The sequence below is a fragment of the Nocardia pseudovaccinii NBRC 100343 genome (genome assembly GCF_001613225.1).
Lineage (GTDB): Bacteria > Actinomycetota > Actinomycetes > Mycobacteriales > Mycobacteriaceae > Nocardia > Nocardia pseudovaccinii.
On sequence record NZ_BDBY01000172.1, the window covers coordinates 1 to 55,325 of the forward strand.

The window sequence follows — 55,325 nt, forward strand, 5'->3', positions numbered from 1 at the left end:
TTGTAGATCGATTCGATCAGGTAGTGCGCGGTCATGCCCTGCAGCAGCGCCGAGGCAGCGACCGGTGCGTCGACACCGTCCGGCACCTTGACCGCGACCGCCGCCGGTACCGCGACCCGCTTGGCATAGCTGCCGGGGGCGGCTGCCCAGGCGACCCGGTCGCCGACTGCGAATTCGGTCACATTCGCGCCGATCTCGGCCACCACGCCGGTGCCCTCGGCGCCGGGAACATAGGGCACCGCCTGCGGGTAGCGGCCGGTGCGGATATAGGTATCGATGAAGTTGATGCCGATCGCCTCGGTGTCGACGAGCAGCTGATCCGGACCGATCTGCGGATCCGGTACCTCGACGTAGTTCAGGACTTCGGGACCACCGTGCTCGGAAACCTGAATAGCGCGCATGAGATCCGTTCTACACCCACGGGGGCTGGACCCGAACGTACCGGTCAGTAAACTAACCGCCATGAGTGTTGAAGCCGCCGCCCCAGTCCAGCTGTCGGGTTCCCTGGTGGATTCGGTCAAGGGATTCGTCGCCGAGCACGGCGGCTCCGCTACCGCTGTATTGCAGCCGATCGGCCGCGCGGGCGTGCGCGTCACCCTGGTCGGCTCCGACGGTGTCCTCGGTGACCGCGTGGTCGACGATCTGGCGACCGCCAAGGAATTGGTCGAGACCATCAACGGCCTGACCGAAGCCGATGAATGGGATCGCGAGCTGATCTCGGTGGTCACTCCGAGCAAGGGGCACTGGGCCAAGATGGCCGGTTGGGTCGCTCGGCAGACCCGTTTCCCCAAGGCGCGCAACGAGAACTGAGCCGTTCAGCCTCCCGTGGTCGCGCGGTCCGATTCGCGAGTCTCGCGTGGGACGGCGCGCAGGATCCGCCGAACGACCGGGCCCGCGAAGATACCCGCGAGCCGGGTAAATGGCCAGATGCCGAGGACCAGCAGCAGGATCAGACCGCGCGCCTGGTAGATGAGCGGTGCATGCTGCATGGCCTCGGGATACGGATCGATGGTGACCAGCGAGCGGAACCACGCGAAAAGCGTTTCGCCGGTTCGATATTCGCGCGCCACCGTGGTCGGATCGTATTCGATGATCACCCCGGAAAGCAGAGCGGCCGTCAGGGCCGGGAAGGTTATGCGGTCCAGCGGGGTGATCACCGGACGCGACGGACCGACTATCAGATCCGGTAGGAACAGCAATACCGCCCCGATCGTGGCAGCGGCGACGCCGCCGATCTGCACGATCGTGGTGACTACGTGCAGCGCACCGGAGGGGCGGGCGTGCGGTTCGGCGGTGATCACATTGATCAGGCGGGTGAGGACTATGACGCACACCCCGGACCGAAATGCCGTCGATCCGAACCGCTGGCTGCGGTCCATCTCCGGATAACGGGTATAGCTGCGGAAACCGTCGCGCCGGTAGCGCCACACATGACCGAGCACGAACGACACGAACGCGCCATAGGGCAGCGCGATCCACAACAGCGATGTCACGCGAGTTCGCTTTCCGCTTACCGATGATCGGACGTATCACGGTCGCAGAGACACCGAATGTCGAACAAGGGACCAATGGCCCTTACCGAAGGGTACTTCGGGCGTCGGCGGCGAATCGTTCGCGGATCGCCGCCGACTCGCGGTCTACTTCGGGAGTTCGACCTCGCCGTTCTGGTGCCCGTTCGAACTGAGATTCATTGCGGGCAGCAGGGATTCGCGCGCGATCGAGGTGAGCGCACCCGCCTGCTGAATGATCTCGGCCAATGCCGAGGTGACACCCTGTGCGCCGTTCAACACCGTGAACTGATCGACGTGCTCGAACGGTGCCGCCGCCGCGGCGACGATCTGCGGGAGCTTCTCGGCGATCTGCTGTGCGATGACGGCCTCCTGGTTCTGGCTCATCGCCTCGGCGCGCTGCTGGATGCCCGCGGCTTCGGCGGCCATATGCGCGCGCACGGCGTCTGCCTCGGCCAGACCCCTGGCCTTGATGGCGTCTGCCTCGGCCTGACCGGTGAGCCGGGTGGCCTCGGCCTCGGCGGCGGCCCGCAGTTTGATCGCCTCGGCCTCGGCGAGTGCCTGCATTTTCGTCTGTGCCGCAGCGGCTTCCGCGCGCAATCGGGTCTCCTGGGCGTCGGCCTCGGCTTGGCTGATTCGCGCGTCGCGGCCCGCGGCGGCCAGGGTGGTCTGGCGATAGGCCTCGGCATCCGCTGGCTTGCGGATCTCCACCTGCAGCTGCTGTTCCTTCTGCTGTGCTTCGAGTTGTGCGACGCGCGTTGCCATTTCGACGACCGCCTGGCGGGCCTTGGCATCGGCGAGCGGGCCCTGCTGGGCGGCTTCCTGACTCGCGCTGTCCACCTCGGCCTGGTAACCGGCCTTCTTGATCTGGGTGTCACGCACCGCGAGTGCGATCTGGGCCTGTGCTGCCTGTTCCTGTTCGATGGCCTCGCGCTCGGCATTGGCGCGGGCGATGCGGGCCTGCTGCTCTACCGCGGCCTGATGCGGAATCGCGAGATTGGCAATGTAATTCGAGCCGCTGGCAATGGACTGGATCTGGAAGCTGTCGATCACGAGGCCGAAGGACTCCATCTCCTGCGAGCACCGGTCGCGGACCTGCTCGGAGAATTTGTCCTGGTCGCTGATCATATCCTCGACGGTCATCGAACCCGCGATCGCCCGCAGATGGCCGACGAAGACATTCTGCACCTTGGTTTCCAGCTCCTCGGCCGGGCGGTCCAGGAACCGGCGGGCCGCATTCGCGATGGACCGGTAGTCGTCACCGACCTTGTAGACCACCACACCCGCCAGCTGCAGACTGATCTTCTGCTGACTCACACAGGGGACGGTTATCTGGCTTTCGTGTGCCTCCAATGAGATTCGGCGCACCTTGGTCAGTCCAGGTGCCACCAGACTGCCGCGTCCGGTGACGATCCGGAAGCCCATGCTCTCGCCGAAGGACTGTCCTTCGCCCGCGCGGAATCCGGAGATGATCAGTGCCTCATCGGGTTCGGCGACCCGCCAGGACAGCCGGAACAGCACGGCGGCCAGGAACAGCACAACAACGGCGATGCCGACGACGACCAGTATCAGGACGTCCATGATGAACCTTCATTTCAAGGGAGTGACTTCAACCGTGCGCCCACCCAGGCTCCCGACCACGAGCACCTGGGTATGCCTCGGAATGGTTGTCGTCCCGTCGGCAGGGCGCGCGAGAAATCGCTCGGTGCCCGCCCGCACCTCGATCAGAACTTCGCCGAGATGGTCCGGCTTGATCGTCGCGGTGACGCGGGCGATCTTGCCGATCACGTCTGTCGCCACCGACACCTCCCTGCCGCGGTTCGACCACTCCACGCTAGACCTCGCGGCCACCGAGAGCCCTTGGCGCAAGCGATCTTTACGTTTCCCTTATGCCTTCTGGTCGCGCGCCCTCGACGGTGCGGGTCAGGCAGCGCGGTATGGCGTCCAGCACCTCGGTGGTCCGGTCGGCGGCCATCGGTATCTCAGCCCAGCGCTTTGACGATCTCCGCGGCCAGCGGTGCCGACGATGCGGGATTCTGGCCGGTGTAGAGATTGCGATCGATCTCGATATGCGGTGCCCACGGCTCGCCCTCGCGGAAATCGACGCCGAGCTCGACCAGCCGATCCTGCAGCAGCCACTTGGCCTTATCGGCGAATCCGGCTTGTGCCTCTTCGGCATTGGTGAATCCGGTGACCTGGTAGCCGACGAACGGGGAATCGCCGCCGATGGCGGTCGCGAGCAGCGCTGCGGGCGCGTGGCAGACGACGCCGAGCGGTTTGCCCGAGGCCAGCGCGGCATTGAGCAGGGCGCCGGAGTCGGCATTCACCGACAGATCTTCCATCGGGCCGTGTCCGCCGGGGTAGTAGACGGCGTCGTAGTCGGCCAGGTCGACATCCTCGAGCCGGATCGGGCTGCGCAGTTCTGCCGCATCGGCCAGGGTCTCGGCGATCTCCGCGGCACCGTCCGCGCCGCCGTTGACCTCGGGCGCGAGACTACCCTGGTCGACCGTCGGTACGACGCCGCCGGGAGTGGTCACCACAATCTCGTGACCCGCCGCCTTGATGGCCTTGTACGGAGCGACGACCTCTTCGGCCCAGTAGCCGGTCGGATGTTTCGTGCCGTCGGCGAGCGTCCAGTAGTCGACGCCGGTCATGACGAAAAGAACCTTCGACATCGTGTGCCTCCTGATCGGGGATTAGGGTTGCCGCGCTGACGCGTGCGACGTGTCGGTTCGTCGCGATGTCGACGTTAGGCACCCGTTCATCGAAGCACCAATAGGATCGCCAATAAGAGACATCGCAATATTGATGGGTCTCCGGTTCCGGGTGTGGACGGCGCCGGGATCGTAAAGTAGGGGGCGATGAACGCGGATAAGGCGAGCGAGTTGGCGGCTCGGCGGGTCGGCGCCGCGCATGCCGACGCGCAGCACCGCGTCGCGCTCGCCGAGAGCTTCTATCCGCCGGAACTCCGCGCCTACCGTCGGGCCGAAATCGCTTTTCTGCAATGGGAACTCGCTCGCGGCGTGCTGCACGCCGATACCGGCAGCCCGTGGTGGCGGGCCATCAACAACCGCTTACTGCACGACAAACTGGAGGCCGCACTGCTGCACCACGCCGATGCCCGCGACGCGTCGACGCCCGGTGCCCGGCTGTGGCTCGAATTCCTCATCGCCCCTTCGCCCGCGGCGTGGTACCGGGCGCATAATCGCAGCATCGTCGCCGGTTATCTGGAACATCAGGAGTTGGCCGCGGCCGAATTGCCCGCCGAGCGGTTGATGATCAATGTGACGCTCATGCGGGTGCTGTTCACCCACGTCCTGGTGGCGCGGCCGACGCTGGCGCTGGGCCGGTTCGGGGCTCTCGGCAGCTGGTCGGCCGATCCGCGCCGCAGCTCGGTTCGCCTGTTCCTCGACCTGCGGAATGTTTTTCCCGAGGTGTATCCGCTGGTGAATATGTCTGTCGATGCGGTGCTCGCGCTCGAGGGACGCGTGGCGCGAGCCCTCGACTACGGTCTGATCGTGCCGAAGTTGGAGCAGATATATGCGTTCGCGGCGGAGCAATTGGATGAACCGACGATCGTCGGGCTCGTCGAGAACGGCGATCCGTGCTACGCGGGGTTGCGCATCGAACGCGGGCAACTGGCATCGGATGCTTTGATCCGAACACTCGCGCGTGTCACTCGGCCGCGGCCCGGGTAGCCGTCGTTCATCCGTGAGCGACTCAATAATTCCCGCGCACAAGGTTTTTCGGTAAATCACCAGCCGCGAATCGGGCGATCTCCGCGGCGACAACGGCGTAGGCGCGTTCGAGACTGCCTCGGCTACTTCCCGCGACATGGGGTGTAAGCAACAGACCGGGCGCTGTCCAGAGCGGATGCTCGGGTGGAAGGGGCTCCGGGTCGGTGACATCCAGGGCTGCGCGCAATCGCCCCGAAACCAGTTCGGCCAGTAGCGCTTCGGTCCGTACGATCGGTCCGCGCGCGACATTCACCAGTACCGCGCCGTCGGCCATCTCGGCCAGGAATTCGGCATCGACCATGCCGATGGTCTGATCGGTCACCGGAACCATCAGCACGACGGCATCGAATTCGCTCAGCAGCCGCGGCAATTCGTCGACACCGTGCACACCGTCGCGGGCGGTCGTGCCGATCAGCGTCATGGTCGCGTCGAAAGCCTCGACCCTGCGGCGCAATTCGATACCGAGATCACCCGCGCCGATGCCGAGGATCCGCTTGCCCGCCAACGTATCCGTCCGATGCTGATGCCAGCGCTGCTCGCGCCGCAAATCGGCGAACTCCGTCAGCTCGCGATAAATCGTGAGCAGCGCCGCGACCACCCACTCCGCGGAACTGCCGCCGTGCGCACCCCGCGCATTCGACAGCAGCACCCCATCCGGCAGCCGACCGATCCACCCTTCGGCTCCGGCCGTCAGCATCTGCACCAACCGCAACTTCGGCAATCCGGCCATATCGATCGAATCGGGCCGAGCCAGAAACGCCGGAACCAGCACCTCCGCCAACTCCGCCCCCGCGGGCAGCGGTTCGCCGGGCGAATACCGCACTGGGCGAATCCCATCGAGCCGGGCCAATACCCCGACTCCATATTCGTCTGGCACAAGGACAGTGACCGGCATGCCTGCCAGGTTAGCCGTGCTCACCGCCGAATTGCATCCGATCATCGGACCAATCCCCATGGCCGCTGCCGCCGAAGCGCGCCAACGCCTCGAGTATCGCGCCGCGCATGGCCAGGCTGCCGGTATGGCCGGAATCCTCGATGACGCGAAGTTCCGCACTGGGCCAGGCCCGCGCCAATTGCCAAGCGGTGTAGAGGGGTCCGGAAAGATCGAGGATCAGCACCGCCGAATGTTTGCGTCGCCGACGTCGAGGAGTCCGGCCTCATACGGCTCGATATCCGGGAACGGTTGTGGCGCTTCGGTACTCGATGCTGATGGGCGCATCGGAACAGTGTGCGCTATGCCAACTGTTCGGCGGAGTTGGAAATCGACGCCGTGACGCGTTCGCGGGTGCGCAGGGAGGCCCAGAGGGCGGCGGTGGCGGCGGTGCAGGCCGCGGCGCCGCCGACGTGGGTGGCGACCAGGGCGGCGGGCACGTCGGTGAAGTACTGGACGACGCCTACTAGAGACTGGGCGCAGACCAGGCCGAGCAGGACGAACAGTCGGGTGCGGACGGCGGGGGTGATGCCGACGGCGAAGAGGCCGAAGGCCAACCCGATGAGCAGTGCGAGATAGCCGACGAGCAGTTGCGAGTGCAGATGCACCAGGGTGACGATCTCGACCTGCAGGCGTTCGACCGGTCGCTCGATGCTCTTGTCGCCCGCATGCGGTCCGGCGCCGGTGACCAGCGTGCCCGCGATCAGGACCCCGGCGAGCGCGACTCCGCTCAGCCCGGTGAGCCAGCGCAGCGGCGCGGGCGCCTGGATCACTTCGATGCCGTCATCGGGTTCGCTGACCTTCGCGAACATGACCACCGCGACCCACACCATCAGCATCGACGCCAGCAGATGCACCGACACCGTCCACCACAGCAGACCGGTGCGCACGGTGATACCGCCGATGACCGCCTGCAGCACCGTGCCGCCCGGCATCAACCATGCGTACACCAGCACCTCGCGGCGGCGACGGGCCCGGGTGACGGCGAGCACGATGAGCGCCGCGCACAATGTCACCGCGAAGGTCAGCATGCGATTGCTGAATTCGACGGTCTGATGCAGCACCGGAACCTCGGCCACACCGGTCGGGGTGAAGCTGCCCGGGAAGCACTGCGGCCAGGTCGGGCACCCGAGTCCGGACGCCGTGACCCGCACGATCGCACCGGTGACGGCGATACCCGCCTGGGAGACGATGACCGCGATGGCGATCAGTCGCTGCACCCGCAACGAGGGCAGCGGGAGCAGATCGACGAGTCGCAGGAATGCGCGATACAGCACCCAACGATCGTAGCCGGGCCACTTCAGCCACCCGCACCCGGTCTACTACATTCCGTCGTTGCTCCGGCTAGTCGAAGCGGAAGAAGCGGGTGGCGAGGAAGCCGGAGACGCCGCCCCAAGCGGCGAGCACGGCGATGCCGAACCAGTCGATGCTGGTGCGCATCGCGTCTTCCAGCGTGACGGCCAGCGCTCCGGACGGCACCAACCGTACGAGCACATTCACCGCCGAAGGCAGGTCGTCGGATGCGAACACGATGCTCGCGATGCCGAGCATGACGAACCACAGGATATTCGCCAGCGCCAGCACGATCTCCGCTTTGAGCGTGCCGCCGAGCAGCAGACCCATTGCCGCGAAAGTGGCTGTGCCGAGCGCGATCACCAGCGCGCCGAGCGCGAGCCCGGCGAGTTCCGGTCGCCAGCCGAGCGCGAATCCGATGGCTCCCAACAGAATTGCCTGCATCACCACCACGATCAGCACCGCGGCGCTCTTGCCCGCCACAATGCCCCAGCGGGGGAGCGGGGTCGCGCCGAGGCGCTTGAGCGCACCGTAACGGCGGTCGAATCCGACCGCGATGGCCTGTCCGGTGAAGGCGGTCGACATGACCGCGACCATCATGACCGCGGGCACGATCTTGTCGACCCGGTCCGCGCCGAGGTCCCCGAACGGCAACAGACTGAGCCCGACCAGCAGCGTGATCGGAATGAACATGGTGAGCAGCAGCTGTTCGCCGTTGCGCAGCAACAGGATCAGCTCGAGCCGGGTCTGCGCGGTCATCATGGCGAGGCGGCCGCTCGGGCGCGGATCGGGCGTGAAAGTGCCCGGCGCGAAGCGGTTCCCGGCGAGATCTGGCTGATTCATCCGCGTAGGTCCCGTCCGGTGAGTTCCAGGAAGACGTCCTCGAGGCGACGCTGATCGATCCGGATATCGGTGGCCAGCACATTCTGCTGCGCACACCACGCGGTCACCGTCGCAAGTACCTGCGGATCGATCTCACCCTCGACCAGATACTGTCCCGGCATCGTCTCGCGCGGCGAGAAGCCTTCCGGCAGAGCGGTTTTCAACAGGCGCAGATCGAGTTTCGGCGGGGCGGTGAAGCGCAGCTGCCCGGCCGCGCCGTGTGCGGTGACCTCGGCGGGTGTTCCAGAGGCGACGATCTGTCCGTGATCGATGATGACCAGTTGGTCGGCCAGTTGCTCGGCTTCGTCCATCATGTGCGTGGTGAGCAGCACGGTGACTCCGTCACGGCGCAGCGCGTCGATCAGCTCCCACACGATGAGCCGGGCCTGCGCGTCCAGGCCCGCGGTCGGTTCGTCGAGGAAGACGATCTCCGGCTTCCCGACCAGCGCGCAGGCCAGGGCGAGCCGCTGCTGCTGGCCGCCGGACAGCCGTCGGTACGGTGTGCGCCGGGTATCTTGCAGGCCAAGGGTTTTCAGCAACCACTCGGGATCGAGCGGATCAGCCGAGTAGGCGGCGACCAGATCGAGCATCTCGCCCGCGCGCGCACCCGGGTACGCGCCACCGCCCTGCAGCATGACGCCGATGCGCGGCCGCAGCTGATCGGAGTCGGCGATCGGATCGAGTCCGAGCACCCGGACCGAACCGGCATCCGGAGTTTTGAACCCCTCGCACATTTCGACCGTCGTGGTCTTGCCCGCGCCGTTCGGGCCGAGCAGGGCAAGCACCTGTGCCCGTTCGACCGCGAAACTGATCCCGGCGACGGCGGTGGTTTCGCCGTAATGCTTGATGACGCCGTCGATACAGACGGCGGGTTCCGAGGCTGCGGTCACCATCGCGCCTCGGTGCTCGGCTCCGTCGCGTCCAAGGGTGCTGTGCCCATTGTTCGCTCGCTGCGCTCCCTCACGGTGTCACACGGTAAGCCGTCGACAGATGTGACCCGGACGACACCCCTGCCTCGTCAACTCTGCGGTCCGGAAGGACCGGCCGCGGCGGACGCGGTGTCGGCACCGGCGTGGTGCAGCCGCCACGGCAGCGACTTGCGGGTGGCCAGGATCATCAGCGTGCAGGTGAGGATGGTGATGCAGGCCGCATAGATAAGGACGAAAGGCTGGATTTCGCTGCCGGAGGGCATGAGCATGACGCTGATCGCCGCCGAGGCGATCGTGGCCGGGACCCGGAAGGCGGGTCGGCTGGCCCACGCCGCCAGCGGGACGATGCCCCAGAGCAGATACCAAGGCTGCACCACCGGGAACAGCAGGACGACCGCGCCGAACGCGACGCCGAGCGCACCGACCGGATGCAGTCGCCCGCGCCAGGTGGCTACCATCAGTCGCACCACGATCAGCGAAGCCGCGACCGCCGCGATCGGCCGGGTGATGCTCAGCAGGGCGGTGGTGTGGTCGCCCAATCCCAGTAGAACGCCGCCGAATCCGGTGACTACCCCGAGCGCGGTGGGCAGCGACATCCAGCTGCGCACCGAGTTGGCCATGGTCAGGGTGTCTATCCAGCCGAAACCGAGACCGCTGCCCAGGCATACCGCGAGCATGACCGTACCGGTGACGCAACCGAGGAATAGCGCGGATCTGAGCACCGCACGCCAATCGCCGCCCCATTTTCGGCTCAATGCCATCCACACGAACGCCAGTGCCAGCATCGAGGGAATCTTGACCATGGCGGACAGCGCTATCAGTGTGGTGCCCGATAAGAGCAGCACGAGTGCGTGGCCGCGCATCGGTCCGATATTGCTGAGGGCCGCCAGACAGTATTCCAACCCGACCAGCATCAGGCCGAGCATCATGGCCTCGTTGTGCACGCCGGATACCAGGTGGAATATCACCAATGGGTTCACGGCGCCGAGCCACAATGCGGCCACCGGCGATACTCGGCAGCGCTGTGCCAGTCGCGGCAGCGCCCAAACGATGCAGGCCACGCCGAGCAACGCCAGCATCCGGTGCAGCAGCACTCCGGCGAGCATATTGTCGCCGACGATTTCGGCGATGCCCTTGCCCAGCCAAATCGAGAGGGGCCCGTATGGCGCGGGCGAATTCTGCCAGATATTGGGGACGCTGCGCGTCAGAATATGGTCCTGGCCGAGTCCCTGAACCGGGCCGACGTCGTAGGGATCGAGTCCGCTGGCCGCGATCTCACCCTGCGCCAGATAGGAATACACATCCTGACTGAACATCGGCGGTGCGACCGACAGCGGAATGATCCACAGCAGCAGCGTGCGGTCGAGTTGTGATCGGCTGATGCGGCGAATGCGGTTGGACTGCAAGCCGAGTGCGAATCGGCCGAGCAGCAGCCAGGCCAGCATGACGATGACCGTGCCGACCATGGTCGTCGCCAGTCCCGAATTGTGCACCCGCGCGGGCAGCCCGAGAATCGCCTTGCCGTAGGTCGGATTCTGCAGCGTGGGCTGGGCGCCGAGCCCGAGCGCCCCGATGGCCATCATCACCGCACCCGTCGCGCCCAATAGACGGACGCGACGCAGTTGTGCGGTCTCTTGCGGGTTGAGTTCGGCGGCTTCGGGTTCGTTGATGTGCAGGGTGTCGCCGACGGTGTGGTCGGGCGCGACATCCAGACCGATGATCCGACGCCCCAGCGCGACGGCGGTGCTGATGGGCGCGGTCCGACGCAGGCGAATCAGGGTGGTCGACCGGCTGCGTTCGACACCTGGTTCGCCGTGTTCGCCTGACATCACGCGGCCAGCGTAGCCGATACCACCGGCGTGTCCGGTGCCCCGCGGAACCGACCGCGGGGCACGTTCGGACCAGGCACAGGCGCGGCCGCGGAAGTTCGAACCGGGCCCACTGTCAGGTGTCGATGAAGCTGATCATGGTGCGCTGACGGATTTCGGGCATCGACGTGTGGCCTAAATCGCACTCGTAATTTCGCCGCGTGCTCGGGCCGGTGGTCGCACGAGACCTGCAGGTAACGAACGTGTCGCATCCGAATGCCGCCGGACAAGCGCTCCCGTGCAGGTCATCGGCCCGTTCAACTCAGGGCACCCTTATTAGATTCCGGGAACGAATTCCGTCACACTGGTGTTGTGAAAACCGTGGGTTTGCCGCACGACGAGGATCGAGGGGCCGGTCGCCGTACCGGTGCCGGGTCCGCTGCTGCGCCCGCGCCCCTGGTCACGGGCGGTGAAGGACATACTCGCGCCGCCGTAGTTCAGCTGCTGCTCGAAGAGGGCCCGATCACCGCGACCGCGATCGGCAGCAAGCTCGGCCTGACGCCTGCCGGCGTCCGTCGGCACCTGGACGCGCTGATCGAATCCGGTCAGGCGCGGGCCAGCCGCTCGGCGCCGTGGCAGCAGAAGGGTCGCGGCCGCCCCGCCAAGCAATATCAGCTGACGGCCGTCGGCCGGGGACGGCTCGGCCACGCCTACGACGATCTGGCCGGTGCGGCCATTCGCCAGCTGGGTGAGGTCGGCGGTGAGCAGGCCATTGCCGATTTCGCACGCAAGCGGGCGCGGACCATCGTCGAGGGCATCGAACCGGTCGCCGAACACACCCCCGAGACCACCACCGCCAAGGCGGACGAGATCGCCGAGGCCTTCACCGACGCCGGATTCGCCGCGTCCACCCGCAAGGTCGGGGCGGGCGTGCAGATCTGCCAGCACCACTGCCCGGTGGCCCACGTCGCCGAGGAATTCCCGCAGTTGTGCGAGGCCGAACTCGAGGCTTTCCGGGACCTGCTCGGAACCCACGTGCAGCGACTTGCGACGATCGCCAACGGCGACTGCGCGTGCACTACCCATGTGCCGCTGTTCGTTCTCCCTATCACCGATAACGCTTCCCCTAAAACCGCTGCACAGCCCGCAGCGGTACGTACGAACGACTCCGGAAGGAGTGCCGAATGACGACGACCACCGACCAGGTGCAACCGCTCACTCAGGAAGAAACCATTGCTTCCCTGGGCAAATACGGTTACGGCTGGGCCGATTCGGATGTGGCCGGTGCCAGTGCGCAACGAGGCCTGTCCGAGGCTGTCGTCCGCGACATCTCGGCCAAGAAGAACGAGACCGAGTGGATGCTCGAGCACCGGCTCAAGGCGCTGCGCATCTTCGATCGCAAGCCGATGCCGAAGTGGGGCTCCAACCTCGACGGCATCGACTTCGACAACATCAAGTACTTCGTGCGCTCGACCGAGAAGCAGGCCGAGAGCTGGGAAGACCTGCCCGAGGACATCAAGAACACCTACGACAAGCTCGGCATCCCGGAGGCGGAGAAGCAGCGCTTGGTCGCCGGTGTCGCCGCGCAGTACGAATCCGAGGTCGTCTACCACCAGATCCGCGAGGATCTGGAGGCCCAGGGCGTCATCTTCCTGGACACCGACACCGGTCTGCGCGAGCACCCGGAGATCTTCGAGCAGTACTTCGGCACCGTGATCCCGGCCGGTGACAACAAGTTCTCCGCACTGAATACCGCCGTATGGTCGGGTGGTTCGTTCATCTACGTGCCGCCGGGCGTGCACGTCGACATTCCGCTACAGGCCTACTTCCGGATCAACACCGAGAATATGGGCCAGTTCGAGCGGACCCTGATCATCGTCGACGAGGGTGCCTACGTGCACTACGTCGAGGGCTGCACCGCGCCGATCTACAAGTCCGATTCGCTGCACTCCGCGGTGGTCGAGATCATCGTGAAGAAGGGCGGACGCTGCCGCTACACCACCATCCAGAACTGGTCGAACAACGTCTACAACCTGGTCACCAAGCGGGCCAAGGCCGAGGCGGGCGCGGTGATGGAATGGGTCGACGGCAATATCGGCTCCAAGGTCACCATGAAGTACCCGGCCGTGTGGATGACCGGCGAATACGCGCGCGGCGAGGTGCTCTCGGTCGCGTTCGCGGGTGCGGGTCAGCACCAGGACACCGGGGCGAAGATGCTGCACCTGGCGCCGCACACCTCCTCGACCATCATCAGCAAGTCGGTGGCGCGCGGTGGCGGCCGGGCCTCCTACCGCGGTCTGGTCCAGGTCAACAAGGGCGCGCACGGTTCCAAGTCGACCGTGAAATGTGATGCGCTGCTCGTCGATACGATCAGCCGCTCCGACACCTACCCCTACGTCGACATCCGCGAGGACGACGTGACCATGGGCCATGAGGCCACGGTCTCGAAGGTGTCCGAGGACCAGCTGTTCTACCTGATGAGCCGCGGCCTGACCGAGGACGAGGCGATGGCGATGGTGGTGCGCGGCTTCGTCGAGCCGATCGCCAAGGAACTCCCGATGGAGTATGCGCTCGAGCTGAACCGCCTGATCGAACTGCAGATGGAAGGAGCCGTCGGCTGATGGCAGCCCTGGACAACGTTGCCGAAGCCGCCGAGGCTCGCATTACCGACGCGACGCATGCGCCGAGCAATAAGGGGGAGGTGTTCACCTCCTTCGATGTGAACGCCTTCGAAGTGCCCTCGGCGAAGGATGAGGCCTGGCGGTTCACCCCGATGCGTCGCCTGCGTGGTCTGCAAGACGGTACCGCCGTGCGCGACGGCCAAGTCACTGTCGGGGTCGCGCCGGTCACCGGTGTGACCGTGGAAACGGTGGCGCGCACCGACTCTCGCCTCGGCGAGGCCGGAGTGCCGTCGGATCGTGTTGCGGCCCAGGCGTACTCGGGTTTCGATCAGGCGACCGTGATCACGGTCGGTTCGGAAACCGAAGTCGCCGAACCGGTTACCGTTACCGTCGACGGTCCCGGCGAGGGTAAGACCACTTATGGCCACCTGCAGATCCGGCTCGGCAACTTTGCCGTCGCCACGGTGGTCATCGACCAGCGCGGTAGCGGAACATACGCCGAGAACATCGAATTCGTACTCGGTGACAGCGCCAAACTGACCGTCGTCGCGATCCAGGACTGGGCCGACGACGCCGTGCACGCCACCGCGCACCATGCCGTGCTCGGGCGCGATGCCACCCTGCGGCACACCTCGGTCACCCTTGGTGGTGATCTGGTGCGCCTCACCGGCAATGTCCGCTACGCGGGTCCCGGCGGCGACGCCGAACTGCTCGGCCTCTACTTCGCCGACGCCGGTCAGCACTTCGAGCAGCGTCTGCTTGTCGACCACGCGGTGCCGCACTGCAAGTCGAATGTGCTGTACAAGGGTGCGCTGCAAGGTGATCCGCATTCGCCCAAGGGCGATGCCCGCACGGTGTGGGTCGGTGACGTGCTCATCCGCGCCGCCGCCGAGGGCACCGACACCTTCGAGGTGAACCGCAACCTGGTACTCACCGACGGCGCGCGCGCCGATTCGGTGCCGAACCTGGAGATCGAGACCGGTGAGATCGTCGGCGCAGGCCACGCGAGTGCCACCGGCCGTTTCGACGACGAGCAGCTGTTCTACCTGCGTGCTCGCGGTATTCCGGAGGACGCCGCCCGTCGGCTGGTGGTGCGCGGTTTCTTCCACGAAATCATCCAGAAGATCGCGGTACCCGAGGTCCGGGAGCGGCTCGAGTCGGCCATCGAGGCCGAACTCGCCGCCATCGGCGCCTGACCCAGAACCCCTTATCCCGCAAAGGAATCCGAATTCGATGACCACCCTGGAAATCAAGGACCTGCACGTCGAGGTCGCCAACCCGGACGAGTCCGGTGAGCCCATCAAGATCCTCAAGGGCGTGAACCTCACCATCAAATCCGGTGAGACGCACGCGATCATGGGCCCGAACGGCTCCGGCAAGTCGACGTTGTCGTACGCGATCGCCGGGCACCCGAAGTACACGGTGACCTCCGGTTCGATCACCCTCGACGGCGAGGACGTGCTCGGGATGTCGGTTGATGAGCGGGCGCGCGCGGGTCTGTTCCTCGCCATGCAGTACCCGGTCGAGGTCCCCGGTGTCTCGATGTCGAACTTCCTGCGCACCGCCGCCACCGCGGTCCGCGGCGAGGCCCCCAAGCTGCGCACCTGGGTCAAGGAGGTGAAGGAGTCGATGAGCGAGCTGGAAATCGACGCCGCCTTCGCCGAGCGCAGCGTGAACGAGGGTTTCTCCGGCGGTGAGAAGAAGCGCCACGAGATCCTGCAGCTGGGTCTGCTCAAGCCGAAGATCGCCATCCTGGACGAGACCGACTCCGGCCTGGACGTCGACGCGCTGCGCATCGTCTCCGAGGGCGTCAACCGCTACAAGGAGCGCGAGAACGGCGGCATCCTGCTGATCACGCACTACACCCGCATCCTGCGCTACATCCAGCCCGAATTCGTGCACGTCTTCGTCGGCGGCCGCATCGTCGCCGAGGGCGGCGCCGAGCTGGCCGAGGAACTCGATGCCAACGGGTACGTCCGCTTTACGCAAGTCTCACCCACCCCGTTGGCTTCGCCGACTGCCGTCCCCCAGTCCGCTACCGCTGGAGCCTGATATGACCGCCACGGTCCGCACCCTCGATGTCGCCCGGATCCGGGCCGACTTCCCTATCCTGAGCCGCACGGTTCGGGACGGGAAGCCGTTGGTGTACCTGGACTCGGGCGCGACCTCGCAACGTCCTCTCGCCGTGCTCGACGCCGAACGTGAATTCCTCATCGAGCGCAATTCGGCCGTACACCGCGGTGCACACCAGCTGGCCGAGGAAGCCACCGACGCGTACGAGGGTGCACGCGTCGATATCGGCCGGTTCGTCGGTGTGGACGCGGACGAGATCGTATTCACCAAGAATGCGACCGAATCGCTCAATCTGGTGACGTACGCGTTCTCCGACGACCGCTTCCCGTACCACGTCGGTCCGGGCGACGAGATCGTCATCACCGAGCTCGAGCATCACGCGAATCTGGTGCCTTGGCAGGAGCTCGCCCGCCGGACCGGTGCGACCCTGAAGTGGTACGGCATCACCGACGACGGCCGGATCGACCTCGACTCGTTCGAATTGTCGTCCGCCACCAAGGTTGTCGCGTTCACGCATCAGTCGAATGTGACCGGCGCGGTCAGCGATGTCGCCGAATTGGTTCGCCGGGCAAAGGAAGTCGGCGCGCTCACCGTGCTCGATGCCTGCCAGTCGGTGCCGCATATGGCGGTGAACTTCCGTGAGCTCGGCGTCGACTTCGCCGCGTTCTCCGGGCACAAGATGCTCGGCCCGTCCGGTGTCGGCGTGCTCTACGGGCGGCGTGCGCTGCTCGAGGAGACTCCGCCGTTCATCACCGGCGGCTCGATGATCGAGACCGTCACCATGGAGGGCAGCACCTACGCGCCGCCGCCGCAGCGGTTCGAGGCCGGTGTGCCGATGACCTCGCAGGTGGTCGGATTGGGCGCGGCCGTGCGGTATCTCGAACAGATCGGCATGGATGCCGTTGCGGCGCATGAGCACACGCTCACCGGTGCGGCGCTGGAGGGCCTCGCGGCGATCGCGGGCGTGCGGATAATCGGACCGACCGAGAATATCGATCGCGGCGGCGCGGTGTCGTTCGTGGTCGAGGGCATCCACGCCCATGACGTCGGGCAGATTCTCGACGATGAGGGCGTCGCCGTGCGAGTCGGTCACCACTGCGCCTGGCCGCTGATGCGTCGTCTCGGCGTGCCCGCCACCGCCCGTGCGTCCTTCGCGGTTTACAACACCCTCGACGAGGTAGACCAGCTGGTAGCCGCCGTGCGGAAGGCCCAGAGCTTCTTCGGAGTTGCATAAGACATGCGCATGGAGCAGATGTACCAGGAAGTGATCCTGGATCACTACAAGCACCCGCATCACCGCGGACTGCGGGAGCCGTTCGGTGCCGAGGTGCACCACGTCAACCCGACCTGCGGTGACGAGGTGACCTTGCGCGTCCAGCTCGACGACAACGGTGATGTCGCCGATGTGTCCTACGACGGCCAGGGCTGTTCGATCAGCCAGGCCGCCACCTCGATCCTCACCGATCAGGTGATCGGGCTGCCGGTGCAACAGGCGCTCAAGGTCGTCGACTCGTACAACGAGATGATCTCCAGCCGCGGCACCATCGAGGGCGACGAGGACATGATCGGCGACGGTATCGCGCTGAGCGGAGTGTCCAAGTACCCGGCACGGGTCAAATGCGCACTGCTCGGCTGGCTGGCGTTCAAGGATGCGGTGATCCGGATATCCTCTGCGGAAGAGGCCAAGCGGACCATGGGCAGCGACATCTCCACGAATGGAAAACGGCATGAGTGAGACACCAGTCACCGAAACGACCGAGCAGGTCGAACTTTCGGCCGAGGAAATCAAGCAACTCGAGGACATCGAGGAGGCGATGCGCGACGTCGTCGACCCCGAACTCGGCATCAATGTCGTCGACCTCGGCTTGGTCTACGGTATGAGCGTCGACCAGGACAATATCGCCACCCTCGATATGACCCTCACCTCGGCGGCCTGCCCGCTGACCGATGTCATCGAGGACCAGTCCCGCAACGCCCTGGTCCGCTCCGGCTTGGTCGAAGACCTCAAGATCAACTGGGTCTGGATGCCCCCGTGGGGCCCCGACAAGATCACCGAAGACGGCCGCGAACAACTCCGCGCCCTCGGTTTCACCGTCTAGCACCACGAATCCGGCCGCGCCCGAACCCATTCGCAGCGACCCCGACCATCCGGTCGGGGTCGCTGCGTTTCCGGCCGTCGTCACATTTCCCGGCCGGGCATGGTCATAGCGGTGGCGGGCAGATGCCCGTCGCCGCCGCATCGCGGTGGATGACCTGCGGAAGAGGGAACATGTCGCAACGCTTGCGGTCGGAGCGGGTACGTACCGGGCTCTACTGGTTTCTCGGATTGGAGTTCTTCGTCGGCTGCGCGACCAAGTTCTGGCCCGGGTCTACGTTTTTCGGGCCCGCCTATTCGGAGAAGTTCGCGGAGTGGGGATTTCATCCGAACATGCGGTTCGTGGTCGGTGGGCTGGAGTTGATCGCCGCTGTGCTGCTGGTGCTTCCGCGCCGGGAGAGCAGGTTCTTGGGCGCGGCCATGCTGGTGTTGGTGCTGACGGGTGCGGTGACCACACACCTCACCGATGACGCGCCGTTCTGGCAGGGCACCTCGGCGCCGATTCATCTGGTGATCATGGTGGTTGTCGCGCTGGCGAATTGGCCGGCGGACTGGCGCGATGTGGTGCCGCCGTGGGGCTCGTCAGCCTTGGCGGCACGAGGAGGTGTGGCGCTGGGGGATCGCTGACCGACGGGTTGTCCAGCTCTGGTGATACAAAGATTTGGACAATTCGGATCGGAACGGTCAGGATTTCGATCCGAAGCTATTTTCGGAACTGGGGAGCGCAACACATGTCACTATCGTCCAAGGCTGCCATGGGTCTGGTGGCCGCGTCCGCGGGTGCGTTCGTCGCCGCCGGTGCAGGCACCGCACAGGCGGACGATGGCCTCTACGGCTCATTGGCGATTTCGGTCTCGTCGCGCGGCGACGCGACCCTCGGATGGGCATACAACTACTCGAACTGGGCGGATTCGGACCGTGCCGCGGTGCAGCAGTGCGGACTGTCCAGCTGCCATGTCATCGTGCAGTTCGCCAACGCGTGCGCCGCCGTGGCCCGCAATGGCGATGATCACCTGGGCTGGGCCTGGGCGCCGACACGGGCCGAGGCCGAGCAGCAGGCGATCGCCAATGCCGGGCCGACCGCACCGCCGCCGCTGCTGAACTTCGGCAGTTCGGCGCCGCGCGAACCGCGCATCGTCGATTCGCAGTGCACCGCGAACGCGGGCTGACGGAAAACCGAGTGCGCTCTCGACGTGATCGGCGTCGAGAGCGCACCTGGCTGTGGCCGCGCCGGTGGATCAGCGGCGCAGCACCTTTCGGGCAATGAAATTGCCCAGGAACTGAAATCCCCTGCACACCGACGACAATGATCAACGTCGCGACCAGGGTGACCTGCCAGTCGAAGCGCTGGTATCCGTAGACCAGCGCGAAATCACCGAGCCCTCCGCCGCCGACCGTGCCCGCCATGGCGGACATATCGACGATGGCCATCACCACGAAGGTGTAGCCGAGCACCAAGGGCCCCAACGCTTCCGGGATCAGCAGTGTCAGAATGATCCGCAGCGGCCCGGCGCCGACCGCCCTGGCCGCCTCGATGACGCCCGGATCCACCGTGACCAGATTCTGTTCCACTATGCGAGCGATACCGAAGGATGCCGCCACGATCATGACGAAGGCAGCGGCATCCGTACCGATCGTCGTCCCGACCACTTCCAGGGTGACCGCACCGAGTGCCGCGAGCAGAATGATGAACGGAATCGGCCGGACCACATTCACCAACACATTGAGCAGCACATTGATCGGCGCATTGGCCAGCAGTCCGCCTTTGCGGGTGGTGTAGAGGGCGGTGCCGAGGAACAGCCCGATCAATCCGCCGACCACGAAGGTGAGCAGCACCAGATAGATGGTGGTGCCGACGGCCTCGGTCAGTACCGGCCGGAGTTTGTCCCAATCCGTATGCACGGCTAGCCTTTTCAGCCGACGCGGTGATCGAGTTCTTCGACCACCTTGTCCACATCGTCATCCGAACCGTGCAATGCCAGAGTCACGCTGCCGAACGTCTTGTCCTGCAACGTGCTCACTCCGCCGTACACCACCTCGAACTCGACACCCGCATGCGCGGCGACGGCCAGTGCCGCTCCGATCCCACGTTTGTCGTCGATATCCACGGTGACCAACCGTCCACCGTGCATCTCACCGAGTCGCCGCAGTTCTTCGGCGTCGGGCCGATTGCGCAGCACGGTCTCGACGAACGACTGTGTCGGCGCCGCCTGCGGGGTCGCGAAAACCTCGAAGGTACTGGCCAATTCGACGATCTTGCCTTCGGCGAGCACCGCGACCCGATCGGCCACCGCGCGGATCACATCCATCTCGTGCGTGATCACCACAATGGTGACGCCGAGTTCGCGATTGATCTTCTTCAGCAGCCGCAGCACCTCACCGGTGGTCTCCGGGTCCAGCGCCGAGGTCGATTCATCGGCGAGCAGCAGTGACGGCGAGGTCGCCAGTGCCCGCGCGATGCCGACCCGCTGCTTCTGACCGCCCGAGAGCTGATCCGGATAGCTGCGGGCCTTGTCGGCGAGCCCGACGAACTCCAGCAACTCCTTCACCCGTGCCTTGCGCTCGGCACGCTTCCAGCCCGCGACCCTGAGCGGATATTCGATATTGCCTGCGGCCGTTCGCGATCGGAACAGGTTGAACTGCTGGAACACCATGCCGATATCCCGGCGGATGCGGCGCACCTCGGCCTCCCGCACACCCGTGACGGGCGTCCCGGCGACTTCGATGGTGCCGGTGGTCGGCTTTGAGTGGCGCTTACTCCGAAGTGCGTCGGGTGCTCGCCGCGGCGAAGGCCCGTGCCGCCTCGCGGGTGGCATTGGTATTGGGTTGCAGGGCACGGGAACCGGCGAGTTTCGTACGCAGGTGTTCGGCGACGGTGATCGGGGCGTATTTACTTCCCTCGCCGAGGCAGGACGGGAGTGTTTCGATGACGGCGTCCGGATTGCCGTCGTGGAAAAAGGCCGCGCTGCGGCGTCTTTGGATGGTTCCGTCGGTGATCGGCGGCATGACGCGGTGCAGGGTGGAGAGCCAGCGTTCGTTGGTCCAGCGCGCCATCACGTCGCCGAGATTGACCAGCAGGGCGTTGTCGGCGGGTTGCACGTCGTGCCAACGGTCATCGGCGCCGACGACCTGGAGACCGGGGACCCGGTCCGCCCACAAGACGGTGACGATGCCGTAGTCGGTGTGTTCGCCCATACCGGTGAGTTCGTCGTCGAGATCCACGGTGCCCGGCGGGAGCGCGTAGTTGTTCATCCGCAGGACGTCGAGGGAATGGTCGGTGAACCTGGTGAAGTAGCCGGGCGGCAGTTCGAGGGCGTCGGCGAAGATGGTGGTGAGGGTTCGTGCGATGCGGGCGGCGTGCGCGAAGTAGGTCTCCACGGGTGCGCGAAAGCCGGGAATCTCTGTCGGCCACAGATTCTCGGCGTAGTCGCTCGCGGACAACTCGACCTCCGGATAGGCGGCCGCGGAGATGCCCACATTGAATGCCTCGAAATAATCGTTCATGCGGGTGGCGTACGCGCCGCCGAGGCTCAGGCTGAGGCTCTCGCTTTTGGGCGGTGAATAGCCGCGATTGATTTCGGGCGGGGTGCGATAGCCCTGTTTGGTCACCGGTTCGAGGTCGAAGAAGCTGTCGAGTGCGGCCGCGAAGTCGTCGAGCGCCGGTTGTGGGATGGCGTAGCCGGTGATCTGTATGAAGCCGACGGTGCTCGCGGCGGCGTCGATCGCGCGGGCAACCGCCCGGCGTTCGGCTGCGGAGCCATCGCCGACATATGACGAGATATCGATGACCGGTACTTGGAATTCCACGGCAGTGTCCTTCCCTCGACAACATCTTGATAATAGGCGACAGCGATGAATCCGCCTCGAGCCCGCCGAGGTGCTACTGGTCATCGCCCATCCATCCTGATTCCGCTGGTGCGATTCGCCAGCGCGGGCGGCCCGCAGCGGCGATGATTTCCGGGTGGACGACATCACGTATCGGGACACCCGGCTCGCACTGCACGCGGTGGGGGAATTGTTGATCGCGGGCCCACAATATCGGCGCTTCGGGACCATCCGGCTACGGGTGGTGCACGGTGGTTTCGGCGGTGCGCAGTGGCCGGTGTCGGTGGTCGGCACCGATTTGGTGTGGCCGGAGGGCCGGGTCGCGCTCGCGGGCACCTTCGACAAGGTCGCCGCCGCCGCGGGCTTCGAACCCGAGGCACCGGCCGATGTCTACGCCGATACCACCGGAGTCGACCCCGGCGATCAGCTCGCTGTCGATTCGGAGGCGGCGGGGCTCATCGCGGACTGGCTCGCGCTCGGGGATTCGACTCTGCGCTGCACGGCGCCCGATGTCATTCCGGTGCTGTGGCCGGAGCATTTCGATCTCTCCAGCACGGTCAATGAGGTCAATTACGGTGTGTCACCGGGTGATTCGGCGCATCCGGGTCCGTATGCCTATGTCGGCCCGTGGACGCCGCGCACCGGCGAATTCTGGAATGCCTCGTTCGGCGCACTGCGCTCGCGCGAGGAGGTGAACAACGCCGCCGCCCTGCTCGATTTCTTCGAAGAGGGCAAAGCGCGGGCCGCCGACTCCTGACGATACCTGGCGAGCGAATGCAGGTAGGCGCTGGTGGTTTGATCGGCAGGAAAGTAGGACTCGATGGCGATCTCGTCGAGGGTCACGTCGAAGGCCGCACCGAACCGCATGATCGTATTGAACAGCGACAGCTGCGTGCCGTGGTGGTCGAGATGGATGGGCAGCGCGACCTCGGACGGATCTACCTGCGGCAAAACGCCTTCCGGCGCGAAAGCGCTCAATTCCGTGTGTAGCGAGGCCAATTCGGGATCGCCGGACAGCGTCGCCTGCCGGGCGAGCCGAGGCAGCAGGAACCCGCGCACCTGTTCGATATTCCGTACGCGTGGCGCGAAACCCTTGGGGTGCAGACCGATTCGCATCATATTTATCGGTGGTCCCAACAGCTCCGCGGCCACACCCTCGAAGAACACCTCGGCCGCCGTGTTGGCGAGCAACAGATTCCACTGCCGATCGATGGCCAGCGCGGGAAACGGTTCGTGGGCATCGAGTACGCGCCGGACCGCGGCGCGCGCCTGCGCAAGATCTGGATCGTCGAGTGCGCGATGCCGGTATGTCGGCGCGTATCCTGCCGCGACCAGCAGCCGATTGCGTTCGCGCAACGGGATGCCCAGATGTTCGGCGAACCGCTCGACCATCGCCGGGCTGGGAATGGTGCGCCCGGTCTCCACGAAACTCACATGCCGCGTCGAGATGCCCGACCGCACGGACAATTCGAGCTGGCTGAGTCGGCGCCGCAACCGCCACTCACGCAGCAGCGCTCCGACGGGGCGTTCGCTATCCACCCCGCCAGTATCACCACACCACGCGAGCAGTCGCCATTACATGGCTGGTAATCGACAGGTTTACCGTGCGCTTGCGAGGGTTACCGCCATGACGAACAACCTGGCAACCCACAATAGGGATCTCTTACTCCACGGCCTCGCGGAGTTCAATGCGGGCAATATCGAGATACTGCGAGACCTGTTGCACGAGAACTTCATCGAGCACAGTCCGGGCAATCCGTCCGGCCGTGACGCCTTCATCGAGTTCATCGCGAACGCACCGGTGGCCGCGGCCCGGCTGGATATCAAACGGGTCATCACCGATGACGAATATGCGGTCGTGCACTACCACATGATCGCGCCCGACGACGTCCACGGCGCTGCGGTGGTGGATATCTGGCGGCTGGTCGACGGCGTGATCACCGAGCACTGGGATGTCGTACAACCGGTGCCCGACGCCGACCAGCTCCCGCACGGCATGTTCTGATCGGCGCTGGCGGGCGCCGCGCCCCTCACCGGCCAGTCGGCCGCGGCGGATCAGCGCCCGCTTCGTGCCCGGCGGTACCGGTCCATGCCGCAAGTTGCCAGGAGTGTGCGGGTAGTCGGTTATGCGCCCTTGCGGGCAGCTGCTTTCTTCGCGGTCTTCTTGGCGGGCTTGGCGGCGGTCTTCTTGGCCGCAGACTTTGTGGCCGTTGTCTTGGTGCCCGCTGCCTTGGTGGCCTTCTTCGCCGGTTCCGCTTTGGCCTTGGGCTTGGCGGCTGTCTTGCCGGAACTCTCGGCGGTCCGTCGTCCACTGGCCTCCAGGCTGCGTTGCAGTGCGGCCACCAGGTCGACGACCTCTGCGTCCATCGCGGCGGGCGCCTCCTCGGGCTGACTGACCACCTTCCCGGTGCCGCTGGCGATGGCCTCGTCGAGCACCTTCTGCAACTCGATCTGGTACTCGTCGGTGTATTGCTCGGGATCGAAATCGTCGGACATGGTCTCGACCAGCGTCTCGGCCATCTTGATCTCCTGCGGCTTCGGCTCGGCCACACCGTCCAGGGATTCGAATTCGACGGCACGGACCTCATCGGGCCACAGCAGCGTCTGCAGCACCAGTACGCCGTCGCGCACCCGCAGTGCCGAGAGTCTGGTCTTCTGCCGGAGCGTGAAGTGTACGAGCGCGGTCCGATCGATGCGTTCCAGAGTGGTCGCCAGCAGGACGTAGGCCTTGGGGGTATTCGAGTCGGGTTCGAGGTAGTAGCTCTTCTCGAACAGGATCGGGTCGATCTGGTCGTTGGGTACGAACTGCAGCACCGGAATCTCGTGCTTCTCGGCGGCGGGCAGCTTCGAGAAGTCCTCGTCGGTCAGGATGACCTTGTCCCCCTCGGGGGATTCATAGGCCTTGTCGATATCGGCGTATTGCACGGACTTGCCGCAGACCGTGCAGACGCGGTCGTATTTGATCCGGCCACCGTCCTTGGCATGCACCTGGTGAAACCGAATGTCGTGGTCCTCGGTGGCTGTGTACACCTTGACAGGGACGTTTACCAGCCCGAACGCAATCGAGCCCTTCCAGATAGCTCGTGCCATCACTCCATCATGGACGAACCGATTCGAATAGGCGAGCGAATCGGAATCCCGAGTGTCGCGGTCGCGACGCGCCGACGCAGCGGTGCGGGCAGGGCGGTGAAGAGCGTGCGCATGGCGGCCACGGTGCCGCCCAGATCGGTGCGGCCCGATAGATAGGCCCGTTGCAGTTCCGGCGGCAGGGTGAAGAAGGCATCGAAGAAGACAGGTAGGTCGGCGGGCGGCAGTGCGAGCAATGCGCGCAGACCCGCCGACCGCAACGCGTGTACCGCTCGCGCCCGGGCAGGCCATGCCGACGCATCGCGGGCGACGGTGTCGGCGGCGGCGAGCGAGGCGGTGACGCTGTAACCCGTTGCGGGATGGGTGAATGCGCCCGCCGCGCCGAATCGTCGCTGTCCGGGGTGGCCGCCCTGCACCGGGAAACGCACGCGCTCGATCGGTTCGGTGCCGGTGAGTTCGATTCCGCGCGAGCGCAACCGGTGGTGCAGGCGGTCACGCAGCACCGCGGTGTCGAGGGCGGGGCGTCCGGCGAGGCAGGTCTCCTCCAGCAGCATCGTCTCCGCGCTCAGCGGCACCGCGTACAGAAACGACCGTGGCGCATCGGGTTCCGCGCCGTTGTCCAAGCGCCAGTCCATGAACAGGGGTTCAATGTCGGCGTCGCGTCGCGCGACCATGCCGTACGCGGTTTGCTCGGCGAGTTCGGGGGAGCGGGCAATTCCTCGTGCGTCGATAACACGTTTCGCACCGAATATTGTTTCCGAAGCCAAAGTCACTGTGTTGTGCCGAATTTCGGCAACCCGATCGGCAACTATTTGTGCACCGTCGAGATTCAGCGAATCCCGCAACCGCGCGGAGTCGAAGACGACATAGGTTCGGTCGAGTCGATGCGACCTCGTGCCCCACGCCGTCGGATACTGCACGGTGGTGGCGATAACCGACGGATCCAGCCATCCCGGCAGCTCGTCATACCATCCCGCATACGTCGCCGACCAGGGTCGATCCGGCACCGGATCGATTGCGGTGACCGACATTCCGTGCGCGAGACAGCGGTGCGCGAGTGCGCGACCGGCGGGCCCGAGTCCGCAGACGATGAGGTCCGCGGTCATCGCATTTCCCATGCGAAACGCGGATGCCGGTGTGGCACAGCGAGTTCGGTGGTGTGCATGGCGGACCCCCTTCGTTGTCGGCGTGGTTCGTCGGTCGTGCGGAGCTTACTGCCGGGCGGTTCGTCACCGTTGCGCTGTGATAGTTCACGGATATCGACGGTGACATTCTTCATAATGCGATCATGTCAGATCTCCCTTTTCCAGCAACTATGTGACTCGTCAGTAGCACCGTGCTGTCATCTGGCTGGTCACCTTGTCCGGTGCGCCGTATGCTCGGCGTCGTGGAACGGATTGCCCAGGGTCGGGCAATCCGGATCCGATTACCGAAATCAATGTTGATTTCGGAACCTTCTGTTCTCGCGATCGCGTGGAACGGAATTCCCGCATCATCTGCCCGCGGCCATTGTCGTGCCAGCCGGGGAGTTCGTGCTGCCCGTCTCTGTCGAAAGGACCGCTACGGTGAATTCTTCCCGATTACGCGCCCTGGGAGCCGCCCTTCCGGTCGGCGAATACACCACTTCGGAAGTACTGAGCCGGATGACGAGCGGCGGCGACTTCGACGTCGAGCGAATTACTGGCATCGGTCATCGCTATATGGTCGACCGCACCAGCGAGGACACCATGACCCTCGGCGCGCGGGCCGCGCAGGACGCGCTTGCGAAGTCCGGATTGGTCGCCGCCGACCTGGACATCATCATCTGCGGTGGCACCACCGTGCACGACGGATTCCATATGGTCTTCGAACCGTCGGCGGCACAGGAGATCGCCCGGCGCATCGGCGCGGTCAATGCGTCCGGTTACGACGTGGCGAATGCCTGCGGCGGCACCATGACCGGAATCTATCTGCTGGACAATCTGATTCGCGCGGGTGCGGTGCGCAATGGCATGGTCGTCACGCCCGAGGTGATCTCGCCGGTGACCGAGGGCGCACTCGCCGAGGCCGTCGATGTGCGCGATCCACAGTTCGCCGCACTCACTCTCGCGGATGCCGCGGTCGCGGTCATTCTGGACCCCGCGGTGGACGAGGAAGACGTACTGCACTACGTCGATCTGACGACCTGCGCCGAGTACTCGCCATTGTGTATTGCCAAACCGAGCGATGCCAGCGAGAACATGATCATGTTGACCGATAATCTCACTATGCAAGCCGCGCCGCGCCGGGAAACATGGGCGAAATTCCATCGCGATATCCTCGCAAAACGCGGCACCACATTCGCCGACGAGAAGTTCGACTTCATCGTGTTCCACCAGCTCGGCGTCGGATTCACCGAGAAGCTCGCCGAATCCGGCAGCAAGATTCACGGCACCGCGATGCCGCCGCGGCTGGCAACCGTCGAAAAGTATGGCAACACCGGAGCAAGTACGCATTTCCTGGTGCTGCACGACTACATTTCCCGAGGCGAGATCCCGAAGGGGGCCAAAATCTGTTTCGTGCCGACGGCCTCAGGAATGGTATTCGGTGTCCTTTCGGCAACTATCAGCGCATTGGTGGGATGAAATGACGTTCATTATTCGGCGGTCCGCCGTCAGCGCCGACCCCACCCTGGGTTCCATAGACCACGCCGTGCGGGCGGGCGGGGAGTGCCTCGCGGGCGGGGGCGTCGACCCGAACGATATCGACGTGCTTATCAATGTCGGCGTCTACCGCGACAGCAATATCGTCGAACCGTCCAATGCGGCGCTGATCCAGAAGGAATTGGGGATGCACCTGGACTACCAGGTCGGCTCCTCGCGGGCGGGATTCTCGCTCGATCTGCGTAACGGGGCCTGCGGCGTGCTCAACGCATTGCAGGCCGCGGGTGCGCTGCTGGAGAACGGCACGGTCGAGCGGGTGCTGATCGTCGGCAGCGACGCCCACCCCGGCGGCGTCGGACACGCACCCGCCGACTTCCGCTATGCCGCGGTCGGTGCCGCGTTGCTGGTGACCAAGGGGATCGATGAGGGCACCGGCTTCGACCGCGTGCATATCCCGGCGCCGCTGCCGCGCGCGGTCGGCACCCATCCCGGTATCGCCGGATACCTCGATCTGAAGGCGATGGGTGACGACGGACAGCGCTCGATCACCGTCGATGTCGCCGACGACTACGCGGAATTGGTCAGCGGCGCAGCGTTTGCCGCGGTCCGCCCGTACCTGGCCGAACGTCCGGAGGGGCAGCGCGTACTGGTCACCAATAACCCGGTGCCCGACTTCGCGACCACTCTGGCGAGCGAATTCGGTTTCGTCCGAACCCATCAGGCCGCGACCGGCGACCTGGACGCGGGCAGCTCGGGTTTGATCATCGCCTACCACCAGTTGCTCGAGGCCGGTGAACTGTCGGCCGGTGACGAATTGCTCCTGGTCGCCGCGGGATCCGGTCCGATCGCAGGCTGCGTGAGCTACACCGTTCCCGTCGGCGGTGCGGGGTGAGCCAGCAGCCCGCGGATCTGAGCGCGCTGCTCGAGCATCAGATCCGGCAGCGCGCCGACCTGCCCGCCATCAGCTATCCGACCGTCGCTCATCCCGAACGTGCCAGGCGTGCAACGGATCTCGGATTCGCGACGCTGACCTTCGCCGAACTCGGCGCTCGGGTCGAGGCCTATGCCGCGGCCTTCGAACGGATCGGAATCAGCAAGGGCGTCAAGACCATCGTCATGGTCGAGCCCGATCCCGATCTGTTCGCGGTGATCTTCGCGCTGTTCCGGGTCGGGGCGGTGCCGGTGGTGGTGGATCCGGGTATGGGCGTGCGTCGCATGCTGCATTGCTTCCGCAGTGTCGGTGCGGAGGCGTTCATCGGTATACCGCTGGCGCATCTGGTGCGGCTGGCGGCGCGGCGCACCTTCGGTTCGGTGCGGGTGCATGTGACGGCCGGACGCTCGTTCTGGGGTGGGCACACCTTGCTCGCCATGCGGCAGACGCCCGGTGCGGCCGCACCCGAAATCGCCCATGGGCCAGACGATCTGTTGATGATCGCATTCACCACCGGCAGTACCGGACCGGCCAAGGGGGTGGAGTTCACCAGGGCCGGATTCGCCGCCTCGCTGCGGGTGATCGAGCAGTTGCACGGCCGCCCAACGGGTTTCGTCTCGCTGACCTCGGTACCGCTGTTCGGCATCTTCGATCTGCTGCAGGGGGCGCATGTGGTGCTCGGGCCGGTCGATCCGGTGCGGGTGTCCAGGGCCGATCCGGCACTGGTCACCGATGTGGTCCAGAGTTTCCAGGCCACCGATGTCACCGCATCGCCCGCCCTGCTCGGTCCGCTCGGCGAATATCTGACAAGAACCGGGATCACGCTGCCGAGTCTGGTTCGGGTCATCTCGATGGGCGCGCCCGCGAACCTCGATGCGCTGGTGGGGGTTAGGACCGCTCTCGGTGAGTCCGCGCGCGTCTTCACCACCTACGGTGCGACCGAGGCACTGCCGCTGACCACCCTCGAATGGTCCGAACTCGACGAAACCCGCAAGCAGACCGCCGAGGGCGCGGGCACCTGCGTCGGCCGCCCGATCGCGGAATCCGACAGCGCTGGGTCCGAGAACGAGGCAAGAGTGCGGATCATCGCCGTCTCCGATGACGAAATCCCCACCTGGCGCGAGGACCTCGTGCTGCCGCAGGGGCAGATCGGCGAAATCGTCGCCACCGGTGCGCAAGTCAGCACCGCCTATCACCGCAACCGGGCCGCCGATGCCCGCAACAAGATCGACGAAACCCGCCCGGACGGCACTGTGCGCCGCTGGCATCGCGTCGGCGATCTGGCCTGGCAGGACGAGTCCGGTCGGCTGTGGTTCTGCGGCCGCTCGGCGCAGCGGGTCCGCACCGCGGCCGGTGACCTGTTCACCGTGCAGTGCGAGCAGATCTTCAATACCCACCCGGATGTGCACCGCACGGCGCTCGTCGGTGTCGGCGAGCCGGGTGCGCAGATCCCGGTGCTGTGCTTCGAATTGCGGTCCGGGGTGGCGGAATCCGAGATCCCACGGGTCCAGCGGGAGCTGTGGTCCGTCGCGCGCGAGCGCGAACTCACCAAGTCCATCAAGGTATTCCGCGCCCATCCTGGGTTCCCGGTCGACATCAGGCACAACGCCAAGATCGGGCGCGAGGAGTTAGCCGTATGGGCCGGAAAGGGTATGAGGCCATGAAGGCATTGGTCACCGGGGCAACCGGATTCCTCGGCAGCCATCTCGTCGACGCCGCGGTGGCGGCCGGTGATGAGGTGCGTGCCGTCGTCCGGCCGTCGAGCGATCTCGGCTACCTGTCGACGGTCCCCGAACTCGAAGCGGTGGCAGGCGATCTCGGCGACTACGAATCGCTGGTCACCGCGTGTAAGGGCGTCGATGTGGTGTATCACAGCGCCGGGCTGGTCGCCGAGGTCGGTAGCCGGGCGCAGTTCTGGGAGGCCAATGTCGAGGGCACCCGGCGGCTGATGAAGGCCGCGCAGGAGGCCGGTGTCGGCCGGTTCGTCTTCGTCAGCAGCCCCTCGGTGGCGACCTCCTATGACACCGACCGCTTCGGCATCGACGAGTCCGAGCCGTACGTGACCGCCCCGAAGAGTCTGTACGTGGAGACCAAGGCCGCCGCCGAACAACTCGTCCTGGCCACCAACACCCCGGATTTCGTGACCTGCGCGCTGCGACCGCGGATGATCTGGGGACCGCGTTCCTCGGGTTGGATGACGCTGCTGTTGCGAAAGTTGAAGTTCGGCAAGCTGCCCGATCTCTCCGGCGGCAAGAACATCATGGTGTCGATCACCTACTGCGAGCACGCCGCGCAGGCCTGCCTACAGGCGGCGCGCTCGGATCAGGTCGCGGGCAATGCCTACTTCCTCGCCGATCCCGAGGATGTCGATCTGTGGAAGTTCGTCAAGGATCTCGCCGTCGCCTTGGACCTGACGCCGCCCACCCGGACCATCCCCAAACCGGTATTCGACGCCGCCATCGCGGTTTTCGACACCATATGGCGGGTACCGGCGATCAAGGAGCGCTACGCGCCGCCACTGTCCAGCTGGACCACTGCGGCACTGACCGTCTCCAGTACCTATGACACCAGCGCGGCCACCCGGGATTTCGGCTACGCGCCGACTGTCTCGCTGGCCGACGGACTGGCGGCCTACGTCGACTGGGTCGGCCAGACCGGCGGCGTCGACGCCGTCATCGCTCGCGGATGACCAGGAGACTCGCATGATGACCACCCGGCTCGCCAGCCGCCCGACCGGCACGAATGCGGTGCCGACCGCACCGGGGGCATTACCCCTCATCGGCCATTCGCACCGTCTCGCGCGCAGGCCGTACCGCTTCCTGCAGACGTTGTCGGACCTCGGGCCCGTGGTGCGAGTGAAGATTCCGGGTTACGACACCTACGTCGTCACCGAACCGGACCTGATCCGCGAGGCATTCGTCGGCCTGTCCGATCAGGGTGCGATGATCGATCGCGCGGAGGCGCTGCTCGGCGCGGGCGTGACCGTGCTGTCGGGCCCGCAGCACAAGCGGGAGCGCCGGATGATCGCCCCGGCCTTCGCTCGCGGCCGCATCGCGCAGTACGCCACCGTGATGACGCGTCTGGGCGCGGAACAGGCCGATGCCTGGCGTGACGGTCAAATGGTGGTCGTCAATGCCGAGATGCACGATCTGGCGCTGCGCACCGTCGCGGGGGCGCTGTTCAGCGGCGACCTCGGCGCGGAGACCGGCGCGGAAATCCACGAGATGCTCACACCGGTCATGACGCTGCTCGCCCGCCGCGTCACCCGCCCGGCCTGGATCGACAGGCTGCCACTGCCCGGCAACCGGCGCTTCGAAGGCCTTGTCGCCGGGATGAAGTCGGCGACCAGCAAGATCATCGCCGCCTACCGTGCGGACCTGGCCGCGGATCCGAACCTGGATCACGGCGACTTGCTGGACACTCTGATCAAGGCCCGCGACGAGGACGGTGTCGCGCTCACCGATGCCCAGGTGCACGACGAGCTGATCAACTTCCTGGTCGGTGGTACCGAGGCCACCGGCATGACGCTGTCCTGGGTCTTCCACGAGCTGGGCCGAAATCCCGAGTTGGAGGCCGCTTTCCACGCGGAGATCGACGGGGTGCTCGGCGGCCGTCCGGCCGAATTCGCCGATCTCGGCCGACTCGATCTGACCAAGCGGATCGTCACCGAAACCCTGCGCATGTACTCGCCGTGGCTGACCGTCCGCGATGTGCCCGCGAACTATGAACTCGGCGGCACCGCGTTGCCGCAGGGCGCGATGTTGCTGGTGTGTCCCGTTGCGGTACACCGGGATCCGGCGATCTTCCCGAATCCCGGCAAATTCGACCCGGACCGCTGGCTGCCTGCGGCAATGGAGTCCCGGCCCAAAGGCGCGTACCTGCCGTTCGGTATGGGCACGAGGCAGTGTCCGGGAAACGTGTTCTCGCTCACCGAGGTTGCCCTCCAGGTTGCTACGATCGGCGGGCGCTGGCGCCTGCGCCCGATGCCCGGTATCGCGGTGCAAGAGACGGTGATCGGCGCCTTGGTGCACCCGAAGTATCTGCCGATGCGGGTGGTGGCCAGGCAGGTGCAAACCGGGCACGTCGCGGATTCGTCAGGGAGCGAGCGCGGCGCGGCTTAACGAGTGATGAGGGTGTGGCGGTGTTCGAACTGACCAAGCAGCGCAGCAAATGGATTCTCGGCGTATTCGCCGGTCTCGCGCTGGTAATGGGGATGCTCAGCTCGACGTTGTTCGACAAAGTGCAGGGCGGTGGCTACAGCGATCCTGGCGGCGAATCCAGTCGGGCCACCGAGATTCTGCGCGATACCTTCGGTCAGGCGCCGCCGAACTTCGTGCTGCTGGTGCACAGCGACACCTCGGTCGACGACCCCGAATCGGCAACGGCCGCAGTGAAATTGGCGCTGAAGCTGAAGGATGAGCCGGGCGTCGCGGGTGTCATGTCGTACTGGATGGACAAGTCGCCCGCATTGCGCAGCGCCGACGGCAAATCAGGGCTGATCGTCGCGAGCATTCTCGGTGAGGAGGGTGCGGTCGATCAGAAGGTCGGCGGTCTGGCGGATCGCTACGGTGGCACGCACGGGCCGGTGCAGGTGCGCGTCGGCGGTTACGCGATGTTGTTGCACGAGACGGTGCAGCAGAGCGAAAAGGACGCCGTCCTCGGCGAATCCATCGCCTTCCCGATCACACTGATCGCCCTGCTGTTCGTATTCGGCGGGTTGGTGGCGGCCAGCCTGCCGCTGGTCGTCGCGGCGGTGACCGTGATGATCACCATGGGCGCGCTGTGGATGATCACCCTGGTCACCGATCTCGCCGCGACCGCGACCAATGTCGCCACTCTGCTCGGTCTCGGTCTCGCGATCGACTACAGCCTGTTGATCATCAGCCGCTACCGCGACGAATTGGCCGCTGGCGCCGCAACCGGTCCCGCCGTCGCCGCGACCATGCGTTCGGCCGGACGTACCGTGGCCTTCTCGGCGGTCACCGTCGCGGTCGCGCTGTCAGGACTGCTGTTCTTTCCGCTGCTCGCGGTGCGTTCCATGGGTTATGCGGGTCTGGCGGTCGCGGCGATCGCCGCGACGGTGTCGCTGACGGTGCTGCCCGCGATTCTGCTGCTGCTCGGCAGCCGCATTGATCGCGGCCAACTCGGTTGGTTCTTTCGACCACAACGCCCCGCGCCCGGTGAGGGCTTCTGGCATCGGCTCGCGGTATTCGTGATGCGCAAGCCGATGCCCATCGGCTTGGCGGTCGCGGCCTTCCTGCTGCTGCTCGGGACCCCCTTCCTCGGTGTGAAACTCGGTTTCCCGGACGAGCGGGCATTGCCGGAGTCGATGAACAACCGGCAGATCACCGAGACCATCCAGCGCGAATTCGCCGCCACCGACACCAATGGACTTTTCGTCGTACTGCCCGAGGGCAAATCCGGGCTGGACGCCTACGCCAGGAAACTATCCGAAATCGACAATGTCCGTCGCGTCGACACCGCCACCGGCAGCTACGCCCACGGCGGGCAACTCGCCCCGGCTATGGCGCAGCACGCGCGCTTCGAAACCAAGGACGCCGCATACCTTTCGGTGACTCCGGACACCAGCGATCCGGCGCTACTGGATCGGGTGGCCGAGGAGTTGCGCGCCGTGCCCGCGCCCGCACAGCGGTTGGTCGGCGGTATCGCGGCCGCGAGCGCCGATTCTCTCGATGCGGTGACCTCGGCGCTGCCCGTGGCACTGGCCTACGTCGTGATCATCATGCTGGTCGTGCTGTTCCTGCTGACCGGCAGCGTGGTGCTGCCGCTGGTCGCGATCGTGCTCAGCGCACTCAGTCTGACCGCCACCTTCGGTGCGCTGGTCTGGATCTTCCAGGACGGGCACCTGTCCGGCCTGCTCGATTTCACCGTGACGGGGGATCTGCCGCCGACCGTGCCGGTCATGCTCTTCGGTGTCGCCTTCGGTCTGGCAATGGACTATCAGGTATTCCTGCTGTCACGGATCCTCGAAGAATACGAACGCACCGGCAAGAACGAATCCGCGGTTGCCCACGGGCTCGAGAAGATCGGTCGCATCGTCACCGCCGCCGCAGTCCTGATCTCCCTGGTGTTCCTGGGATTCCTGGCCTCGGACATCACCTTCATGAAGTCCTTCGGCATCGGGCTGCCGCTCGCGGTGCTGGTCGATGCGACCCTGGTCCGCGGCTTCCTGCTGCCCACGGTGATGAAACTGCTCGGCGACTGGAACTGGTGGGCGCCCGGCCCGCTCGAAAAGCTGCACGAGCGTTTCGGATTCGACGAAGGACCTTCCGCGCCGTCGCTGCCCGATCCGGACGACCTGCGCCAGCCAGCCCGAGTATAGAAACGCCGATGGCCGTGCGGAATTCGCCGCACGGCCATCAGTTCTGCTGGGACGGTTCAGATTCCGCCGGTCGACAACAATCCGCCGTCGACGCGGATCGTCTCACCGGTGATCCATTTGGCTTCGTCCGAGACCAGGAATCCGATCAGCTGCGCCACATCCTCCGGCGCACCGAGCCGCTTCATCGGGTACACGCTCGCGGCCCGCTCCTCATCCGCCGAGTACAGCGCATCGGCGAACTTGGTCTTGATCACGCCCGGCGCGACCGCGTTCACCCGGATATTCGGGCCCAGCTGCCAGGCCAGTTCATCGGTGAGCCGGATGAGCGCGGCCTTGGACGCGCCGTACGCCGCGATCACGCCGGTCGAACGCAGACCCGCGACACTGGCCACATTCACCACCGCACCGCCGTGATCGCGCATCCAAGCCTTGTAGGCCTCCTGCACGTACCCGAGTGCGGCGACGACATTGACGTCGAAGATCTTGCGCACCGCCTCCAGATCCGCATCCATGAGCGAGCCGTAGACGGGGTTGATACCGGTGTTGTTGATCAGGATGTCGAGCGAGCCGAATTCCGAGACCACGCGACTCACCGCGGTGGCACGGCTGTCCGGATCACCCGAATTGCCCGCCAGCGCGCTGACCTCGCCCCGATGGCCGAGCGCCCGCAGCTCGGCGGCCGCCTCCTCGAGCGGTTCCGGCTTGCGGGCGGTGATCAGCACATTTGCGCCGCGGCGCAGCAGCTCCGCCGCGACGGCCTTGCCGATGCCCCGGCTGGCTCCGGAAACGAGTGCGCTCTTGCCCAACAGATCGGTCGTCATGTGATGGCACGCTACCTCTGTTTGAATACGCCGAGTGGACCCGGTCGGGTTTGTGCGATTTCGATCCGGAGCGACTGTTCCCACCGACGGGGACCTAATGGTCGATGTGTGGCGCCTAGCTGCGATTAAGCTGCCGGAGAGGTCTCGACGGGAAGGTGACATATGGCTGACGAGGCTGTCGACACATCGCTGCCGTCGCGGCCGGATGCACCGATCCTCAACGCCTTCGCCAGCCACATAGAGACGGTGCTGGCGAAGTTGGTGAAGGCGGTGGGCGACGGCTCGGCGAAGTCGATCACGGTCGAGGGTCTGAAGGGCCTGGGGGAGTCGCAGCTGAAGTCCGGCGAACTCGTCACGAAATACCGTGCCAAACAGAGCGACGACACCAAATATAGAGACGATCTGAACTCGCTGGACAGCAATATCGCCCAGATCGCGGCGAAAGCGGCCGACGTGTCCATCACCACGACCCGCGAGGTCAAGGAACTGGTGGGCGACGTCAAGGACATTATGGCCGGTGTGCCGAATCTGACCGACGTGCCGCTGCCGCGCAGCATCGAGTTGCAGATGACCGCAATCAACAAAATCGATAAGAAGGTCGAGAAAGCGGCACAGGCAGTCTCGGACGCGTACGACGCATTGGACGATCAGGCAGGAAAGGTCACCGACCCGGAGTCGGACGACAGCGGAAGTGCCACGAATTCGATCGGTAGCGGCAACCAGTTCCCCACCTATACCGGCAGCGGTGGAAACAGCCGCAACTCCAGCGGCCCCGCAGGTCTTGGCAACAGCGCGAGTGCCCAACCCATCGGCGCAGGTCAGAAAGTGACGGCCAGCGAGATCTACAAGTACCTCCTGAGCAAGGGCTTCACACCGGCGCAAGCGGCGGGCATCTTGGGCAATATGCAGGTCGAATCGGGTTTCGATACCGGTGCCTACAACCCCGGCGAAGGAGCCATCGGCCTCTGCCAGTGGGAAGGCGGCCGACGGACGGCGCTCGAGGCATTCGCCGCTAACGACCCCCAACACCGGTCGATCACCGACTGGCATCTCCAGGTCGATTTCATGATGCACGAACTGCGGGGCAGTGAGTCCGGTGCGTATGGACAGATCAAGGCTGCGAACTCGGCCGGTGCCGCGGCGGCCGCGTTCGATCAGTACTACGAACGCAGCTCGGGTGAGGCCCGCGGTCAACGCGTCGCGAATGCCAACAGCATCGCGTCGAATATGGCCAGCGTAGCGGCCTAGCGCCGATCGCGGAGTTAGCGCGGTCACACCTGGATCGTGGGGTGTCGGAAGCACCGCTGGCGCCAGGTAAAATCGGTGGTTCTTGTGCGGGTTCGCGTCGCACAATCGAACAGCAACCGATCAGCACCACGTACCTGTAGGAGAAGCCTGTGATCACCGCGACGGACCTGGAGGTCCGGGCCGGAGTCCGCACCCTGCTGTCGGCTCCCGGGCCTGCGCTGCGGGTGCAGGCCGGCGACCGGATCGGACTGGTCGGCCGCAATGGCGCGGGCAAGACGACCACGCTGCGCATTCTGGCGGGCGAGGGTGAGCCCTACGCCGGAAAGATTCTGCGCTCCAGCGATATCGGCTATCTCCCGCAGGATCCGCGCGAGGGCAATCTGGACGTACTCGCCCGCGATCGTGTGCTCTCCGCCCGCGGCCTGGACACCCTGCTGCGCGATATGGAGAAGCAGCAGGCGCTGATGGCCGAGGTGGTCGATGATGCCGAACGCGAGAAGGCGGTGCGCAAGTACGGTCGGCTGGAGGAACGCTTCTCGGCGCTCGGCGGTTATGTGGCAGAGAGTGAAGCGGCGCGCATCTGCAATAGCCTCGGCCTGCCCGATCGGGTACTCGGCCAGGCGCTGCGCACGCTCTCCGGTGGTCAGCGCCGCCGAATCGAGTTGGCGCGCATCCTGTTCGCGGCCTCCGACGGCAGCGGCGGGCGCTCGGACACCATCCTGCTGCTCGACGAGCCGACCAACCACCTCGACGCCGACTCCATCACCTGGCTGCGCGGCTTCCTGCAGAACCACGACGGCGGCCTGATCGTGATCAGCCACGATGTCGAACTGCTCGGCGATGTGGTGAACAAGGTCTGGTTCCTGGACGCGGTGCGCGGTGAGGCCGACGTCTACAACATGGGCTGGCAGAAATATCTGGACGCGCGTGCCACCGATGAACAGCGCCGCCGCCGCGAACGCGCCAATGCCGAGAAGAAGGCGAGCGCCCTGCGCGCCCAGGCCGCCAAACTCGGCGCCAAGGCCACGAAAGCCACTGCGGCACAGAACATGGCCAAGCGCGCGGACCGCTTGATGGCCGAACTCGACGAGGTGCGGGTCGCCGACAAGGTCGCGCGGATCAAATTCCCCGAACCCGCCACCTGCGGTAAGACCCCGCTGATGGCCGAGAATCTGACCAAGGTCTACGGCTCGCTGGAAATCTTCACCGGCGTCGATCTGGCCATCGATCGCGGCAGCCGCGTGGTGGTGCTCGGTCTCAACGGCGCGGGCAAGACCACCCTGCTGCGCCTGCTCGCCGGGGTGGAGACGCCGACGGCGGGCGGTCTGGTGCCCGGTCACGGGCTCAAAGTCGGCTACTTCGCCCAGGAACACGACACCCTCGACGATCAGGCCACTGTGTGGGAGAACATCCGCCATGCCGCGCCGGATGCGGGGGAGCAGGAGCTGCGCGGACTGCTCGGCGCGTTCATGTTCTCCGGACCGCAGCTGGAGCAGCCCGCAGGCACCCTCTCCGGCGGTGAGAAGACCCGTCTCGCGCTGGCGGGGCTGGTCTCCTCGGCGGCCAATGTACTGCTGCTGGACGAGCCGACGAACAACCTGGACCCGATCTCGCGCGAACAGGTCCTCGACGCGTTGCGCACCTACGCGGGCGCGGTCGTCCTGGTCACCCACGACCCGGGCGCGGCCGAGGCACTGTCCCCGGAACGGGTGATCTTGCTGCCGGACGGCCAGGAAGACCACTGGTCTGCGGAATATTTGGAACTGATTCAGCTGGCCTGATCCGGGGTGATCGGGCCGGAGTTTCGTTGCGGGCGGTGGGTTTTCGGTTCCCCGGGATCGGATCTCCGGTGATTTTCATCACAAAGACCCGTTGATCACAGCTTCCCGAGTGTCTAGCCTGGAAAGACGCGGCTCGGCGACTCGGAGGAAGCCATGAGCGACAGGCCCACACAAGTCAAGGCCACACTGGGTAAGGGCACACGCGTCACGGGGAAATCACGAGACCGTTTGCAAACCCAGCTGAAGAAGCAGTACGAGGCGGGTGCCAGCATTCGATCGCTGGCCCGGTCGACCGGCCGCTCCTACGGCTTCATCCACAACGTGCTGGTGGAGTCGCACGTGCAGCTCCGCAGTCGTGGCGGTGCGAACCGCCGCAAGAGCCAGTAGCGTTCCTGGATCTGGATGCCGGTGTCGGCGAATGGGTTTCGCCGACACCGAGCGAGATCGTGCGCGCTAAAAGCCGGGCACCGCGCCGTCGCCGTTGACCAGCAGGTTGGCGAGGCTGCGGAACATCGGCAGGCCCGTCTTGATCTCCAGATACGCGAACTGGCCCTGTGGGTTGACCTCGAGGAAGTAGTACTCGCCGTCGAGGCCGAGGCGTAGATCCAGCACGCCGAAGCTCAGGCCGAGTGCGCCCATCAGCGTGGCCAGCGACTTGCTGACCGAGGCGGGCAGATGCTCCGGTACGAAGTCGACAGTGGTGTCCAGCCGGGAATCGACCCGGCCGACCCCGGACTGCGAGTCGATGCGCACCGCCCATTCGACGCCGTCCATCCACACCACACGCAGATCGCACCGTGCCTCGACGTAGTCCTGGAACGTGGTCGGCGCGGAGCGGATGCCCGCGAGGCGGCCGAAGTCGACCCTGGTAATCAATCGGGTTTCGGCGAATTCGGCGCGCCCGGTGCCGGTGCGCTTGTAAACCACCGAGCCCGAACGTGATTCGACGAAGCTGCGCGCCTCGTCCGGATCGTTGGTGATGAGTGTTTCCGGGATCACGAAACCGGCTCGCCGTGCGGTCTCCAACTGTACGATTTTGCGGCTCGCGGTGCGATCGGCGCCGGGATCGTTGACCCAGTACGCCGGTATCGACCACAGCAGACCCTGGATGAAGCCATCGCATTCGGCTTGGCGGTAGGCGTCATCCGAGGCGCGCACACCGGCCGGGACCTGTGCGGGGTGCGGTCTGCGCCACCAGACCGAGCGGACGTCGTCGAGTCCGATCACATGCGACAGCGAACGCGTGGTGCCGTGCCGATCGAGCCGGAAACTTCCGGATTCGCGCGGGAAGTCGCGCAGGTCGAGGTGAATCGGGCTGAGCCCGTGGTGTTCTCGCAACGTCGCCGCCATCGCGGTCCCGTGCAGATCATCGGATTCGGAGACGATGAGGACCGAACCTGTCCGGCGCGCCGCCATGCGCAGTTCCGTTCAGTCGAGACTGTCGCAGTTTATGCCGTCGTCGCTTGTCGCGAGCGATTTGGTTTGGCAGTAGGTGAAGGTCGCTCCGCTGGTGCCCGTGCAATCGGCGAGCTGCAGGCTGTCGGCCCAGGATGCGGTGAGTTGTTGCAGCGCTTCATCTCCCAATGCCGCGGAGGGTTCCTCGGCCAGTGTCATGGGCCGGTCCACCAGGTCGATACGCAGGCGGCGGGTGAAATCGGCGGTGGCGCCGGGACGGATATCCATCAGCACCGGACGGCCTTCGCGCTCGGTGGTCGCGCTGTCGGTCCAGTCGAGGACCCGAAGTACATCGTCGCGGCGGAAGGTCCAGGTGCCTTCGGTCACTCTGACCGTGAAATCTCGTTCCGACTCGGCCACCAGCAGTCCCTGCAACGCGGGGACGCGGTCACCCGCCGGCCCGGTGCCGGGGAGGTGGATTGCGTCGGTCATAGTGAGCTCTCCGATCTGCTCGCGATTTGCCAGAACCCCCGAGCGGGAACTGGATCATATCGCGCAAGGGGTCTCGCACGGTCCATATCGCGAGATTTCACCGCCGCTGGCAAACTAGATTTCGGATCGGGATGCGCTAGCGCCGAAAGATTTTCGGTGTGCGGCCGAATGGGCTCCGGCAATCATTGAGCTACTTCCGAACGGTTCCGTGCGATCGATATTGCCCGGGATTGGCGGCTGCGCCTCCGTTGGTGCGGATCTGTCCGCGACGGTTCAGAGTCCGAGCAGATCCGGTTGTTCGGCGATGGCGCGCAAGCGTTCGCCGGGATCGGTTACCAGTTTGCGTGCGGTGAGATCCATGATGCCGAGTACCACCTCGACCTCTGCTGCGACAGTACCGTCGATCTTGCGCATCTCCTGGCGGATTCGGAAGATCTTGCCGCCGTCCCACTGGAATTCGCAGGTGACCGCGACCTCGTCGCCGCCGCGCAGTTCACGCCGATACTTGATATTGGTTTCCAGCACGACCGGGCCGATGCCGCCGGAGATCAGCTTGTCGCCGCCGATTCCGGCCGCCCGCAGCAGTTCCCAGCGGGCGTGCTCGGCGTACTGCAGATACACGGCCTGATTCAGATGGCCGAGGGTATCGAGTTCATAGCCGCGGACGACGACGGGAACGCTGAAGGTCATAGCCGGTCGAACCCTCGCGCGCGCGAGGATTGTTCCCGTTTCCGGCTGATGGCTGCGCCACAGTCGGTGGGCGGCGCGCATATCCCGTCGTCATTCATCCGCATCCGTCGTTCCGGGGCGAACGTCACTGCCGGTTCGCGTTGCGCTCGGCCCACCATTCGGGCGACTCGACGAACCAGTTGTCGTATTCCTCCTGCGACGCCGCCAGTTCTTCGAAGGTGGCCTCGCCCTTGACCAGCCGGTCGAGCAGGCGGAAGTAGCCGAAGCGCTCCACCGCGGGCATCAGGGCGATCAGGATCCGCGCGGAGCTGTCCGGCGCGGCGCCGAAGGCGTGCGGCATCAGCTTGGGGACGACGATCGACCCGCCCGCTCCGACAGTGACGATCTTGTCCCCGGCCAGTACCTGTAGTTCGCCGTCGGCGACGTAGAACAGCTCGTCCGACTTGGTGTGGTAGTGCGGTGCCGCGCCGTCTGCGCCCTTGTCCATATTGACCTCCAGATGGCTGACCGCGCCGCCCGCTTCGTTCGAGTCGATGAGCAGGCGCATGGTGACCGAGGGGGTCACCAGGGTCTCGGCATCCTGCGGCTGGCGGATGGCGAAGGTGCGATCGGTGGTGGCGTTCATGATGCTCTCCGGTTGATTCGGTGATTGATAATTCGCTACCGAACTATATAGCAGCGAATAGAATCTTGTCCATGGATGAGATCGAACGGGATCCGGTGGATGCGATCGTCGAGCAGTGGCGGCGGGAGCGGCCGGACCTCGAGTTGGAGGCGATGGGTGTGATCGGGCGGCTGGGTCGGCTGCTCGTGGTCGCGCAGCGGGATATCGAGGCGGTCTTCATCGCGCACGGGCTGCAGCGCGGCGAGTTCGATGTGCTTGCCGCACTGCGTCGTTCGGGTGAGCCGTTCGAACTGAACCCGTCGGTGCTGGCCGACACGCTGATGCTGTCGCGCGCCGGAATGACCGGTCGGCTCGACCGTCTGGAGTCGGCGGGGTTGGTCCGTCGCATCGCGGACGCGGCGGATCGCCGCGCCATCAGGGTGGCGCTCACCGAGGCGGGTCGCACGCTGATCGACAAGGTCGTCACCGCGCATACCGAGAACGAAACCAGGATGTTGTCGGTGCTTTCGGCGAAGGATCGCCGCGACCTGGATCGGATCGCCCGGATACTGCTCGGCAGCCTCGAGGGTGGCGCGAAATAGGGTAGTTCGCTACTCGGGTGCTGGGCCGGTCATGGGTTCACCATGGGTTGATGATCGACATCATCACCCTCCGCGGCACGGGTGAACCGCGGAATACCAATGGGACGCCCGCCGGCATGCTGCGCGATGTCACGAAACTGCTCGATCCCGGCCGTTTCACCGCCTTCGAGCCGGATTGGCCCGCCTCGGTCGGGCCGAGCCCGGATCTATGGGGGCCTTCGCTGGATACCTCGATCCGGCTCGGTGTTGCGGCGGGCGTGCGGGCTATTCAGGACTCGCCGAATGTCTGCGGGCTGCTGAGCTATTCGCTCGGAAGTATCTGTGCGAGCAAGATTCTGGAGGGAGTGCGGTCGGGTAAGTACAAGAACACCGACGGCTCGCCCCTGGAAATCGCCTTCGCCGTCAATATCGCGAACCCGCTGCGCAAACGCGGCCAGTCGGTCGGCAATCTATGTCCGGCAACGACTTTCGGCCTGCACGGGGAACGCGGCGCCTGGCCCGCGCTCGATGTCAAGGAGTATGCGAATCCGGGCGATATCATCACCGCGTCGCCGGGCGACTCGCCGTTGCGGGTCATCGATGTCGGCATCTCGCCGTTCTCGTTCGTCGAAGGCGCCCGCATCGGAAATGTGGCCCCGATGATCTTCGCCGAATTGCTGCGGTTCCTGATGACCGATCCGATCGGCAATCTCGATCGCTACGCGGCCGCGGTCAACGGTGTCATCGGCTATCTGACGCCGTGGCCGGACGGTCAGCACGTTCTCTACTCCGGACACAATATGCCCGGCACGAATGTCCTGTGGACGACCCATGCCGCCGACTATCTGAACGCCAACTACTGACTCGCCCGTGCCGGTTCCGCCGGGTATGGGTCCCACTGTCATCCCCACTCTCCCGGCGGCGGCGCACCAGAGGTGGCGGCTCAATCCCCCTGTGCGGCAGCGGAGATGGGCTGCCACTCGCGCCAGAGCGCCAGGCGGGATTCGTAATCCGCGGTGGCGATGGTCAGCGGGACCTCGCCGAGGAAAATGCGCAGCGGCGGCTCGGGCGCATCGACGACCGCGAGGATGGCGGCGCTGGTGGCGGCCGGGTCGCCCTGGCGCACCGCCGAGCGTTGGGCGGCTCGGGCCGCCCTGGCCGCATCGTAGGCCGGGAGCGGAGTGGCATGCTGCGCCGAGGGGCCGCCCCAGTCGGTGCCGAATCCGCCCGGTTCGATCAGGGTGACGTGAACGCCGAAGGGTGCGACCTCCTGAGCGAGCGCTTGGGAGAAGCCCTCCAGCGCCCACTTCGACGCGTGGTACGCACCGAGATTCTGGAAGGCGGAGATGCCGCCGATGCTCGATACCTGGATGATGTGGCCGCTGCCCTGTGCCCGCAGGATCGGCAGTGCCGCCTGGGTGACCCACAGTGCGCCGAAGACGTTGGTTTCCAATTGGGCGCGGAACTCGTCCTCGCTGAGTTCCTCGATCATGCCGAACTGACCGTAGCCGGCATTGTTGATCACGATATCGAGTCGCCCGAATCGCTCGGCGGCCTGCTGTACCGCGGCAAAATCGCCGTCCCGGTCGGTGACGTCCAACCGCAGCGGAACGAATGTGTCCGGATACTTGGCGACGAGATCGTCGAGTGTGCTGGTATCGCGGGCCGTGCCGGCCACTCGATCGCCGCGCTCCAATGCGGCGAGTGCCCATTCACGGCCGAATCCTCGTGAGACTCCGGTGATGAACCAAACTTTGCTCATGTGAGTCCACGCTAGTGACCTGGAGTGCACTCCAAGCAAGTATTTATCGCGGTCGCAGCGTAACCGGCAGTGCTGAGGGAGACAGGACGAAGTCTCGATTGGAGGCGCGCACCGTGTAGTTCGGGTCGGGTGTCGGGCGCCAGCGGGCGAGCAGTGCGGCGGCGGCGAGGCCGATCTCGATCATGGCGAAATGATCACCGAGGCAGCGGCGACGGCCGACGCCGAACGAGAGGTTGGCCTTCTTGTCGATATCGGCTGCGCGCTCGGGCGACCAGCGATCCGGGTCGAACGCTTCCGGATCGGCGTAGTAGCGCTTGTTGTGCTGAACCAGATAGGGGGAGAACATGATTGCCGTGCCGTCCGGAACGGTGAGTCCGCCGATGGTGACGTCGCCGTCGGCGGTGCCCGCGCTGATCCACGGGCCCCAGAACCGAAGTGTCTCTGCCACAACCTGTTTCAGATAGGGAAGTGCGCCGAGATGATCGGCGCGGACCGGGCCCGTTCCAACGACCGAATCGAGTTCGGCATACAACCGCTCGGCGATGTGCGGGCGACGCATGACCTCGTGCCAGAGCCAGCCGGTCAGCGATGCCATCGAGCCGACGCCACCGGCCAGCATGAGGATCGCTTCGTCGATGATGTGCTCATCGGACAGCCTCGCGCCGGTCTCGCTGTCGGTGTGCCGGATGAGCGCCGAGACCACATCGTTGAAATCCTCGTCGCGGCGGCGGTATTCGGCGATGACAGCGCCGATGGCCGTGCGCAGGTGGCGAGCCTTGGTGCGCCAGCGCCAGTTCGAGATGAGCCGCAGTCGGCGCACCTGCGGGGGCAGCGCGGTGCGCAGAATGACCTGACTGAGCAGCCATGGGACGCTGTCCCGGATCTCGCGGCGTGCGTGATCGCTGAACTCGGCGGTGAACAGTGTCGAGGAGACCGTGTCGAGAATCAGGCCGTGCGCCTCGTCCATGAGATTCACGCGTCCGCCCGAAGGCAGTCCCGCCGACCAGGTTTCGGCGATATCGGCCGCCGACCGCGTGTATTCGGCGAGTCGGCTCTGCCGCAGCGCGGGCGAGATCATGCGCCGCCGCAGCTTGTGCTCTTCACCGCGCAGAACATTGACGGACCCGCCCGCGACATCCTCGATGGCCTCCCGCAGATCGTCCCGATTGAGTTCGGCATCGCCCAGCCCGACTTCGCGGACGAGATCAGGTGTGGTGAGCAGATATCCGGTCTTCTGGCCGAACCGCAGGCGCACGATCGGGCCGAGGTCGGCCAGCGAGGTGACGAAGCCCGGAGCGTCGCGCAGGGCCCGCAGACTGTGGCCGACCAGCGGCAACCGACCAGGCGCGGTTGGTACTTCCGAAAGTGATTGCGGCATGACCAGTTCCGGGCTGCGCGCGGACTCGGCCCTGGCCTGCCGATAGAATTCGAGCACGGTACCGATGTGCTGCGACTGGCGCACCGAGTCGCCGTATTTGCCGAGAATCTGGCCCATTTCCGCGAGCGCGGAGCGATCGCCGTTCAGCTCGGCGATGGTATCGGCGATCGCCACCGGTGACGGATCGGCGGTGCGAATGCCGCCCCCGGCAGGCACCGACTCGTCGAGGTCGGGATCGCAGTAGATGATCGGCAGGCCGACCGCCACCGCCTCCAACAGGACCATGCCCTGTGTGTCGAAACCGTTGGAGGGGAACAGCAGTGCGTCGCCTTCGGACATGGCAGCGAGGCATTCGGCCTGAGTGGCCCTGCCGTGCAAGCGGATTCGGTCCGCGAGTCGATATTCGGCGATGACGGCGGTCGCCCGACCCTGCAGGTCACCGTCGCCGTAGACGTCGAGTGTGCAGTCGTCGAGAATCCGCACTGCCTCGATCGCGGCGAGCAGCCGCTTCTCGGCCGACAGCCGTCCGCACCAGATCAGCCGCAATGGCGCGTCGATCGCGCGTTCGACAACCGGTGTGCCGCCGAGGTTTTCGATGAGCTCGTCATCGACACCGTTCGATACCACCCGAAGCGGCCGGGTCAGACCGTGGGCGAGCAGTTGGTCGGCGAAGTGCTGGGTCGGCGCGATGACCTGATCCGCGGCCTGGGCCTGACCGACGATCGTCCACCAGACATGGCGTGCCGCACGGCTTTCGGCGCGGTGCGGCATGTGCTGATCGTGCGGTACGAAACGGCCGTGCAGGGCGCGCAGGGCCAACGCCGCCGGATAGGGGGCGGGCGAGGTGTTCTCGATGAACGCGTCGTCGCGGCTCTGGGCCGTGTGGATCAGCGGAATCCGGTGTCGCCGTGCGGCTTTCATACCAGCGATGGCGACACCGTAGGTGGTGTGGGTATGTACGAGGTCGATCGGGCCGCGCGCGGCGAAGGCGGCGTCGATGAGTTCGGCATTATGCTTGGTCGGCAGCACAACTGGGAATCCGTTCACCGCGAGACCACCGGCGGCGCGCAGCGGCACCACATTCGGGAGCCGGTCGGCGCCCGGCTGCGGTGCGACGAACAGGGTGACGCGGTGACCTGCGCGTTCGAGTCCTCGGCACAGCGAAGCGACCGCGGTCTGGACCCCACCGAGGGTGGCCGGGTGGTAGTCCATGAACATCGCTATGTGCACAATGGCACTTTACTGACACATCGCCGCCGTGCGGAGCCCTTACTTCTGTGGAATATCCGGTCGGCGTTGTCAGGTGACCCGATACCGAAAGAGCAGCCGTGAAAATAGCGATTCCGCTCACCGGAACCCGCGGTGATGTCCAGCCCGTCGTGGCGCTGGGACTCGAGCTGCGCCGTCGCGGCCATGATGTGCTGCTCGGGGCGCCGCCGAATCTGGTCGAATTCGCCACGGCCACCGGGCTTTCCGCGCGCGCCTGTGGACCGGATGTGCAGCAGCTGTACAGTTCGGACGCCGGGCAAAGGGCGCTGGCCGCGGGCAACACCTTGCGGCTCATGCAATTGGTAGCCCGGCAGATGGCCGATTATGCCCAGCAGATGAATCGAGAAGTCATCGACGTTTGCACGGGTGCGGATCTGATCGTGGCGAGCACCGTCACCGAGGATCGGGCCAGTTCGATTGCCGAGGCAATGGGGGTTCCACTGGTCAGTCTGCATTATTTCCCCTGCCGGAGTAATGGCGCATATCCGTTTCCGGGTGCGCTTCCGCCGCGGTGGAATCCGCCTGCGGCCGTGAATCGTGCGACGTGGGCGGTGGCGGAGAATCTGCGCCGGGTGGTGTTCATGCGTTATCTGAATGATCTACGCGCGACGCTCGGGCTGCCGAAGTCGCGGGCGAGCACCGCAGCGGTATTGGCGCGCGCGCATGTTCCCGAGGTGCAGATCTACGATCCGGCGTTGGTGCCCGGCTTGCCCGAACAATGGGATGAGCGCAGGCCGTTCACCGGATTTCTGACGCTCGATCACGCTGCCCGCGAGGCCGTCGGTGATCTGGCCGGCGACCACGCGGGCATTCTGTCGTGGATCGAGGCGGGGAAGCCGCCGGTGTTCTTCGGATTCGGCAGTATGCCCATTCGGGATACGGCCTCGGTGCTGGCGATGGTCGTCGAGGTGTCTGCTCGTTTGGGTGTGCGTGCTCTGGTCAGCGCGGGGTGGAGTGATCTGGATATCGCCGATGCGCAGGCAGGGCCGAATGTGAAAGTTGTCGGTCCGTTCGCGCACGATCTGGTGTTTCCGTACTGTGCCGCGGCGGTGCATCACGGCGGTATCGGGACGCTGTTCGAGAGCCTGCGCGCCGGATTGCCGACGCTGGTGTGCTCGGTGTCGTTCGAACAGCCGATGTGGGGCGGGCAGGTCGAGCGACTCGGAGTGGGTGCGCATCTGCCGTTCACGCGGCTGAGCGAAGCTCGGCTGGAACAAGGCGTCGCGTCGCTGCTGACGCCCGAACGCCGCTCCCGCGCATCGGAATTCGCGAAGACGCTGAGCGCCGAGGACGCCGCTGCCCGCACCGCCGACATCATCGAAGCCGCCGCCCGGTGACCGACGTCTTCGCAGACACCCTTGTCATGTTCCGCCGCTGTGCCCGGCACACCCTGCGCAGCCGCGACACCCTGATCATTTCGCTGCTCATGCCGATTCTGGTGATGCTGCTGTTCACCTACGTCTTCGGCGGTGCCATCGATGTCGGCGGACCCTATCTCGACTATGTGGTACCCGGAATCATGTTGCTGTGCACGGGTTTCGGCTCATCGATCACCGCCACTGCCGTCTCCACCGATATGACAGGGGGCAGCATCGACCGCTTCCGCACCCTGCCGATGTTCCGTCAGGCCGTGCTCGCAGGCCACGTCGCCGAGGGCGTTGTCCGCAATCTCGCGGCCATCGCGATCGCGGTCACGGTGGCGCTCGCCCTCGGCTACCGCCCTCAGGCCGGTCCGCTCGGCTGGCTGGCGGCCCTCGCGGTAATCATCCTGTTCGTCACCGCCATCTCCTGGATCGCCGTCGCCCTCGGCCTGGTCGCCAAGAATCCGGAAGCCGCCGGCGGCCTCACCTACGCCATCATGTTCATCCCCTACATCAGCAGCGCCTTCGTCCAAACCACCACCATGCCCCACTGGCTGCGCGGCTTCGCCGACTACCAACCCGCCACCCCCATCATCGAAACCGTGCGCGGACTCCTGAACTCTTTCGACACCGGTCACAACGCCCCCCTCGCCCTCCTCTGGTGCGCCATGCTCGGCGCCCTCGGATTCACCAGCGCCAGCATCGTATTCGGTCGCTTGTCGCACCACTGACGGCTCGTATGCGCCGCCGACGAAGATCGAGGCGACGTGTATCGCGGGAATGCGTCGCATCCCGTCGATGGGCTCAACGCATATTGCGGTGACCGGCGGCTAGTTCGGTCATTACCTTGTCGGCGCCGAAGAGACGCTGGACGCGGCTCGAGAGATTGGGGGCGATCAGGGCCAAAGTCGCGCCGAGGCGGACCGGGAGAGGGGCCACGTCGGTTTCGGCGATGTTCCGTTCGATCGCCCGGACCACGGCGTTCGCGACATCTTCCGGGCTTCGGGTGCCGACGCCGGGTGGTACCGCCGCGCCGGATTTGACGAACATGCCCGCGTCCCTGACGAATCCGGGATAGATCGAGGAGACACCGATACCGCGGCTTTGCAGGTCGGCGCGCAAGGCCAAGGCGAAGCCGCGCAGTCCGAATTTGGTCGCGTTGTACATCGCCGCCTTGCCGGATGCGGCCTTACCGGACAGGGAGTTGATGAAGACCAGGTGTCCTTTGCCGCGTTCGGCCATCCGCGCACCGGCGAGGCGGGCAAGCACGATGGGGGCGCGCAGATTGACCTCCAGCGCCCGATCGATCTCGGTAAGCGAATAGTCGAGCAGGTCGCCCGAACCGGGCAGCGCGGCATTGGCGATGACGACATCGAGGTCACCGGCCTCCTCGAGCAGCTTCTCGGCACCACCCGGCACGGCGAGGTCCGCGACCACCGCCCGCGCGCCGAACCGGGTCGCGACCTGGTCGAGTGCTTCGGCTCGCCGTCCGGACAGCACTACGTTCGCGCCCCGGGCGGTGACCGCGGCGGCGATCGCGACCCCGATCCCGCCCGTCGCGCCGGTGATCAGGACTCGTGCTCCGTTCAGTTCCATGTCGACGATTATTGTCGAGATTCCGCATTCCGTGACGCATCCGTGGTTGCTCGGTGTCGTCGTGACCCGGATGGTCCGCGCGAGGGATGCAGCGGCCGATTCACTCCTTGCGGCGGACCGAGGCTTCTACGAGATCCAGTACGGCGGAGAGGTTTTCGTTGGTGTGGCCGGAGGCTATGCGGGCGATCAGTCCGTCCAGCACCAGATCCAGGTAGCCGAGGAGGACGTCGGTGGGGACGTCGTCGCGGAGGGCGCCAGCGGCCTTGCGACGTTCCAGGCGGGCGAGGGTGGCGGCGGTCAGTTCGGCGGAGCGCTGGGTCCAGCTGGCGCGGAACTCCGGATCGGTGCGCAGGCGGCGCGCGATCTCCAGACGGGTTCCGAGCCAATTGAATTGCTCCGGGTGGGCGAGCATATCGCGCATGACCTGCACCAGACCCTGATTGGCCGCGACATCGGCCATGCGGTCGGCATCTTCTTGGGCCAGCGCGAGGAACAGGGCGTCCTTGTCCCGGAAGTGGTGGAAGATCGCGCCGCGGGACAGGCCGATGGCCTCTTCCAAGCGGCGCACGGTCGCGCCGTCGTACCCGTACTCGGCGAAACAGGCCCGCGCCCCGTCCAGAATCTGACTACGCCGGGCGGCGAGGTGATCATCACTGACTTTGGGCATTTCGGCGGGCTCCTCCGAGCGAAGCGGGCAATGCGATGTGAAGAGGTCCGCGCACCGCGGGGTAATGCGGTGCGCGGACCTACTACAGCACAGTCGTTCAGCCGCGAATCATGTTGCGCAGCACGTACTGCAGGATGCCACCGTTGCGGTAGTAGTCGGCCTCACCGGGGGTGTCGATCCGGACCACCGCGTCGAAGGTGACGACATCACCGTTCTCCTTGGTGGCGGTGACCTTCAGGGTCTTCGGAGTCGCACCCTCGTTCAGCTTGGTGATGCCCTCGATGTCGAAGGTCTCGGTGCCGTCCAGCTTCAGCGACGCGGCCGACTCACCGGCCGGGAACTGCAGCGGAATGACGCCCATACCAATGAGGTTCGAGCGGTGGATGCGCTCGAAGGACTCGGTGATGACGGCCTTCACACCCAGCAGCGAGGTGCCCTTGGCGGCCCAGTCACGCGAGGAGCCCGAACCGTACTCCTTACCGCCGAGCACGACCAGCGGAATGCCTGCGGCCTGGTAGTTCTGCGAGGCGTCGTAGATGAACGCCTGCGGGCCGCCGTCCTGGGTGAAGTCGCGGGTGTAACCGCCCGAGACATCGTCGAGCAGCTGGTTGCGCAGCCGGATGTTGGCGAAGGTGCCGCGGATCATCACCTCGTGGTTACCGCGCCGCGAGCCGTAGGAGTTGTAATCCTTGCGCTCGACGCCGTTGCCCTCCAGGTACTGCGCGGCCGGGGTGCCCGGCTTGATGTTGCCCGCGGGGGAGATGTGGTCGGTGGTGACCGAGTCGCCCAGCAGTGCGAGCACGCGCGCGCCCTTGATGTCGGTGACCGGCTCCGGCGTCTGCGGCATGCCATCGAAGTACGGAGGCTTGCGGACGTAGGTCGACTCCTCGGCCCAGTCGAAGGTCTTGCCCTCCGGGGTCGGCAGCGAACGCCAGCGCTCGTCGCCCTTGAAGACGTCCTTGTAGTCCTCGAGGAACATATCGCGGGAGATGACCCGGTCGATGGTGTCCTGGATTTCCTGCGGCGAGGGCCAGATGTCCTTCAGGAAGACATCGTTGCCCTCGGTGTCCTTGCCGAGCGCGTCGTTCTCGAAGTCGAAGTCCATGGTGCCCGCGAGCGCGTAGGCGATGACCAGCGGCGGGGAGGCCAGGTAGTTCATCTTCACGTCGGGGGAGATGCGGCCCTCGAAGTTGCGGTTACCGGAAAGCACCGCGGTGACGGTCAGGTCGTTGTCGTTGACCGCCTTGGAGATCTCCTCCGGCAGCGGACCGGTGTTGCCGATGCAGGTCGCGCAGCCGAAGGCGACCAGGTTGAAGCCCAGCTTGTCCAGGTACGGCCACAGGCCGGCCTTCTCGTAGTAGCCGTTGACGACCTGCGAACCCGGGGCCATCGAGGTCTTCGCCCACGGCTTGCGGGTCAGGCCCTTGTCCACCGCGTTGCGAGCCAGCAGGGCCGCGCCCAGCATGACCGACGGGTTGGAGGTGTTGGTGCAGGAGGTGATCGAGGCGACCACGACCGCGCCGTGGTCCAGCACGAAGTCGCCGTACTCCTCGGTGGAGACCTTGACCGGCTTGGACGGGCGGCCCACCGCACCGTTCGCGGCCGACGGCAGCACCGCGTCGTCCTCGGCGAAGGAAAGCACCGCCGGATCGCTGGCCGGGAAGGATTCCTCGATGGCCTCGTCCAGGTGGGTGTGCGGGGTGGTGGCGGCCGGACCGGTCTCCGCGTCGCTCGTGTAGTTGTGGATGTCCTTGCGGAAGGCGGTCTTGCTCTCCGACAGCAGGATCCGGTCCTGCGGACGCTTCGGACCGGCGATGGACGGCACCACGGTGCTCAGATCCAGCTCCAGATACTCCGAGTAGGCGGGCTCCTTGTCGGCGTCGTGCCAGAGGCCCTGTTCCTTGGCGTAGGCCTCGACCAGCGCGACCTGCTCATCGGAGCGACCGGTCAGCTTTAGGTAGTCGACGGTCACCTCGTCGATCGGGAAGATCGCCGCGGTGGAACCGAATTCGGGGCTCATGTTGCCCAGGGTGGCGCGGTTGGCCAGCGGCACCTCGGAGACGCCCTTGCCGTAGAACTCGACGAACTTGCCGACCACGCCGTGCTTGCGCAGCATATCGGTGACGGTGAGTACCACGTCGGTGGCGGTCACGCCCGGGTTGATCTCACCGGTCAGCTTGAAGCCGACGACGCGCGGGATGAGCATGGAGACCGGCTGGCCAAGCATGGCCGCCTCGGCCTCGATACCGCCGACGCCCCAACCCAATACGCCGAGGCCGTTGACCATGGTGGTGTGCGAGTCGGTGCCGACACAGGTGTCCGGGTAGGCCTGACCGTTGCGGACCATCACGACGCGGGCCAGGTGCTCGATATTGACCTGGTGCACGATGCCGGTGCTCGGCGGGACGACCTTGAAATCGTCGAAAGCCGTTTGGCCCCAACGCAGGAACTGGTAGCGCTCACCGTTGCGCTGGTATTCGATGTCGACGTTGCGCTCGAAGGCGTCCTCACGGCCGAATACGTCGATGATGACGGAGTGGTCGATGACCATCTCGGCGGGGGCGAGCGGGTTGACCTTGTCCGGGTCGCCGCCGAGGGTGGCGACGGCCTCGCGCATGGTGGCCAGGTCGACGATGCAGGGCACACCGGTGAAGTCCTGCATGATCACCCGGGCCGGGGTGAACTGGATCTCGGTGTTCGGCTGAGCCGACGGATCCCAGCTCGCGATGGCACGGATGTGATCGGCGGTGATGTTGGCGCCGTCCTCGGTGCGGAGCAGATTCTCCGCGAGGACCTTCAGTGCGTAGGGGAGTTTTTCGGTGCCGGGCACGGCCGAGAGACGGAAGATCTCGTAGGAGTTGCTTCCGACCTCGAGGGTGCCCTTGGCGCCGAAAGTATCGATACTTGTCGTCACGTCAGCTCCACTCGTCTGTGAGGGTGGCCGCGGGCGGGGCTGTGCCCGCGGCTGGTTTTTTCGAGCGACTTGCAGGCAGTCGCTACGGTTACGTGTTCGGAGGGTCCCAGCGCTGGAACGTACTGGCTCCTCGCGGCTTCGAGCCTAACAGTACGCTTGTCCTGTGAAACGCGCGGGTGCCGTTGCACGCGCCGTCAGAAGGTGAGCCGACACTCCGTCGCGTACTGTGCTTTCGAGTTGTTCGGGGTGACCGGTGGGCCCGCACCGGTTCACCCTGCAGTGTTGGATGCCCGTCGCCTCGCATGCCGATGCGGCTCGACAGACCGGATGGAAGATGACCGTCTCGCACACCTCGGTGTTCACGCCCATGCGCGCCGAACTCCCCCCTGGTATCGGCGAAAAGACGTTGACCCAGATCAAGGAGGATGTGGTCGACAATCATGTGGCCACGCCGAAGGGGAGGGATCAGGACGCACTCGAGGCGGTCGTCGCCGATGCTCGCGCCCACGGCATCGAGCTCAGCATCGTGGTGATTCCCGGTAATCCAGGCCACGACTCCAATCTACGTGACCTGGCCACCGAGGTCGGCAAGACCGAGCGCGGAACCGTGGTGGTGTTCAGCGACGACTGGGTCGGCACCTACAGCGATTCGATCAGCCGCGTGAAGCTGGAGCGGGCTGAGGACCTTTCCAAGAGCACTCAGGGGCATTCGGCGCAGGCGGCGCAGCTTTTCGTTGATCAGCTGGAGCGTCCGGAGACGTTCTCCTGGACCGCGATCACCAGTGTGTTGCTTGTCGGCACGGCGGCGGTGGTCGGCGGACTCTACTGGGTGAAGTCTCGCCGTTCTGCCGGGCGGGCTGTGTCGGTAGGGGTTTCGGGTCCCGGCGACGACCGGGATCTCACCTCGTAGCGAGCATTCGCTCAGTTACTTTTCCTGTCGGTCGGTTTGTTTCGACCGACTGAATCCTCGCGCCTGTGCGGCTATTTCTCGGCAACGACAAAATTACGCGGCTGTAGTTCTGTTGCCAGAGTTTCTTTGGTGAATGATGTGTCGTACGGTTCGAATGATGACTGATGGGGAAAGAGTGTTCAGAGAGCTATCTGTGCACCACTGAGCGTGATGGTTCGCAGGGGGCTCGTGAGGTTAAGCCTGGTCGGGTCCTTGGGAGGTGCGATGCGCAACAACGGCGTTGCCGGTTCTCGGCGTCCGCTGTGGGTCGCTCTGGGGTTGCTGGTCACTGTCGCTGTGCTCGTCACGGCCGGACCGGTCGCAGCGGTGCCGCCTGCCCCGCCCAACCCGAGCGATAGCCAGATCGCCGACGCCGGAGCGCAAGTCGACGCCAGAGTGACCGAGGTCGGCGCACTGATCAACCAGGTCGCGGTGACGGATCAGAAGCTGCGGGAACTCGACGGCGCGATCGCTCAGAAGCGCGAAGAGGTGAACAAGGCCCTCGTCGATCTGCAGGACGCCCGCGACGCCGCCGACGCGGCTGCCGCCGCGGTGGTGCAGACCCAGCGCGAACTGAGCGACGCCGGAACCCAGGTCGACCAGGCCAGACGCAACTTCGACCAGTTCGCGGTGCAGGCGTACACCCGGCCCGCCGCGACCTCGATGGTCACCTATCTGTCCTCGGCCACCCCGGATGTCGCCCTCAGTCGCGCCCAGGTGTTCACGCTGGTATCGAAGAATCAGCAGTCGGTGCTCGACTCGCTGCGTCGCGCCCAGATCGAACAGGGCAATAGGAATGCCAGTGCGCGCCAAGCGAAATCGGCCGCCGACGCGGCCGCCGCTGTGGCCGAGCAGAAGAAGACGGACGCCGAGAACGCCGTCGCCGCCGTGCAGGCCGAACAGGATCAGCAGGCGGCGCAGCGGGAGGGCCTACTACGCGAGCGCGCGGTGGCGCAGGGCCGCCTCGACCAGGCGCGCGCGAATGTGGCCGGGCTGCAAGGGCAACGTGAGGCCTATCTGTCCTGGGACGAACAGCGCAAGGCCGAGGAGGCCGCGATCCGCGCGGCTGCCGCGGCCGCTGCCGCACGTGCGGCCCAGGACCAGGCCGCCAGAGACCGCGCGGCACAGGCGGG

The 55,325-nt window shown here is 65.7% G+C and carries 52 protein-coding genes and 3 pseudogenes; 28 read left to right on the forward strand and 27 right to left on the reverse strand.

The annotated features are described in order from the left end of the window. The coding region (locus NP3_RS20700) for an alcohol dehydrogenase catalytic domain-containing protein (RefSeq protein WP_157124424.1) at positions 1-401 on the reverse strand (401 nt) is incomplete at its 3' end. A 61-nt stretch (positions 402-462) separates the two neighbouring features. Between NP3_RS20700 and NP3_RS20705 the strand changes: the two genes are divergently transcribed. After that, the gene (locus tag NP3_RS20705; protein WP_063043250.1) at positions 463-810 is read left to right on the forward strand and encodes a hypothetical protein; all 348 of its coding nucleotides are present in this window, start codon (positions 463-465) and stop codon (positions 808-810) included. A 5-nt stretch (positions 811-815) separates the two neighbouring features. On the opposite strand, the gene NP3_RS20710 is transcribed toward NP3_RS20705, so the two are convergent. The 4 genes from NP3_RS20710 to NP3_RS20725 form a co-directional block, all read right to left on the reverse strand. Then, the gene (locus NP3_RS20710) at positions 816-1,493 is read right to left on the reverse strand and encodes a respiratory nitrate reductase subunit gamma (RefSeq protein WP_063043251.1); all 678 of its coding nucleotides are present in this window, start codon (positions 1,491-1,493) and stop codon (positions 816-818) included. A gap of 144 nt (positions 1,494-1,637) precedes the next feature. Continuing rightward, positions 1,638-3,089 carry an SPFH domain-containing protein gene (locus tag NP3_RS20715; protein WP_063043252.1) on the reverse strand — a complete coding sequence of 484 codons (1,452 nt, stop codon included), beginning with the start codon at positions 3,087-3,089 and terminating at the stop codon, positions 1,638-1,640. A 9-nt stretch (positions 3,090-3,098) separates the two neighbouring features. Beyond that, positions 3,099-3,296, reverse strand: a complete 198-nt coding sequence (locus NP3_RS20720) for an NfeD C-terminal domain-containing protein (RefSeq protein WP_063043292.1) — start codon at positions 3,294-3,296, stop codon at positions 3,099-3,101. Between the two features lie 194 nt (positions 3,297-3,490). Then, complete coding sequence (locus NP3_RS20725; RefSeq protein ID WP_063043253.1) at positions 3,491-4,183, reverse strand: type 1 glutamine amidotransferase domain-containing protein; 693 nt, start codon at positions 4,181-4,183, stop codon at positions 3,491-3,493. Positions 4,184-4,369: 186 nt separating this feature from the next. Between NP3_RS20725 and NP3_RS20730 the strand changes: the two genes are divergently transcribed. Next, positions 4,370-5,206 carry a hypothetical protein gene (locus tag NP3_RS20730; RefSeq protein ID WP_063043254.1) on the forward strand — a complete coding sequence of 279 codons (837 nt, stop codon included), beginning with the start codon at positions 4,370-4,372 and terminating at the stop codon, positions 5,204-5,206. Between the two features lie 22 nt (positions 5,207-5,228). Here the strand turns inward: NP3_RS20730 and NP3_RS20735 are convergent, their stop codons facing one another. The 6 genes from NP3_RS20735 to mptB all read right to left on the reverse strand — a co-directional run bounded on the left by NP3_RS20735 (position 5,229) and on the right by mptB (position 11,109). After that, positions 5,229-6,140: an NAD(P)-dependent oxidoreductase gene (locus tag NP3_RS20735; protein WP_063043255.1), complete on the reverse strand. Its 912-nt coding sequence runs from the start codon at positions 6,138-6,140 to the stop codon at positions 5,229-5,231. Positions 6,141-6,150: 10 nt separating this feature from the next. After that, positions 6,151-6,363: an alpha/beta fold hydrolase gene (locus tag NP3_RS20740; protein WP_063043256.1), complete on the reverse strand. Its 213-nt coding sequence runs from the start codon at positions 6,361-6,363 to the stop codon at positions 6,151-6,153. 115 nt (positions 6,364-6,478) lie between these two features. After that, positions 6,479-7,453 carry a COX15/CtaA family protein gene (locus NP3_RS20745; RefSeq protein ID WP_063043257.1) on the reverse strand — a complete coding sequence of 325 codons (975 nt, stop codon included), beginning with the start codon at positions 7,451-7,453 and terminating at the stop codon, positions 6,479-6,481. Between the two features lie 67 nt (positions 7,454-7,520). Continuing rightward, the gene (locus NP3_RS20750; RefSeq protein ID WP_063043258.1) at positions 7,521-8,312 is read right to left on the reverse strand and encodes an ABC transporter permease; all 792 of its coding nucleotides are present in this window, start codon (positions 8,310-8,312) and stop codon (positions 7,521-7,523) included. Next, on the reverse strand, positions 8,309-9,244 hold the full coding sequence (locus NP3_RS20755) for an ABC transporter ATP-binding protein (protein WP_174566247.1): 936 nt from the start codon (positions 9,242-9,244) through the stop codon (positions 8,309-8,311). The genes NP3_RS20750 and NP3_RS20755 overlap by 4 nt, the downstream gene beginning before the upstream one ends. Before the next feature lie 125 nt (positions 9,245-9,369). Continuing rightward, positions 9,370-11,109, reverse strand: coding sequence for a polyprenol phosphomannose-dependent alpha 1,6 mannosyltransferase MptB (gene mptB, locus NP3_RS20760; RefSeq protein WP_063824833.1), 1,740 nt, complete (start codon positions 11,107-11,109; stop codon positions 9,370-9,372). A gap of 351 nt (positions 11,110-11,460) precedes the next feature. Here mptB and NP3_RS20765 point away from each other — a divergent pair, with 351 nt between their 5' ends. The 9 genes from NP3_RS20765 (at position 11,461) to NP3_RS20805 (ending at position 19,046) form a co-directional block, all read left to right on the forward strand. Then, positions 11,461-12,276, forward strand: coding sequence for a helix-turn-helix transcriptional regulator (locus tag NP3_RS20765; RefSeq protein WP_063043259.1), 816 nt, complete (start codon positions 11,461-11,463; stop codon positions 12,274-12,276). Continuing rightward, on the forward strand, positions 12,273-13,709 hold the full coding sequence (gene sufB / locus NP3_RS20770) for a Fe-S cluster assembly protein SufB (protein WP_063043260.1): 1,437 nt from the start codon (positions 12,273-12,275) through the stop codon (positions 13,707-13,709). Before NP3_RS20765 ends, sufB begins: the two co-directional genes overlap by 4 nt. After that, a complete protein-coding gene (gene sufD / locus NP3_RS20775) occupies positions 13,709-14,905 on the forward strand; it encodes a Fe-S cluster assembly protein SufD (protein WP_063043261.1) in 1,197 nt (398 codons plus the stop codon). The genes sufB and sufD overlap by 1 nt, the downstream gene beginning before the upstream one ends. A gap of 37 nt (positions 14,906-14,942) precedes the next feature. Beyond that, positions 14,943-15,761: a Fe-S cluster assembly ATPase SufC gene (gene sufC, locus NP3_RS20780; RefSeq protein WP_063043262.1), complete on the forward strand. Its 819-nt coding sequence runs from the start codon at positions 14,943-14,945 to the stop codon at positions 15,759-15,761. 1 nt (position 15,762) lies between these two features. Further along, on the forward strand, positions 15,763-17,016 hold the full coding sequence (locus NP3_RS20785; RefSeq protein ID WP_063043263.1) for a cysteine desulfurase: 1,254 nt from the start codon (positions 15,763-15,765) through the stop codon (positions 17,014-17,016). Between the two features lie 3 nt (positions 17,017-17,019). After that, the gene (gene sufU / locus NP3_RS20790; RefSeq protein WP_063043264.1) at positions 17,020-17,517 is read left to right on the forward strand and encodes a Fe-S cluster assembly sulfur transfer protein SufU; all 498 of its coding nucleotides are present in this window, start codon (positions 17,020-17,022) and stop codon (positions 17,515-17,517) included. After that, a complete protein-coding gene (locus NP3_RS20795) occupies positions 17,510-17,881 on the forward strand; it encodes a metal-sulfur cluster assembly factor (RefSeq protein WP_063043265.1) in 372 nt (123 codons plus the stop codon). The genes sufU and NP3_RS20795 overlap by 8 nt, the downstream gene beginning before the upstream one ends. Positions 17,882-18,051: 170 nt before the next feature. Then, on the forward strand, positions 18,052-18,504 hold the full coding sequence (locus NP3_RS20800; RefSeq protein WP_063043266.1) for a DoxX family protein: 453 nt from the start codon (positions 18,052-18,054) through the stop codon (positions 18,502-18,504). A 128-nt stretch (positions 18,505-18,632) separates the two neighbouring features. Beyond that, positions 18,633-19,046, forward strand: a complete 414-nt coding sequence (locus tag NP3_RS20805; RefSeq protein ID WP_063043267.1) for a DUF4189 domain-containing protein — start codon at positions 18,633-18,635, stop codon at positions 19,044-19,046. Positions 19,047-19,115: 69 nt separating this feature from the next. Here NP3_RS20805 and NP3_RS20810 read toward each other — a convergent pair. The 3 genes and pseudogenes from NP3_RS20810 to NP3_RS20820 all read right to left on the reverse strand — a co-directional run bounded on the left by NP3_RS20810 (position 19,116) and on the right by NP3_RS20820 (position 21,684). Continuing rightward, positions 19,116-19,779, reverse strand: a pseudogene (locus tag NP3_RS20810) (methionine ABC transporter permease). Positions 19,780-19,790: 11 nt separating this feature from the next. Next, positions 19,791-20,621, reverse strand: a pseudogene (locus tag NP3_RS20815) (methionine ABC transporter ATP-binding protein); the annotation flags it as partial. Positions 20,622-20,631: 10 nt separating this feature from the next. Then, positions 20,632-21,684: an isopenicillin N synthase family dioxygenase gene (locus NP3_RS20820; protein ID WP_245721045.1), complete on the reverse strand. Its 1,053-nt coding sequence runs from the start codon at positions 21,682-21,684 to the stop codon at positions 20,632-20,634. Between the two features lie 154 nt (positions 21,685-21,838). Here NP3_RS20820 and NP3_RS49855 point away from each other — a divergent pair, with 154 nt between their 5' ends. Then, the gene (locus tag NP3_RS49855) at positions 21,839-22,459 is read left to right on the forward strand and encodes a hypothetical protein (RefSeq protein WP_063043268.1); all 621 of its coding nucleotides are present in this window, start codon (positions 21,839-21,841) and stop codon (positions 22,457-22,459) included. Between the two features lie 23 nt (positions 22,460-22,482). Here the strand turns inward: NP3_RS49855 and NP3_RS46865 are convergent. Then, positions 22,483-23,241: pseudogene (locus NP3_RS46865) on the reverse strand (MmyB family transcriptional regulator); the annotation flags it as partial. 88 nt (positions 23,242-23,329) lie between these two features. Here NP3_RS46865 and NP3_RS20840 point away from each other — a divergent pair. Continuing rightward, on the forward strand, positions 23,330-23,707 hold the full coding sequence (locus tag NP3_RS20840) for a nuclear transport factor 2 family protein (protein WP_063043271.1): 378 nt from the start codon (positions 23,330-23,332) through the stop codon (positions 23,705-23,707). Positions 23,708-23,826: 119 nt separating this feature from the next. Here the strand turns inward: NP3_RS20840 and ku are convergent, their stop codons facing one another. Together ku and NP3_RS20850 are read right to left on the reverse strand one after the other, a co-directional pair. After that, positions 23,827-24,792, reverse strand: a complete 966-nt coding sequence (gene ku, locus NP3_RS20845) for a non-homologous end joining protein Ku (protein WP_063043272.1) — start codon at positions 24,790-24,792, stop codon at positions 23,827-23,829. Next, positions 24,792-25,895: a lycopene cyclase family protein gene (locus NP3_RS20850; RefSeq protein WP_245721046.1), complete on the reverse strand. Its 1,104-nt coding sequence runs from the start codon at positions 25,893-25,895 to the stop codon at positions 24,792-24,794. Before NP3_RS20850 ends, ku begins: the two co-directional genes overlap by 1 nt. Before the next feature lie 459 nt (positions 25,896-26,354). On the opposite strand from NP3_RS20850, the gene NP3_RS20855 reads away from it, so the two are divergent. From NP3_RS20855 to NP3_RS20880, 6 genes are read left to right on the forward strand one after another with little or no spacing between them, the layout of a single operon-like run. Then, complete coding sequence (locus NP3_RS20855; protein ID WP_063043274.1) at positions 26,355-27,392, forward strand: 3-oxoacyl-ACP synthase III family protein; 1,038 nt, start codon at positions 26,355-26,357, stop codon at positions 27,390-27,392. Position 27,393: 1 nt separating this feature from the next. Next, positions 27,394-28,302 (forward strand): beta-ketoacyl-[acyl-carrier-protein] synthase family protein, encoded by a 909-nt coding sequence (locus tag NP3_RS20860; protein ID WP_063043275.1) that lies wholly within the window; start codon positions 27,394-27,396, stop codon positions 28,300-28,302. Beyond that, complete coding sequence (locus tag NP3_RS20865) at positions 28,299-30,005, forward strand: fatty acid CoA ligase family protein (RefSeq protein WP_063043276.1); 1,707 nt, start codon at positions 28,299-28,301, stop codon at positions 30,003-30,005. Before NP3_RS20860 ends, NP3_RS20865 begins: the two co-directional genes overlap by 4 nt. After that, positions 29,978-31,030, forward strand: a complete 1,053-nt coding sequence (locus tag NP3_RS20870; RefSeq protein WP_063043277.1) for an NAD-dependent epimerase/dehydratase family protein — start codon at positions 29,978-29,980, stop codon at positions 31,028-31,030. Before NP3_RS20865 ends, NP3_RS20870 begins: the two co-directional genes overlap by 28 nt. A 13-nt stretch (positions 31,031-31,043) precedes the next feature. Then, the gene (locus NP3_RS20875) at positions 31,044-32,462 is read left to right on the forward strand and encodes a cytochrome P450 (RefSeq protein WP_063043278.1); all 1,419 of its coding nucleotides are present in this window, start codon (positions 31,044-31,046) and stop codon (positions 32,460-32,462) included. 20 nt (positions 32,463-32,482) lie between these two features. Then, the gene (locus NP3_RS20880) at positions 32,483-34,684 is read left to right on the forward strand and encodes an MMPL family transporter (RefSeq protein ID WP_063043295.1); all 2,202 of its coding nucleotides are present in this window, start codon (positions 32,483-32,485) and stop codon (positions 34,682-34,684) included. A gap of 56 nt (positions 34,685-34,740) precedes the next feature. Here the strand turns inward: NP3_RS20880 and NP3_RS20885 are convergent, their stop codons facing one another. After that, a complete protein-coding gene (locus tag NP3_RS20885) occupies positions 34,741-35,505 on the reverse strand; it encodes an SDR family oxidoreductase (RefSeq protein ID WP_063043279.1) in 765 nt (254 codons plus the stop codon). A 162-nt stretch (positions 35,506-35,667) separates the two neighbouring features. Here NP3_RS20885 and NP3_RS20890 point away from each other — a divergent pair, with 162 nt between their 5' ends. From NP3_RS20890 to NP3_RS20900, 3 genes are all read left to right on the forward strand, one after another. Continuing rightward, a complete protein-coding gene (locus NP3_RS20890) occupies positions 35,668-36,753 on the forward strand; it encodes a phage tail tip lysozyme (protein WP_063043280.1) in 1,086 nt (361 codons plus the stop codon). Positions 36,754-36,902: 149 nt separating this feature from the next. Then, positions 36,903-38,534, forward strand: coding sequence for an ABC-F family ATP-binding cassette domain-containing protein (locus NP3_RS20895; protein ID WP_040691953.1), 1,632 nt, complete (start codon positions 36,903-36,905; stop codon positions 38,532-38,534). 153 nt (positions 38,535-38,687) lie between these two features. After that, complete coding sequence (locus NP3_RS20900; RefSeq protein ID WP_063043281.1) at positions 38,688-38,921, forward strand: helix-turn-helix domain-containing protein; 234 nt, start codon at positions 38,688-38,690, stop codon at positions 38,919-38,921. Positions 38,922-38,987: 66 nt separating this feature from the next. Here the strand turns inward: NP3_RS20900 and NP3_RS20905 are convergent, their stop codons facing one another. The 4 genes from NP3_RS20905 to NP3_RS20920 all read right to left on the reverse strand — a co-directional run bounded on the left by NP3_RS20905 (position 38,988) and on the right by NP3_RS20920 (position 41,658). Continuing rightward, positions 38,988-39,950, reverse strand: a complete 963-nt coding sequence (locus tag NP3_RS20905) for an MvdC/MvdD family ATP grasp protein (protein ID WP_063043282.1) — start codon at positions 39,948-39,950, stop codon at positions 38,988-38,990. 12 nt (positions 39,951-39,962) lie between these two features. Then, positions 39,963-40,421 carry a hypothetical protein gene (locus NP3_RS20910; RefSeq protein WP_063043283.1) on the reverse strand — a complete coding sequence of 153 codons (459 nt, stop codon included), beginning with the start codon at positions 40,419-40,421 and terminating at the stop codon, positions 39,963-39,965. A 273-nt stretch (positions 40,422-40,694) separates the two neighbouring features. Further along, positions 40,695-41,111 carry an acyl-CoA thioesterase gene (locus NP3_RS20915; protein WP_063043284.1) on the reverse strand — a complete coding sequence of 139 codons (417 nt, stop codon included), beginning with the start codon at positions 41,109-41,111 and terminating at the stop codon, positions 40,695-40,697. Between the two features lie 124 nt (positions 41,112-41,235). Then, the gene (locus tag NP3_RS20920; protein WP_245721048.1) at positions 41,236-41,658 is read right to left on the reverse strand and encodes a cupin domain-containing protein; all 423 of its coding nucleotides are present in this window, start codon (positions 41,656-41,658) and stop codon (positions 41,236-41,238) included. Between the two features lie 149 nt (positions 41,659-41,807). On the opposite strand from NP3_RS20920, the gene NP3_RS20925 reads away from it, so the two are divergent. Both NP3_RS20925 and NP3_RS20930 read left to right on the forward strand, forming a co-directional pair. Continuing rightward, positions 41,808-42,317: a MarR family winged helix-turn-helix transcriptional regulator gene (locus NP3_RS20925; RefSeq protein ID WP_084508740.1), complete on the forward strand. Its 510-nt coding sequence runs from the start codon at positions 41,808-41,810 to the stop codon at positions 42,315-42,317. 50 nt (positions 42,318-42,367) lie between these two features. Next, a complete protein-coding gene (locus NP3_RS20930; RefSeq protein WP_063043287.1) occupies positions 42,368-43,159 on the forward strand; it encodes a hypothetical protein in 792 nt (263 codons plus the stop codon). An 80-nt stretch (positions 43,160-43,239) separates the two neighbouring features. On the opposite strand, the gene NP3_RS20935 is transcribed toward NP3_RS20930, so the two are convergent. Together NP3_RS20935 and NP3_RS46195 are read right to left on the reverse strand one after the other, a co-directional pair. After that, positions 43,240-44,058 carry an SDR family oxidoreductase gene (locus tag NP3_RS20935; protein WP_063043288.1) on the reverse strand — a complete coding sequence of 273 codons (819 nt, stop codon included), beginning with the start codon at positions 44,056-44,058 and terminating at the stop codon, positions 43,240-43,242. A 43-nt stretch (positions 44,059-44,101) separates the two neighbouring features. Beyond that, the gene (locus NP3_RS46195; protein WP_084508741.1) at positions 44,102-46,666 is read right to left on the reverse strand and encodes a cytochrome P450; all 2,565 of its coding nucleotides are present in this window, start codon (positions 46,664-46,666) and stop codon (positions 44,102-44,104) included. A gap of 98 nt (positions 46,667-46,764) precedes the next feature. Here NP3_RS46195 and NP3_RS20945 point away from each other — a divergent pair, with 98 nt between their 5' ends. Then, positions 46,765-48,042 (forward strand): glycosyltransferase, encoded by a 1,278-nt coding sequence (locus NP3_RS20945; protein WP_063043289.1) that lies wholly within the window; start codon positions 46,765-46,767, stop codon positions 48,040-48,042. A 26-nt stretch (positions 48,043-48,068) separates the two neighbouring features. Next, the gene (locus NP3_RS20950; protein WP_063043296.1) at positions 48,069-48,797 is read left to right on the forward strand and encodes an ABC transporter permease; all 729 of its coding nucleotides are present in this window, start codon (positions 48,069-48,071) and stop codon (positions 48,795-48,797) included. 73 nt (positions 48,798-48,870) lie between these two features. Here NP3_RS20950 and NP3_RS20955 read toward each other — a convergent pair whose 3' ends face one another. From NP3_RS20955 to NP3_RS20965, 3 genes are all read right to left on the reverse strand, one after another. Then, positions 48,871-49,662, reverse strand: coding sequence for an SDR family NAD(P)-dependent oxidoreductase (locus NP3_RS20955; protein ID WP_063043290.1), 792 nt, complete (start codon positions 49,660-49,662; stop codon positions 48,871-48,873). A 100-nt stretch (positions 49,663-49,762) separates the two neighbouring features. Beyond that, positions 49,763-50,329, reverse strand: coding sequence for a TetR/AcrR family transcriptional regulator (locus tag NP3_RS20960; RefSeq protein ID WP_040691943.1), 567 nt, complete (start codon positions 50,327-50,329; stop codon positions 49,763-49,765). 97 nt (positions 50,330-50,426) lie between these two features. Further along, positions 50,427-53,231: an aconitate hydratase gene (locus NP3_RS20965; RefSeq protein WP_084508743.1), complete on the reverse strand. Its 2,805-nt coding sequence runs from the start codon at positions 53,229-53,231 to the stop codon at positions 50,427-50,429. A 298-nt stretch (positions 53,232-53,529) separates the two neighbouring features. Here NP3_RS20965 and NP3_RS20970 point away from each other — a divergent pair, with 298 nt between their 5' ends. Continuing rightward, a complete protein-coding gene (locus NP3_RS20970; protein ID WP_245721047.1) occupies positions 53,530-54,153 on the forward strand; it encodes an Rv1476 family membrane protein in 624 nt (207 codons plus the stop codon). Positions 54,154-54,417: 264 nt separating this feature from the next. Then, the coding region (locus NP3_RS20975; RefSeq protein WP_373864773.1) for a coiled-coil domain-containing protein at positions 54,418-55,325 on the forward strand (908 nt) is incomplete at its 3' end.

What these genes read in the sequence shown, in the direction of transcription:
- NP3_RS20705 (WP_063043250.1), top strand. Translation starts at nt 463, where the DNA reads ATGAGTGTTGAAGCCGCCGCCCCAGTCCAGCTGTCGGGTTCCCTGGTG.
- NP3_RS20715 (WP_063043252.1), bottom strand. Translation starts at nt 3,089, where the DNA reads ATGGACGTCCTGATACTGGTCGTCGTCGGCATCGCCGTTGTTGTGCTG.
- NP3_RS20725 (WP_063043253.1), bottom strand. Translation starts at nt 4,183, where the DNA reads ATGTCGAAGGTTCTTTTCGTCATGACCGGCGTCGACTACTGGACGCTC.
- NP3_RS20730 (WP_063043254.1), top strand. Translation starts at nt 4,370, where the DNA reads ATGAACGCGGATAAGGCGAGCGAGTTGGCGGCTCGGCGGGTCGGCGCC.
- NP3_RS20735 (WP_063043255.1), bottom strand. Translation starts at nt 6,140, where the DNA reads ATGCCGGTCACTGTCCTTGTGCCAGACGAATATGGAGTCGGGGTATTG.
- NP3_RS20750 (WP_063043258.1), bottom strand. Translation starts at nt 8,312, where the DNA reads ATGAATCAGCCAGATCTCGCCGGGAACCGCTTCGCGCCGGGCACTTTC.
- NP3_RS20755 (WP_174566247.1), bottom strand. Translation starts at nt 9,244, where the DNA reads ATGGTGACCGCAGCCTCGGAACCCGCCGTCTGTATCGACGGCGTCATC.
- mptB (WP_063824833.1), bottom strand. Translation starts at nt 11,109, where the DNA reads ATGTCAGGCGAACACGGCGAACCAGGTGTCGAACGCAGCCGGTCGACC.
- sufB (WP_063043260.1), top strand. Translation starts at nt 12,273, where the DNA reads ATGACGACGACCACCGACCAGGTGCAACCGCTCACTCAGGAAGAAACC.
- sufD (WP_063043261.1), top strand. Translation starts at nt 13,709, where the DNA reads ATGGCAGCCCTGGACAACGTTGCCGAAGCCGCCGAGGCTCGCATTACC.
- sufC (WP_063043262.1), top strand. Translation starts at nt 14,943, where the DNA reads ATGACCACCCTGGAAATCAAGGACCTGCACGTCGAGGTCGCCAACCCG.
- NP3_RS20785 (WP_063043263.1), top strand. Translation starts at nt 15,763, where the DNA reads ATGACCGCCACGGTCCGCACCCTCGATGTCGCCCGGATCCGGGCCGAC.
- sufU (WP_063043264.1), top strand. Translation starts at nt 17,020, where the DNA reads ATGCGCATGGAGCAGATGTACCAGGAAGTGATCCTGGATCACTACAAG.
- NP3_RS20795 (WP_063043265.1), top strand. Translation starts at nt 17,510, where the DNA reads ATGAGTGAGACACCAGTCACCGAAACGACCGAGCAGGTCGAACTTTCG.
- NP3_RS20800 (WP_063043266.1), top strand. Translation starts at nt 18,052, where the DNA reads ATGTCGCAACGCTTGCGGTCGGAGCGGGTACGTACCGGGCTCTACTGG.
- NP3_RS20805 (WP_063043267.1), top strand. Translation starts at nt 18,633, where the DNA reads ATGGGTCTGGTGGCCGCGTCCGCGGGTGCGTTCGTCGCCGCCGGTGCA.
- NP3_RS20840 (WP_063043271.1), top strand. Translation starts at nt 23,330, where the DNA reads ATGACGAACAACCTGGCAACCCACAATAGGGATCTCTTACTCCACGGC.
- ku (WP_063043272.1), bottom strand. Translation starts at nt 24,792, where the DNA reads ATGGCACGAGCTATCTGGAAGGGCTCGATTGCGTTCGGGCTGGTAAAC.
- NP3_RS20850 (WP_245721046.1), bottom strand. Translation starts at nt 25,895, where the DNA reads ATGACCGCGGACCTCATCGTCTGCGGACTCGGGCCCGCCGGTCGCGCA.
- NP3_RS20860 (WP_063043275.1), top strand. Translation starts at nt 27,394, where the DNA reads ATGACGTTCATTATTCGGCGGTCCGCCGTCAGCGCCGACCCCACCCTG.
- NP3_RS20870 (WP_063043277.1), top strand. Translation starts at nt 29,978, where the DNA reads ATGGGCCGGAAAGGGTATGAGGCCATGAAGGCATTGGTCACCGGGGCA.
- NP3_RS20875 (WP_063043278.1), top strand. Translation starts at nt 31,044, where the DNA reads ATGATGACCACCCGGCTCGCCAGCCGCCCGACCGGCACGAATGCGGTG.
- NP3_RS20885 (WP_063043279.1), bottom strand. Translation starts at nt 35,505, where the DNA reads ATGACGACCGATCTGTTGGGCAAGAGCGCACTCGTTTCCGGAGCCAGC.
- NP3_RS20890 (WP_063043280.1), top strand. Translation starts at nt 35,668, where the DNA reads ATGGCTGACGAGGCTGTCGACACATCGCTGCCGTCGCGGCCGGATGCA.
- NP3_RS20900 (WP_063043281.1), top strand. Translation starts at nt 38,688, where the DNA reads ATGAGCGACAGGCCCACACAAGTCAAGGCCACACTGGGTAAGGGCACA.
- NP3_RS20905 (WP_063043282.1), bottom strand. Translation starts at nt 39,950, where the DNA reads ATGGCGGCGCGCCGGACAGGTTCGGTCCTCATCGTCTCCGAATCCGAT.
- NP3_RS20910 (WP_063043283.1), bottom strand. Translation starts at nt 40,421, where the DNA reads ATGACCGACGCAATCCACCTCCCCGGCACCGGGCCGGCGGGTGACCGC.
- NP3_RS20915 (WP_063043284.1), bottom strand. Translation starts at nt 41,111, where the DNA reads ATGACCTTCAGCGTTCCCGTCGTCGTCCGCGGCTATGAACTCGATACC.
- NP3_RS20920 (WP_245721048.1), bottom strand. Translation starts at nt 41,658, where the DNA reads ATGCGCCTGCTCATCGACTCGAACGAAGCGGGCGGCGCGGTCAGCCAT.
- NP3_RS20925 (WP_084508740.1), top strand. Translation starts at nt 41,808, where the DNA reads ATGGATGAGATCGAACGGGATCCGGTGGATGCGATCGTCGAGCAGTGG.
- NP3_RS20930 (WP_063043287.1), top strand. Translation starts at nt 42,368, where the DNA reads ATGATCGACATCATCACCCTCCGCGGCACGGGTGAACCGCGGAATACC.
- NP3_RS20935 (WP_063043288.1), bottom strand. Translation starts at nt 44,058, where the DNA reads ATGAGCAAAGTTTGGTTCATCACCGGAGTCTCACGAGGATTCGGCCGT.
- NP3_RS20950 (WP_063043296.1), top strand. Translation starts at nt 48,069, where the DNA reads ATGTTCCGCCGCTGTGCCCGGCACACCCTGCGCAGCCGCGACACCCTG.
- NP3_RS20955 (WP_063043290.1), bottom strand. Translation starts at nt 49,662, where the DNA reads ATGGAACTGAACGGAGCACGAGTCCTGATCACCGGCGCGACGGGCGGG.
- NP3_RS20960 (WP_040691943.1), bottom strand. Translation starts at nt 50,329, where the DNA reads ATGCCCAAAGTCAGTGATGATCACCTCGCCGCCCGGCGTAGTCAGATT.
- NP3_RS20970 (WP_245721047.1), top strand. Translation starts at nt 53,530, where the DNA reads ATGCCCGTCGCCTCGCATGCCGATGCGGCTCGACAGACCGGATGGAAG.